General features: G+C 69.4%; 58 protein-coding genes, 1 pseudogene and 2 CRISPR repeat arrays (1 of these 61 cut by a window edge). Of the genes and pseudogenes, 23 read left to right on the top strand and 36 right to left on the bottom strand.

The annotated features are described in order from the left end of the window. Positions 1-231: 231 nt before the first annotated feature. On the bottom strand, positions 232-1,407 hold the full coding sequence (locus AMK29_RS30890) for a hypothetical protein (protein WP_143202953.1): 1,176 nt from the start codon (positions 1,405-1,407) through the stop codon (positions 232-234). Between the two features lie 1,336 nt (positions 1,408-2,743). On the opposite strand from AMK29_RS30890, the gene AMK29_RS30895 reads away from it, so the two are divergent. Further along, complete coding sequence (locus AMK29_RS30895; protein ID WP_073819261.1) at positions 2,744-3,370, top strand: helix-turn-helix domain-containing protein; 627 nt, start codon at positions 2,744-2,746, stop codon at positions 3,368-3,370. Positions 3,371-3,525: 155 nt separating this feature from the next. Here AMK29_RS30895 and AMK29_RS30900 read toward each other — a convergent pair whose 3' ends face one another. After that, positions 3,526-4,815, bottom strand: a complete 1,290-nt coding sequence (locus AMK29_RS30900) for a pentapeptide repeat-containing protein (RefSeq protein ID WP_073819263.1) — start codon at positions 4,813-4,815, stop codon at positions 3,526-3,528. Positions 4,816-5,012: 197 nt separating this feature from the next. Here AMK29_RS30900 and AMK29_RS30905 point away from each other — a divergent pair, with 197 nt between their 5' ends. The 4 genes from AMK29_RS30905 (at position 5,013) to AMK29_RS30925 (ending at position 9,947) form a co-directional block, all read left to right on the top strand. After that, on the top strand, positions 5,013-5,258 hold the full coding sequence (locus AMK29_RS30905; protein ID WP_073819265.1) for a hypothetical protein: 246 nt from the start codon (positions 5,013-5,015) through the stop codon (positions 5,256-5,258). 69 nt (positions 5,259-5,327) lie between these two features. Further along, entirely contained in the window at positions 5,328-6,365 is a 1,038-nt protein-coding gene (locus AMK29_RS30910; RefSeq protein ID WP_073819267.1) for a hypothetical protein, read from the top strand. A gap of 1,371 nt (positions 6,366-7,736) precedes the next feature. Continuing rightward, complete coding sequence (locus tag AMK29_RS30920) at positions 7,737-8,756, top strand: hypothetical protein (RefSeq protein WP_143202954.1); 1,020 nt, start codon at positions 7,737-7,739, stop codon at positions 8,754-8,756. 699 nt (positions 8,757-9,455) lie between these two features. Then, positions 9,456-9,947, top strand: a complete 492-nt coding sequence (locus AMK29_RS30925) for an NUDIX hydrolase (protein WP_073819272.1) — start codon at positions 9,456-9,458, stop codon at positions 9,945-9,947. Positions 9,948-10,212: 265 nt separating this feature from the next. Here AMK29_RS30925 and AMK29_RS36030 read toward each other — a convergent pair whose 3' ends face one another. The 5 genes from AMK29_RS36030 to AMK29_RS30945 form a co-directional block, all read right to left on the bottom strand. Continuing rightward, positions 10,213-10,626: a hypothetical protein gene (locus tag AMK29_RS36030; RefSeq protein ID WP_073819273.1), complete on the bottom strand. Its 414-nt coding sequence runs from the start codon at positions 10,624-10,626 to the stop codon at positions 10,213-10,215. A gap of 213 nt (positions 10,627-10,839) precedes the next feature. Next, entirely contained in the window at positions 10,840-11,232 is a 393-nt protein-coding gene (locus AMK29_RS36255) for a hypothetical protein (protein WP_143202955.1), read from the bottom strand. Positions 11,233-12,051: 819 nt separating this feature from the next. Continuing rightward, the gene (locus tag AMK29_RS30940) at positions 12,052-12,342 is read right to left on the bottom strand and encodes a hypothetical protein (RefSeq protein ID WP_073819277.1); all 291 of its coding nucleotides are present in this window, start codon (positions 12,340-12,342) and stop codon (positions 12,052-12,054) included. A 305-nt stretch (positions 12,343-12,647) separates the two neighbouring features. Beyond that, a complete protein-coding gene (locus AMK29_RS37470) occupies positions 12,648-13,028 on the bottom strand; it encodes a DUF6207 family protein (RefSeq protein WP_079197196.1) in 381 nt (126 codons plus the stop codon). A 172-nt stretch (positions 13,029-13,200) separates the two neighbouring features. Next, positions 13,201-14,166: a protein NO VEIN domain-containing protein gene (locus AMK29_RS30945; RefSeq protein WP_241845762.1), complete on the bottom strand. Its 966-nt coding sequence runs from the start codon at positions 14,164-14,166 to the stop codon at positions 13,201-13,203. Between the two features lie 388 nt (positions 14,167-14,554). Between AMK29_RS30945 and AMK29_RS30950 the strand changes: the two genes are divergently transcribed. Together AMK29_RS30950 and AMK29_RS30955 are read left to right on the top strand one after the other, a co-directional pair. Further along, complete coding sequence (locus AMK29_RS30950) at positions 14,555-16,411, top strand: DNA/RNA helicase domain-containing protein (protein WP_158071361.1); 1,857 nt, start codon at positions 14,555-14,557, stop codon at positions 16,409-16,411. Positions 16,412-16,703: 292 nt separating this feature from the next. Further along, positions 16,704-17,234, top strand: coding sequence for a hypothetical protein (locus AMK29_RS30955; RefSeq protein WP_073819576.1), 531 nt, complete (start codon positions 16,704-16,706; stop codon positions 17,232-17,234). A gap of 281 nt (positions 17,235-17,515) precedes the next feature. Here AMK29_RS30955 and AMK29_RS36035 read toward each other — a convergent pair whose 3' ends face one another. After that, on the bottom strand, positions 17,516-17,809 hold the full coding sequence (locus AMK29_RS36035; protein ID WP_143202956.1) for a hypothetical protein: 294 nt from the start codon (positions 17,807-17,809) through the stop codon (positions 17,516-17,518). A 123-nt stretch (positions 17,810-17,932) separates the two neighbouring features. On the opposite strand from AMK29_RS36035, the gene AMK29_RS36040 reads away from it, so the two are divergent. Continuing rightward, positions 17,933-18,142, top strand: coding sequence for a hypothetical protein (locus AMK29_RS36040; RefSeq protein ID WP_073819283.1), 210 nt, complete (start codon positions 17,933-17,935; stop codon positions 18,140-18,142). Continuing rightward, positions 18,142-18,393 (top strand): hypothetical protein, encoded by a 252-nt coding sequence (locus AMK29_RS30970; protein WP_073819285.1) that lies wholly within the window; start codon positions 18,142-18,144, stop codon positions 18,391-18,393. The genes AMK29_RS36040 and AMK29_RS30970 overlap by 1 nt, the downstream gene beginning before the upstream one ends. 64 nt (positions 18,394-18,457) lie before the next feature. Here AMK29_RS30970 and AMK29_RS30975 read toward each other — a convergent pair whose 3' ends face one another. After that, a complete protein-coding gene (locus tag AMK29_RS30975) occupies positions 18,458-18,877 on the bottom strand; it encodes a VOC family protein (RefSeq protein WP_073819286.1) in 420 nt (139 codons plus the stop codon). Further along, positions 18,874-19,125, bottom strand: coding sequence for a hypothetical protein (locus AMK29_RS30980; RefSeq protein ID WP_143202957.1), 252 nt, complete (start codon positions 19,123-19,125; stop codon positions 18,874-18,876). Before AMK29_RS30980 ends, AMK29_RS30975 begins: the two co-directional genes overlap by 4 nt. A gap of 28 nt (positions 19,126-19,153) precedes the next feature. Here AMK29_RS30980 and AMK29_RS30985 point away from each other — a divergent pair. Then, positions 19,154-19,300 (top strand): annotated as a pseudogene (locus AMK29_RS30985) (IS21-like element helper ATPase IstB); the annotation flags it as partial. Positions 19,301-19,504: 204 nt separating this feature from the next. Here the strand turns inward: AMK29_RS30985 and AMK29_RS30990 are convergent. Both AMK29_RS30990 and AMK29_RS37475 read right to left on the bottom strand, forming a co-directional pair. Beyond that, positions 19,505-20,116: a leucine-rich repeat domain-containing protein gene (locus tag AMK29_RS30990; protein ID WP_241845763.1), complete on the bottom strand. Its 612-nt coding sequence runs from the start codon at positions 20,114-20,116 to the stop codon at positions 19,505-19,507. A gap of 352 nt (positions 20,117-20,468) precedes the next feature. Next, a complete protein-coding gene (locus AMK29_RS37475) occupies positions 20,469-21,272 on the bottom strand; it encodes a hypothetical protein (protein ID WP_241845764.1) in 804 nt (267 codons plus the stop codon). 163 nt (positions 21,273-21,435) lie between these two features. On the opposite strand from AMK29_RS37475, the gene AMK29_RS31000 reads away from it, so the two are divergent. Further along, on the top strand, positions 21,436-22,116 hold the full coding sequence (locus AMK29_RS31000) for a hypothetical protein (protein WP_143202958.1): 681 nt from the start codon (positions 21,436-21,438) through the stop codon (positions 22,114-22,116). 208 nt (positions 22,117-22,324) lie between these two features. Here the strand turns inward: AMK29_RS31000 and AMK29_RS36260 are convergent, their stop codons facing one another. From AMK29_RS36260 to AMK29_RS36570, 3 genes are all read right to left on the bottom strand, one after another. Beyond that, positions 22,325-24,646: a type IV secretory system conjugative DNA transfer family protein gene (locus AMK29_RS36260; RefSeq protein WP_073819291.1), complete on the bottom strand. Its 2,322-nt coding sequence runs from the start codon at positions 24,644-24,646 to the stop codon at positions 22,325-22,327. 99 nt (positions 24,647-24,745) lie between these two features. Beyond that, positions 24,746-25,123, bottom strand: a complete 378-nt coding sequence (locus AMK29_RS31010; protein WP_073819292.1) for a hypothetical protein — start codon at positions 25,121-25,123, stop codon at positions 24,746-24,748. A 5-nt stretch (positions 25,124-25,128) separates the two neighbouring features. Then, positions 25,129-26,643, bottom strand: a complete 1,515-nt coding sequence (locus AMK29_RS36570; protein ID WP_158071362.1) for a hypothetical protein — start codon at positions 26,641-26,643, stop codon at positions 25,129-25,131. On the opposite strand from AMK29_RS36570, the gene AMK29_RS36575 reads away from it, so the two are divergent. Then, a complete protein-coding gene (locus AMK29_RS36575; RefSeq protein ID WP_158071363.1) occupies positions 26,630-27,145 on the top strand; it encodes a hypothetical protein in 516 nt (171 codons plus the stop codon). The genes AMK29_RS36570 and AMK29_RS36575 overlap by 14 nt on opposite strands. 99 nt (positions 27,146-27,244) lie before the next feature. Here AMK29_RS36575 and AMK29_RS31025 read toward each other — a convergent pair whose 3' ends face one another. The 9 genes from AMK29_RS31025 to AMK29_RS36055 all read right to left on the bottom strand — a co-directional run bounded on the left by AMK29_RS31025 (position 27,245) and on the right by AMK29_RS36055 (position 31,616). Beyond that, positions 27,245-27,928 carry a hypothetical protein gene (locus tag AMK29_RS31025; protein ID WP_143202960.1) on the bottom strand — a complete coding sequence of 228 codons (684 nt, stop codon included), beginning with the start codon at positions 27,926-27,928 and terminating at the stop codon, positions 27,245-27,247. 5 nt (positions 27,929-27,933) lie between these two features. Further along, entirely contained in the window at positions 27,934-28,473 is a 540-nt protein-coding gene (locus AMK29_RS31030) for a DUF6197 family protein (RefSeq protein ID WP_107422722.1), read from the bottom strand. Continuing rightward, a complete protein-coding gene (locus tag AMK29_RS31035; protein ID WP_073819299.1) occupies positions 28,470-29,690 on the bottom strand; it encodes a hypothetical protein in 1,221 nt (406 codons plus the stop codon). Before AMK29_RS31035 ends, AMK29_RS31030 begins: the two co-directional genes overlap by 4 nt. 44 nt (positions 29,691-29,734) lie before the next feature. Further along, positions 29,735-29,908, bottom strand: coding sequence for a hypothetical protein (locus tag AMK29_RS36580; RefSeq protein WP_158071364.1), 174 nt, complete (start codon positions 29,906-29,908; stop codon positions 29,735-29,737). After that, positions 29,905-30,105 (bottom strand): hypothetical protein, encoded by a 201-nt coding sequence (locus tag AMK29_RS31040; RefSeq protein WP_073819300.1) that lies wholly within the window; start codon positions 30,103-30,105, stop codon positions 29,905-29,907. Before AMK29_RS31040 ends, AMK29_RS36580 begins: the two co-directional genes overlap by 4 nt. Before the next feature lie 224 nt (positions 30,106-30,329). Further along, entirely contained in the window at positions 30,330-30,629 is a 300-nt protein-coding gene (locus AMK29_RS31045; protein WP_073819302.1) for a hypothetical protein, read from the bottom strand. Between the two features lie 71 nt (positions 30,630-30,700). Then, positions 30,701-31,120 carry a hypothetical protein gene (locus AMK29_RS31050; RefSeq protein ID WP_073819303.1) on the bottom strand — a complete coding sequence of 140 codons (420 nt, stop codon included), beginning with the start codon at positions 31,118-31,120 and terminating at the stop codon, positions 30,701-30,703. After that, a complete protein-coding gene (locus AMK29_RS36050; protein ID WP_073819305.1) occupies positions 31,117-31,326 on the bottom strand; it encodes a hypothetical protein in 210 nt (69 codons plus the stop codon). Before AMK29_RS36050 ends, AMK29_RS31050 begins: the two co-directional genes overlap by 4 nt. After that, positions 31,326-31,616, bottom strand: coding sequence for a hypothetical protein (locus AMK29_RS36055; protein WP_073819307.1), 291 nt, complete (start codon positions 31,614-31,616; stop codon positions 31,326-31,328). The genes AMK29_RS36050 and AMK29_RS36055 overlap by 1 nt, the downstream gene beginning before the upstream one ends. 224 nt (positions 31,617-31,840) lie before the next feature. Between AMK29_RS36055 and AMK29_RS31065 the strand changes: the two genes are divergently transcribed. From AMK29_RS31065 to AMK29_RS31100, 8 genes are all read left to right on the top strand, one after another. Continuing rightward, entirely contained in the window at positions 31,841-32,146 is a 306-nt protein-coding gene (locus tag AMK29_RS31065) for a putative quinol monooxygenase (protein ID WP_443334085.1), read from the top strand. Further along, the gene (locus AMK29_RS31070; protein ID WP_079197199.1) at positions 32,143-33,405 is read left to right on the top strand and encodes a helix-turn-helix domain-containing protein; all 1,263 of its coding nucleotides are present in this window, start codon (positions 32,143-32,145) and stop codon (positions 33,403-33,405) included. The genes AMK29_RS31065 and AMK29_RS31070 overlap by 4 nt, the downstream gene beginning before the upstream one ends. A 245-nt stretch (positions 33,406-33,650) precedes the next feature. Continuing rightward, on the top strand, positions 33,651-33,875 hold the full coding sequence (locus AMK29_RS31075; protein ID WP_073819310.1) for a hypothetical protein: 225 nt from the start codon (positions 33,651-33,653) through the stop codon (positions 33,873-33,875). A gap of 259 nt (positions 33,876-34,134) precedes the next feature. Next, entirely contained in the window at positions 34,135-35,730 is a 1,596-nt protein-coding gene (locus tag AMK29_RS31080) for a hypothetical protein (RefSeq protein ID WP_143202961.1), read from the top strand. Between the two features lie 120 nt (positions 35,731-35,850). Next, positions 35,851-36,489, top strand: a complete 639-nt coding sequence (locus tag AMK29_RS31085; RefSeq protein WP_241845765.1) for a hypothetical protein — start codon at positions 35,851-35,853, stop codon at positions 36,487-36,489. A 138-nt stretch (positions 36,490-36,627) separates the two neighbouring features. Continuing rightward, a complete protein-coding gene (locus AMK29_RS31090; RefSeq protein ID WP_073819314.1) occupies positions 36,628-36,894 on the top strand; it encodes a hypothetical protein in 267 nt (88 codons plus the stop codon). A gap of 31 nt (positions 36,895-36,925) precedes the next feature. Beyond that, positions 36,926-37,387, top strand: coding sequence for a hypothetical protein (locus tag AMK29_RS31095; RefSeq protein ID WP_073819316.1), 462 nt, complete (start codon positions 36,926-36,928; stop codon positions 37,385-37,387). A 108-nt stretch (positions 37,388-37,495) separates the two neighbouring features. After that, a complete protein-coding gene (locus tag AMK29_RS31100) occupies positions 37,496-37,693 on the top strand; it encodes a hypothetical protein (RefSeq protein WP_143202962.1) in 198 nt (65 codons plus the stop codon). Positions 37,694-37,711: 18 nt separating this feature from the next. Here the strand turns inward: AMK29_RS31100 and AMK29_RS31105 are convergent, their stop codons facing one another. Continuing rightward, positions 37,712-38,179 carry a hypothetical protein gene (locus tag AMK29_RS31105; RefSeq protein ID WP_073819320.1) on the bottom strand — a complete coding sequence of 156 codons (468 nt, stop codon included), beginning with the start codon at positions 38,177-38,179 and terminating at the stop codon, positions 37,712-37,714. 581 nt (positions 38,180-38,760) lie between these two features. On the opposite strand from AMK29_RS31105, the gene AMK29_RS37480 reads away from it, so the two are divergent. Further along, entirely contained in the window at positions 38,761-39,342 is a 582-nt protein-coding gene (locus tag AMK29_RS37480; protein ID WP_241845766.1) for a hypothetical protein, read from the top strand. Between the two features lie 217 nt (positions 39,343-39,559). Here AMK29_RS37480 and AMK29_RS31120 read toward each other — a convergent pair whose 3' ends face one another. The 4 genes from AMK29_RS31120 to istA form a co-directional block, all read right to left on the bottom strand. Next, positions 39,560-40,240, bottom strand: coding sequence for an HNH endonuclease family protein (locus AMK29_RS31120; protein WP_073819323.1), 681 nt, complete (start codon positions 40,238-40,240; stop codon positions 39,560-39,562). Between the two features lie 933 nt (positions 40,241-41,173). Then, a complete protein-coding gene (locus tag AMK29_RS31125; RefSeq protein ID WP_241845767.1) occupies positions 41,174-41,476 on the bottom strand; it encodes a hypothetical protein in 303 nt (100 codons plus the stop codon). 387 nt (positions 41,477-41,863) lie between these two features. Then, positions 41,864-42,697 carry an IS21-like element helper ATPase IstB gene (gene istB / locus AMK29_RS31130; protein WP_073819327.1) on the bottom strand — a complete coding sequence of 278 codons (834 nt, stop codon included), beginning with the start codon at positions 42,695-42,697 and terminating at the stop codon, positions 41,864-41,866. After that, entirely contained in the window at positions 42,694-44,346 is a 1,653-nt protein-coding gene (istA, locus tag AMK29_RS31135; RefSeq protein ID WP_073819329.1) for an IS21 family transposase, read from the bottom strand. Before istA ends, istB begins: the two co-directional genes overlap by 4 nt. 607 nt (positions 44,347-44,953) lie before the next feature. Next, a CRISPR array of direct repeats spans positions 44,954-46,626; the repeat unit is 29 nt; unit sequence GGGACCATCCCCGCGGGTGCGGGGAGCAG. 213 nt (positions 46,627-46,839) lie between these two features. On the opposite strand from istA, the gene AMK29_RS31145 reads away from it, so the two are divergent. Then, positions 46,840-47,103 (top strand): hypothetical protein, encoded by a 264-nt coding sequence (locus tag AMK29_RS31145; RefSeq protein WP_073819333.1) that lies wholly within the window; start codon positions 46,840-46,842, stop codon positions 47,101-47,103. Positions 47,104-47,105: 2 nt separating this feature from the next. Continuing rightward, positions 47,106-47,477, top strand: coding sequence for a fic family toxin-antitoxin system, toxin component (locus AMK29_RS31150; protein ID WP_073819335.1), 372 nt, complete (start codon positions 47,106-47,108; stop codon positions 47,475-47,477). Between the two features lie 171 nt (positions 47,478-47,648). Next, positions 47,649-49,324: direct repeats of the CRISPR family, unit length 29 nt; unit sequence GGGACCATCCCCGCGGGTGCGGGGAGCAG. 92 nt (positions 49,325-49,416) lie between these two features. On the opposite strand, the gene cas2e is transcribed toward AMK29_RS31150, so the two are convergent. The 7 genes in view from cas2e to casA are tightly spaced (at most 4 nt apart) and all read right to left on the bottom strand, a layout consistent with a single transcriptional unit that may run on beyond the window. After that, entirely contained in the window at positions 49,417-49,773 is a 357-nt protein-coding gene (cas2e, locus tag AMK29_RS31155; protein ID WP_073819338.1) for a type I-E CRISPR-associated endoribonuclease Cas2e, read from the bottom strand. Continuing rightward, positions 49,770-50,741 (bottom strand): type I-E CRISPR-associated endonuclease Cas1e, encoded by a 972-nt coding sequence (gene cas1e / locus AMK29_RS31160; RefSeq protein ID WP_073819340.1) that lies wholly within the window; start codon positions 50,739-50,741, stop codon positions 49,770-49,772. Before cas1e ends, cas2e begins: the two co-directional genes overlap by 4 nt. 4 nt (positions 50,742-50,745) lie before the next feature. Next, on the bottom strand, positions 50,746-51,519 hold the full coding sequence (gene cas6e, locus AMK29_RS31165) for a type I-E CRISPR-associated protein Cas6/Cse3/CasE (RefSeq protein ID WP_073819342.1): 774 nt from the start codon (positions 51,517-51,519) through the stop codon (positions 50,746-50,748). Then, positions 51,519-52,259 (bottom strand): type I-E CRISPR-associated protein Cas5/CasD, encoded by a 741-nt coding sequence (gene cas5e / locus AMK29_RS31170; protein ID WP_073819344.1) that lies wholly within the window; start codon positions 52,257-52,259, stop codon positions 51,519-51,521. Before cas5e ends, cas6e begins: the two co-directional genes overlap by 1 nt. After that, positions 52,256-53,449 carry a type I-E CRISPR-associated protein Cas7/Cse4/CasC gene (gene cas7e / locus AMK29_RS31175; RefSeq protein WP_073819346.1) on the bottom strand — a complete coding sequence of 398 codons (1,194 nt, stop codon included), beginning with the start codon at positions 53,447-53,449 and terminating at the stop codon, positions 52,256-52,258. The genes cas5e and cas7e overlap by 4 nt, the downstream gene beginning before the upstream one ends. Then, positions 53,446-54,153, bottom strand: a complete 708-nt coding sequence (casB, locus tag AMK29_RS31180) for a type I-E CRISPR-associated protein Cse2/CasB (RefSeq protein ID WP_073819348.1) — start codon at positions 54,151-54,153, stop codon at positions 53,446-53,448. Before casB ends, cas7e begins: the two co-directional genes overlap by 4 nt. Further along, a protein-coding gene (gene casA, locus AMK29_RS31185) for a type I-E CRISPR-associated protein Cse1/CasA (RefSeq protein ID WP_073819350.1) crosses the window boundary here: on the bottom strand, positions 54,150-55,774 show its 3' portion. Its footprint extends 67 nt past the window's final position; 1,625 of the gene's 1,692 nt are visible here — the last part of the coding sequence; its start codon lies beyond the right edge, outside the window; the stop codon is at positions 54,150-54,152. The genes casB and casA overlap by 4 nt, the downstream gene beginning before the upstream one ends.

Below are 55,774 nucleotides of genomic sequence, written 5' to 3' on the forward strand. Positions count from 1 at the left end.
GCTTTCGCTGCGCTTCAGCCCCGGGGTGTGGCGCTGTGCGCCACGAGCGGCCCGGTGCCCGGGCCCTGATGGACCGTCCGCTGCGCTCCCGGCCCTGCCCGCTTCGCGGGCGGCTGGCTACAGGGTGGGCCGGGCTTCGGGGTTTCGGCTGCATCAGTTGATGCAGCATGTAGCTTTGGTGGAATGGGAGGACACCCCCGGGTCGGGGGTGTCCTCTTTCCTTTTGGGTGGTTACAGCCGAGGGAAGAACACCCGGGTGGCGAGCGGGTGGCGGTGAATTTGGGTCACGTAATCGGATTGGAAGGTGTTGCGGGCCGCGATTTCGTCAGTGCGGAGCATTCCGGCTCCCTTCTTTGTGGTCACGATGATCCCGTCGAGGATGCTGATTCCGGCCCCTCCGAGGTCGGAGAACAGGTTGATGCGCAGGTGCAGGTAGACCTGTCCGTCCTGCTCGGCGATGGTGACCGCGTACGCGAGATCGGCGAGCGGGTAGAAGTGGGTGCCCCGGTGGTGCGCCAGGATTTCGGGGCGCAGGGCCCGGAGGTAGTGGGTGAGGGTGGCGCGAGTTTCGGGCCGGAGGGGGAGGCTGATGTCGTCCTCGGTGAACTGGCGGCGGATGAGGGGCCTTTCCCACAGGCCGGTGGTGCCGGTGGTGCAGGTGCGGATGATCTCGTCGTACGTGCGCCGGAGCTTGCGGTGGATGTAGGAGAGGTCATCGTGCAGCCCGGGGGCCGTCAGGCTCTGCCATCCGCCGGGCAGGAGGAACTGGGCGGTCACGGTCGCCGTGGGGGTGGAGAGCGCCGGGACGGGGGTGAGGACGCGGAGCGCTTCGGGGTCGATGCAGTCGGCGCTGAGGAGCGAGCCGAGGACGGAGGCCTCTTCCACGATCTGGCGGGCCTTGGTGGTGGAGAGCTGGCGGGCGCTGATCGCGTTGGCCGTGACCGTGACGCGCTCGGCCGGGGTGCGGCCGACGAGGTGGGCGTGGAACCGCTTTTCGCTCTGGATGGTCTGGCGGTCGAGCGTGTGGGGGTCGTAGCTCCACGAGATGACCGGGGTGAGGTCGGAGGCGTGGCAGTGGGTGGCGAAGCTGTGGGCCATGACGCCGAATCCCTTGCCGAACTGCACGGTGTGGTCGTGGAGTCCGGGGCGGGCGGTGGGCCCGGCGGAGATGATCATCATGTCGTAGAGGGCGTGGGGGGCGGACTTGTCGGTGACGGCGTATGCCTCGTCCGGGGAGATCGTGATGTGTCCGAGGACCGTGGTGCGGTCGTAAAGGTCGGAGACGGTGCGCAGACGGCGGCCGAGACGGGGGCTGTATCCGGGGTGTGCCTTCGCGGGCAGGGACTCGAAGACGCGGAGATCCTTTCGGCGGTCTTCGAGGTGCTGGGGCAACAAGGATCGGGCCACGGTGGGCCTTCCTTTCGCTTGACGAATACGGGATGCCGGTCGGGTGTGCCGCCCTTCCGACACCACTAAGAATACAGCTTCAAATCTCACTCGTCCATTGAAAACCCCAGCTCAAAGCGGCTCTTTCCCATCGCCCGCAACGCCCCGGCGCGCAGCGCCAGAACCCACCCCGCCCGCGCAACGGGCGGGCCCGTGAAGCGCAGCGGAACGGAAACCCCGCTCCCGGCGCGCAGCGCCGGGCCCCCATGGGCCGCACAGCGGCCCACCCGCGCAGCGGGAACCCGCGCAGCGGGGACACCCGCTGCGCGGGGAAAGAAAACCGGGCGCACCGCGCCCGGACCCACTCCCGGCGCGCAGCGCCCAGGGACCCCGCTGCGCGGGGCAGGAGAGAGACCGCGCCCCACAGTCGCGCGGCATTCCGAAGTTCCCACCCTCTCCACGCCATGCCTACGGAGACGCCTGCCGGTCCGCGATCAGACGCGCGGTGCGCCCTACGGCCCCGTGTCGGCCGGGGTGATGGGCAGGGCCGAGCCCTTGGTCGTCGGGGCCCGTGAAGAGCCGTCAGGCTCCTTTGTATCCCTGCTGCGCCCAGGAGCGCCCGTACCCGGAACGGCGGGGAGGGTGGGCGTGGGGGTGGGGCGCGGTGGGGTGCTGGCCGGGATGTGGCGAGGTCCGGCTGGGCCTGGTCCGGCCAGGACCGCGCCGCGCCCCACCCCCACGCCCACCCGTCGATTGCGGCCGCGCTCGGGACTGCGGCGCGCCCTCGTCGGGCCCGGGCGCGCTTCCTGCGCGCCCAGGTGCGCCCAGGTGCGCCCGCCGGCCTTTCCGGCGCTGCTGCGCCCTTCCCTCTCGTCGCCGGCGTCCGGAGGTCCGCTGCGCCCTGCTACGGCGCAGCGACGGGTCACCTTGGCCTGAGCTGTCAGGGCCACCGGGATTTCGCTCCCATGCGGACAAGGACCCGGGTAGGCCACGCTCTGGCCGTCGTCGGAGCTCCGACGCACTCGTGGGAGCGGGAGCAAGAGCGCCCCCGCGCAGTACGACGGGCCCGCGCTCGGTGACCGGAGCGCAAGGCTGCTCGGCGAATGGCAAGTGGGGGTGTGGCCGACGAGACGGATCAATGGTCCGCCGGACAGGGGACTGCCGATCCGAGGATTGATGCTGTAACGTTTGAAGTGTCGGATGCTGGCCCCGGGAAGAGTGGAGGCCGGCGGAGAGCCGCTCAAAGAGCGGCCCGGCACACCGCCGGCCTCGTACCCGTATTCGCAAGACCTCTGACGAGAGACCTGCACCCCAACTCTACCGCTCCGCCCCGCGCAGCAGCCCTCGAGGAGACAACGTGATCCCCCGCAACCGCCCCGTCATCAACGAAGCCGACATCGCCGCCCGCGCCGGCGTCCCCCTGCCCACCTGGAACCGGCGCGACGCCCCCGCCTTCCGCGAACGCGTCCCCAGCCTCCTGCCCGACAGCCGCCACCGCCTCTACGACCTCGAGCAGGCCGAGGCCTACCTCGCGGGCCGGCCCATCCCCCCGCTGCCCGAAGGCGAGCACCCCGAGGACCTGCTGACCGCCAAGGAGACCGCCGCCGTTCTCGGCATCACCCCCTCCACCGTCCAGGCCTACGCCACCCAGGGCCACCTCTCCCCCGGCACCACCCGCTACAGCACCCGCCTCTGGCCCCGCCACGAAGTCCTCGACCGCCGCGACAACGCCCCCGGCCGCGGCAAAGGCGGCGGCCGCCGCGCCGGCGAACCCCAAGGCCCCCGCAAACAGCACGCCTACGAGGACGACCCCCGTCTCGCCACCGCCGCCCAAGCCCTGGCTGCCGCAGCCGCCGGCACCCCCAAAAGCCGCATCGCCACCGAACTCGCAGACCTCCACGGCCACACCCCCCGCACCTGGGAACGCCTCCTCACAACAGCCGCAGCACTCCACAGCCCCACGGACGACGACGATCCGAGCTGACGGGCACCTCAACCAACCGGCCGACGACCGCGGAATCGTGAAGCGCCCGCCCCGGCGATGAGGGCCGGCCTTTCTGCGCCTTCCGCCAGAGCTGTCTTTCCGCAGGTCGCCGATTGGATGATCGATTGGGCGAGAGTGGGGCGCAGACGACTGTTTTAGCCTTCCTGCGGTTGTGGATCCGGGGACAGCCAAATCCCGGGCAGTTCGACTGTGGCAGGAACGGGAGTACCGACGGCGGCGAGAAGCTCGTGCGGGGGTACCCCCGTCGCGCCGTTGAAGGATACTGTGCCGCCGGAGAACGTCGCGTCGTTGAAGCCCACCATGTCGCTGGAGAACGTCGCGTCGTTGAAGCGCACCCTGCCGCCGGAGAACGTCGCGCCCTGGAAGGACACTGTGCTGCCGGAGAACGTCGCGTGGTCGAAGCCCACCATGCCGCCGGAGAACGTCGCGATGCTGAAGAACACCCTGCCGCCGGAGAACGTCGCATCGTAGAAGGACACCGCACCGCCGGAGAACGTCACCCTGCCGAAGGACACCAGGCCGCCGGAGAACATCACGCTGCCGAAGCCCACCATGCCGCCGGAGAACGTCGCGTCCTGGAAGGACACCGTGCCATCGGAGAACGTCGCATCGTCGAAGTCCATCGCGCCGCCGGAGAATGTCGCGCCGTAAAAGGACACCCTGCCGCCGGAGAACATCGCGCCCTGGAAGGACACCATGCCGCTGGAGAACGTCGCGCCGCGGAAGGACACCGCGCCGTCGGAGAACGTCGCGCCGCTGAAGTCGATAGGGCCGTCGATGATGACGTCGGTGAGGTCGAGGTCGCAGCCCTGCCAGGAGCGGTGGGTTCCCTGGGGGCGGCGGTAGTGGTCGCCGATGAGGCGCAGGATCGTGTGCCGTACCTTGCGCAGGGCCAGGTAGCGGTGGTGTTCCTGCTGGTGGGCGGGGTCGTTGCCGGGGTCGGGGGTGAAGGGGAGTTGGAGGTAGGCGCACAGGACGTCGATGCAGGTTTGGCGGAGGTTGTTGTCGGGGGCGTCGTCGGCGAGTCCGGCCAGGGCGTGGACGCCGCCGAGCTGGACGGCCGGGGAGTCGGAGCCGAGTTGCTCGACGGCCTGGGAGAAGCGCTCGGTGTGGAGCCGGGTGGCTTCGCGGTGTGCGCCGGCTTCGTCGACGCGCTGGCGGCGGTAGGCGACGACCAGGGCGACGAGCGCACCGGCCCCGGCGACTACGCCGAAGGAGAGCTTGACCAAGTCGAAGAGTGTCTTTGCGTCGAGTTTTTTGGTGGTGTCGATCTCCTGGAAGTCCAGCAGGTACACCAGGCCGTAGAAGATGCCGCCGGCCACCAGGACCGCGGCGGCGAAGGTGATGGTCAGGGCCCGGCCGACCTTCCACAGCCGCAGCTCCCGGTCGTCTGAGGCCGGTCGCGGCCGTCGGTTCGCTATCACGGTGAGGAAGACAGAGACTCACGGGCCTGTGGTTGCAAGCCGGAGCGCGTGCGGACATTGGGCGCCTGGCCGGGGTCAGGGCTCGGCCAGGGGCGTGCAGGCCGAGATGAACGACCGCCAGGGCGTCGGCCTCCTCCTCGGCCATCCACCCGGACAGGCGGTCTTCGGTGTGGGCGGAGGCCTGCGGGAGCGCGCGGGTGCGCTCGACGGTGGAGCCGTCGGCGAACCGTACGGACACGGTCACCTACGGGACTCACTGCCGCCACGAGCACACCTGCATCCGCTGCCCCGTCCTTCAGGTCAACCCGAAAATGGTGGCGCGGCTGAACGAACTGGAGAAGGATCTGCTCTTGCGGCGCCAGCGCGCTGAGGCGGAATCGTGGCTCGGAGAGATCGACGACATCGACCAGACCCTCGTCTTCCTCCGAAGCAAGCGGGAGTGAAGCCCTCCGCAACACGAGGCGGCCCCCTGTCGACCTCGGCCTTCCGCAACTACGCCGTTAGGAGCCACCTTGTCCGACTCGCTCAGCCCGGAGACGATCAAGCGCCTGGCCTTCGTCCGCTTCCTCCACGAGCAGGGCATACTCCAGAGCCAGCAGCCCGAGCCGCTGTCCGCGACGGCAATCCTGTCGTTCCAGGACGCGGTTGAACACTTCCTGCTGATCGCTGCCGACCATCTCAAGGTCAACCTGCCCAGCAGCATGCAGTTCCTTCAGTACTGGGAGCGGTTGAAGCCTGCCCTCCCGGACGGCCAGGACTTGCCCAGCAAGCAGGCCCTCGACCGCGTCAACAAGATTCGTGTCGCGCTTAAGCACTACGGGACGATCCCCTCCAGCCAGGCCATCCTTCAGGCCAAGGCAGATGTCTCGACCTTCTTCACCGACGCCACCAAGCTGATCTTCTCGGTCGACTTCACCAGCCTGGACATGATCGACCTTGTCACGCGCCAGCAAACGGTTGACGTCCTTCGATACTCACAGTCCTGCATGGACAAGGGAGACCTGGGGCAGGCCATGGCAGGGTTGTCGATCGCGTTCGATGACCTCATCGACCACTACACGAGCGCCCGGCAGGTCACCTATTTCCGGCGCCCACCCTTCCGTTTCGGGCAACACCTGCGTGGTTACCGGGACCAGAGCCTCAGGATCAAACAGGACTCGGGCTCTCGGCAGGCGGGGCTCAGGGGGTTGCAGGTCTTCGTCAGCGATATATCGAAACAGCTGGAAGATCTGACTGCCGCCACGATGTCGATGCGGAGGGCGATGCAGATGACAGCGCTTGGCGTCGACTACCGGCGCTATTCTCAGTTCGCGATGATCACGCCTGTCGTGATCAGGACGCGTCAGGGGGCCAGCTTCAGGCCCGCTGGATTCCTGACGGTTACCGAGAAGGACTACGACTTCGGACGCGCCTTTGTCATTGAGTCAGCCCTTCAGATGGCCAAGGCCGACGAGCTAATGCAGCAGCATCAGGCCCACAACGATGCGGTTCGTTCCAGGAATCGGGGCGAGGTCGTCAGGCAACAGTGGGAAGGGCCTCTGCCCGAGTAAAACGAACGGACGAGCGACCGGCAGCAGGGCGATGTCCTCAGCGCAGTACAGCGGGACTTCGGTCATCCCGCCGTGGTGCTTGGAGTCGATCTCCACCGTGCCGGTGGGGCGATCCAGCCGAGGCGGGCGACCTGATCGAAGTCGGTGCGGCGCACGCCGAGGCGCCTGGCGGCCTGGTCCGGGCCGAGGGGGACGTGGCGGTCAGGAGCGCGGGCAGGTCCCGATGCCGCGCCAGGGTGGCGACCTGATCGGGGCGAACGTCGGGAAAAGCCGGGTCACCGCCGAGGTAGGCGAGCAGGCCGGCGCGCACGAGGTGGCCCACCGCCGACGCGGTCACACGCGGACGGCCAAACGGCAACGGCTGCCCCAGCGCCTCCATCAGCCGCTCCGCCGCCCACGACGCCCCCGCCGGACCCCGCAGCGCCGCCCGGATCCCCTCCGCGTCGGCAGCCTGGACCACCGCACGCGGCCACTCCCCCGTCCCGGCGTCCGCCGCCGGGACCAGACCCGAGTCAACCGCCCACCGCCAGGCCGCCACCGACACCTTCGGCCAGCCCGCCGTCCCGTACTCGTCGTACGACTCACGCATCACGCATCTCCCGTTCTCGCACCATGGCGCGGCCCGCCGGAGGGGGAGTCCGGCGGGCCCTGCATATCCAGAGCGCCCCCAAGCGCTCCACACCCCTGGCACCGTGGTTCACATCCCCACTTCCCGAGCATCGGGCCGGCCCCGAGGTCCGGGGAGCGGGAAGGTATCCCGGCGAGCGGGGCTCGTCCCGCGTGCCACCGCGCTTGCTACCCAACTGCGACGGCACGGCCGTTCAGGCGGAGTCGGGTGCCGTAACCCAGGACATCTCGGGCCTGCCAACCCTGACGCCGGGCAAACCCCGGCGGAGGGCTCTACTGCCGCCCTCCGCCGGGCCGGCTACGCCATGAGCTGGTGGAGGGCGACTACGGTCGCGCCGCAGGCACTCAGTCCCAGAAGCGGACCCGCCAGAATCGTGACGAGAGCTCCCGCCACAACGCCGGCGAGCAGGATGATCGCCCAACGCTGGGGCAAGGGTTCGGGGTGCTGGGTGTTTGCCACTTACTGTCCTCTCTGAAGGTCTCTTCGAGCGAGCGACCCGGTTGGTAGCCGGGGCTGTTCACATCTGTGTGAACAGCGGCCGCCGAGCGGGCTCATGAGTAATGGTGGGTGCTCCTGAAGCGCCTTCCACGTGGCATGATCAAGGTTTTGATCCGGGTGAAGGGCTAGCGAGCTATCCCTTCACCCGGATCAAAACACCGGGATCAAGAAGCCGAATATTCTTTGGAGCGCATGTGGCCGACGCACAGGAGACGAACGCCCGAAGGCTGCGCAGGTTGGCGCAGATGCGCAAGAACGAGTCGGTCACGCAGGCCTGCAACACGTTGCATGAGATGTGGGAGGCAGGCGGGAAACCGGACCCGATCGTCCTCCGTAGCCCCCTGCTGGCTGCGGCAGAGGAACGCTCACGGCTCACCAAGCTGATCCTTCCCCGGGGTATCGCGCTGCGCTTCTACCTGCTGGCGGTCTTCGAGGCGCAATGCCGACTGGGTGCGGGTGCCCCGTGGAAGAACGTCCGACCGCTGAAGGGGGTCGGATCGTGGTCCGACCTCATCGCCATCGACGGTGCCTACGACACAGCGACGAACACCTACATGCCTGCCGCCTTTCGAAGCAGGAAGCTGGAGGATCTGCGGCTCGGACAGGTCAAGGGTGCTCTGAGGACCCTAGAAGGGCTTGGCGAGGAGGACGCCCTTGTCACCGTGCCGCGAGGAGCGCGCGGGCAGCGGTTGTACGAAAGCTTCTCGCTGATGAAGGAAAGCGGACGAGGTGGGAATCAGACCCCGGACCTCTACACGGTTCCTACGCGTCAATGGCAGGCCGCCAAGACGATCACGATCCCCGCCGCCTTCTTCCTCCAGGGCTGGATCCAGGTGCTCAACCCCTCCGAGATCGCCACCTGGCTCATCCTGAGGATGCTGAGCAAGTGGGCACCCAGAAAGCACCGCACATCGGGCGTCTTCCTCACCGCGCAGCCCCGCACGCAGACCTTCGGCCTGCGTGACGACGCCTGGGAGGACGGCTGCCAACGCCTGCTCGACTTCGGTCTCATCCGCCGCGCGGAGCCCCCAGGCATCCAGGGCGTGGACGAATCAGCGACGAGCCTGCTGTTCTCCCAGCCGGCCCGCCCTCGCCGTCGCTACGAACCGCACTACTGGCAGGTGACCGATGAAGGACTCGACAAGGACGCCGCAGCGAAACTCGACAGAGAACTCAACCTTCGCCAGCGCGTGCTCGACGATACGGCCAGGAACCGTGTCCCTGGAACCACAGCACCCCGCCGACAGTCACCCGGCGCGCAGTGACCTCCTCGACATGCCTCTGCTCACACCTTGAACCACCTGGAACAGATCTCCTGCCCACCGGATCCATCAGAGTCCCGACGGATGGATCCGAGCAATGTTCTTTCCCACGCCCGCCCGGCCGAGGGTCAGCCGGTTCCTCCTCTACGACCTCGCCCAGACCGAGGCCTACCCCGCGGAGCCGGCCGATCCCCGCACTGCCCGACGGCGAACACCCCGACGACCTCCTCACCGACAAGGAAGCCGCCGTCATCCTCGGCATCACTCCCTCCACCGTCCAGGCCTACGCCACCCAGGGCCACCTCTCCCGCGGCACCACCCTCTACGGCGCGCGCCTGTGGACCCGCCGCGAAGTCCTCGACCGCCGCGACAACGCCCCCGGACAAGGCAAAGGCGGCGGCCGGCGCGCCGGCGAACCCCAAGACCCCGCAAACAGCATGCGTACGAAGGCGACCCCCGCCTTGCCGTCGCCGCCCAGGCCCTCGCCACCGCGCCCGCCGGTACCCCCAAGGGCCGCATCGCCGCCGAACTCGCAGAACTCCACGGCCACACCCCCCGCACCTGGGAACGCCTCCTCACCACCGCGGCCACCCACCACACAGACAACGACGATCCAAGCTGAGTGAAGTGTTTGGAAACTTGGTGATCAACAGACTCGGGGGCGGGCGGCATGCCTAAGCGCAGGGTCGATATCGTGACTTGATGGCAACACCAGATTTCATCCTCGCGCTGCGCAAGAAAATTGGAAACGATCCGCTGTGGCTCTCAAGCGTCACCGCGGTCGTCGTCAGGGATGACCAGGTCCTCTTGGCGAAGCGCGCAGATAACCGCAAGTGGACGCCAGTGACTGGGATCATCGATCCGGGGGAGCAACCGGCGGATGCCGCAGCCCGGGAGGTTCTTGAGGAGACCGGCATCGTGGCAGTTCCGCAGCGGCTGGCGATGGTTCACGTCACGGACCCTGTCGTCTATGACAACGGGGACCAGACGCAGTATCTCGACCTGGTGTTCCGCTTTGGTTGGCAGTCCGGCGTTCCGCATCCCGCCGACGGCGAGAACACAGCTGCCGATTGGTTCCCTCTGGACGACCTGCCTCCGATGTCAGACGACATGCGCAAGCGAATCGCAGCTGCCCTGTCCAACGAGCAGGCAGCCCAGTACGTCTTCTCTCCGCCGTCACCCGACGGCGCCTGAGAACCCGGCTCCAACGCGCCTGCGCCCATGGCAGCCGGCCACCCTCGCGATGGGCAGCCGACGGCAGCAGCTTGGTCACCTCATGACAGCCGTGATCACCATCGCCGCACAGCATGGAGCAAGCCTGGACCCGCTCGCCCCTGCTGACGCCCATCCAGTGCCACTACTGCACCCATTCACAGCCGGATCCCCCGTACCACCCGCCCTAGGCGGCAGGGGGCCGGTCTTTTCTGCGCTCGCCACGCCCCGGGCCGATACGGCGCGGTCAGCGCCCGTACGCCTTGCGGCACCACTCCCCCGCGCCCATGGGTGCCTGGATCTGCTGCGCCTGACGGCAGAGCTGCCGCATCTGCGGCGTCTGACCGGTCGTCGGCTGCCGACGCGGCGCCGTGCTCTTCTTCGGGCTCTTGCGGGGCTTGGCCGCCTTCCAGGGAGCCGTCCTGGTGGTGCTCCTCTTCGGGGTGCTCTTCGCCGGGCGCCTGATCGTCGGCGGCGCGGTCCGGCGGGCGGGCCCCGGGGCGGCGGGCCGTGCGGGCGCGGGCGCGGGGGTGGCCTTTGCAGGGGGCGCGCCCGGCAGGGTGGTCGGCGGCCGGGGGTCGGTGACGTCGAGCGCTTCCCGGGGCACGCCCGGGGTCGGGTCGGCCGGGGCGGGCGGGGCCGGCGGGCGGGTGGAGGTCATCCGGGACCGGCCCGGTTCTTCACCGTGGAAAGTCCCTCACAACCTCACAGATACACGTCCACCTGGGGAAACGAACTGTGAGCCTCACAGATAGAACTCACCACGCCCCTCGGTGGTGAGTGGGGCCGTTCCCACTCACCACGACGGGCCCGCGCACCCGCTCCACTTCCAGACAGCCCGAACGGGGTGAGGGAGGAGGTCGTCGTCCGCGGGTCAGGAGGGGGCGGGTGTGGGTTCGGCCGCCTGGGCGGCGGCAACAGCGGCGTCCCGGGCAGCGGTCCATTGGGCCTCGGCGGCGGCCCGTTCCTTCTCTGCCTCGATCTTGCAGCGCGCGCAGAGCCCTTCGGTCTGCACGGCCCGCCCGCATGTCCGGCCGCCGTAGCCGGGGCAGTCGCCCATCTCGACAGCGGCAGGCGGCTTGGAGCAGACGATGCACCGTAGTCCGGGTGCCACCACGCCGCGGCCGCAGCCGCTGGCGCAGGTGGGCCGCTCGCCGCCGAGGCAGTGCGCGCACCGGTCCAGGCCGGGCAGGGCGTCGTGGGGACACAGGCCTTCGTCTCCGGCGCAGGGCCGGTAGCGGCCGCGGCCGGCGTTTTCCGCGTCCATCTGCGCGCGCCGCTGCGCCCAGGACGCCGGGATCGGCGTCTCGTCCTGGTCCCCGGGCCCACGGGGCGCCAGGGCGTAGGTGCCCGGCCGGCTGTACGGGGATCGGGGTGATCCCGGAAGCGGGGCCGATCGCGATCAGGTGCCGCAACCGCCCGCTGATCACTCTGGCCACCGAAGTACGAAGAGGCTGGGGCAGCTGCCGGGACAGGAGCACGTGCCGGACCTCCTGCGGGGTAAAACCCGTCTCCAGCATCCCGGTGACCGTGCGGCCCTGGTCCCGCAGCGAGACGGCGTTCGTGACCGTCCACTCCGGGGCCTCGGCCGCGATCGCCCGCAGCACCTCCACGCCCGGCGTCAGCTCCACCGGCCGCACAACGGAGGTCGGCTCCTCCCCGGCCGTCACGGGCCCGTGCTCCTGGTCCTCGACGTCGCCGCCGCCTCCGTCCGTGTTCCTCACGCACGCGTTCTCTACCTGCACGGACGGACGGAGGGAGGGGTCGGCGGGTTCTTGATCAGGGCTCTCGACAGGGCTATAGACCTTGGGCGTCATGGGTGACGCCACCTCCGCGTCATCCATGACGCCACCCCCCTCCGGCGCGCTGCCGGGGCCAGCCTGAGCTGGGCTGGACTGGACCGCGGTGGCGAACGCCAGCCCGGCCCTCAAATGAAGCAGGCCTCTTCCTCCGGCTATCGCGGAGAAAGAGGTGTCGTCGTGGCGATCAGGCTTGCCCACCGGGCCTGACCAGGCACGATACCCAGGATCACGAAAGGGAGGGTCCCACTCCCGGTCACACCTCCGGTGCAACTCCTAGTACACCTCTACGTGCAACCCTCCAGCCCCCCTCCGGTGCAACTGTCCCGGAGGCCCGTCCACACGGGCTTGCCCGTGGCCCTCGCCCCGGGCGCGCCATCGTGCGTACCCGGGGCGAGGGCGGTGGAGCGGGTTACCGGCGGCGGAGGCAGGGTCAGGGCCATCAACGCGATGCCGGACGCGGCGGTGGGGGAAGAGGCGCCGATGGTCTCGCGCAAGGCGGGGCGGTCGTGCAGGACGTAGCCGAGGAACAGCAGGCCGAGCACGATCACCCCTTCGTGGCGGCGCGGGAAAGCCACAGCGGGCTCCGCGGCCCGCTCCCGGGCTGAGTGCTGCACGAGGGCGGACGATCCGCACTCTAGCCGCGCAACTACCCGACTCTCGCGCGGACTTCTGCCCTGGTGATTCTCGCGACCGGGCAAGCCTTAGGCGGCCCTGGGCAAGCCTCGGACACGGCCAGTGCCACGGGCAAGCCGAGCAGCCCGTACGAGGACCTCGGGCGTACGAGGAAGGCGGGCCGGGGGCAACCGCTCCGCGATCCGGCGCCGCCCGGCACACGCCCCCACATGGTGAACGGCCCGCACCGTCACCCGGTGCGGGCCGTTCATCCACCCAAGAGCCCGCCGGAAGGGGGGTCGGCAGGCCCTGCATATCCAGAGCGGTCCCATGCGCTCACCACCCGCATGCCCCCGATCCCAAGCCCCACACCCAGCCGTCCGACCAGGCAGCCCGGGCCGGGCCAGCCTGGGGGCTGGCGCCAGTCGGCCGGAGAGGCAGCTGATGGGTCAGCGGCGCACGTCGGCGTAGAGAGCCGTACGTTCACACCCGGCTCTCCGGGGACCCGCCCCACCCGCCGTGTCCCGGAGGTCGCCCAGCACCCGGCCGGTTCCTCGACAGCTGCCTGGAGGGTCGCTTCGTCGGTGGCGGTGAGGTCCAGGACGATCAAGCCGGGCTCGCTGACGTGGATGGGGCCTATCGGTTCCATGCCCGCCAGAACACTCCTCACAGGTGGCGGAGCCGGGATCAGCCCCCGGACCACCTGGACGGGTCGACGCCGCGCGGCTTCGGCCCGGCGGACGGGCAAGGCGCCGACGGCGACACACACAAGGACGCCGCGGGCGGCAGGGACGAACTGTTCATGAGGCTGAACAGCAGGCTCAGCCGGTCGTGTCGGGAAGTCGGTACTCGTACTTGCGCGGTCGGAGGTCTTCCTCGGCCGGTTCCCAGTCGGTGTAGTGGGAGACGGTGCCTTCGCTGGGGGTGTAGGGGTCGGTGCGGGTGTCGACCTTGATGTCGCTGACGACGTAGAGGTCGACGGTGTTGTTCTCGTCCCGGGCGTGCAGGACCTCGTTGATCGTCAGTTCGACGCTCGTTGCGGCACCGGTCGTGCCCTTGACCTCGACATGGCGTTCCTGGGTGCCGCGGGTGCAGCGAAGGTCGTACGGCTTGCCCAGCTTTTCGACCGTCCAGCCCTCGGCTTCGTAGTGGGAGGTGGCGAACGCTTCGGCGTACTCCTCGATGGCCTTGCGCTTCTTGGGGTCGGAGATGTAGCCGGCGCCGCGGCGGCGGCGCTGGGGCTTCTTCCTGCCCTCGACCTGTTCGGCGGTGAAGCCCGGGGACTTGTCCAGGGGGACGTCCTCGGGCTCGTCGGGATCGAAGGGGAGACCGGCGAGCTCCAGGAGACGCTGGGCAGGCATCTGGACGAGCTTGCCCATGCCGCGGTCGGTGCCCGAGCGGCGGATCGCGTCGCTGCCCGCCTCGGTGAGCGGTCCGTCGGGGCCCAGGGGGACGTTGTCGAGCTTGGCCAGAGGTTCGATGCCGAAGCGCTGGGGGTACTTCAGGCGCCGTTCGACCTCCTCGTCGGGCCAGTGCCAGGACTTCCCCTCGTAGAAGCCGCCGCGGACCTGGAAGAGGTAGAGGGTGGCGGTGTCCTTGAGCCACTGCTCGAGCTGGACCCGGGGCGAGGCGCCGGTGGCCAGGACCGCGAAGCGGGGGCGGGCGCCGTCGTACTCGGGCTTCTTCTCCGGGAAGCCCCAGGAGAGCGTCTCGATGCCGTGCTCGAGGTTGCGCTGGGACTCGGTGCTCTGGCCCACGTGGACCATGACGAACGTCGAACTCTTCATGCAGGCCATCATAGTGATGCGCTTATCGAGTGCTGGCTAAGTTTTTCTTTTTGATAGCCTGCAGGACAGATGTTGGTCGAGGACGACAACTCGCAGGCTGAGCCTGGACTCTGACTAGCCGGCGGCTGACGCCGCCGGTGCGTGTGAGGCCGTGGTCCGGACCCCCAGGACGGTCGGAGCATGGACTTCGCCGCAGTCCGGGGCGGCTGGGAGGTGTCGTGGAATCCGGGGGAAGCACATGTTCGAACAGACAACTGCAGCGTCCGCACACAGCGATGCCACTCTCCCCTCGCCGCGTCCCGCGCCGGGGACGACCGTGGAGAGGGTGGCGTGCGCGGCGTCGGGCAGGGTGGATGAGCTCGCCGCCCGCGTCGAGGATCCGGCGTTCTTGAAGCAGTGCGCGGTCCGGTACACGGCTGCCGGGTTCGGGGTGCCGGGCGAGGCGGAGGTACGCAGCTGGCGCAACAGCTGGCCGCCTCTGCTGCGGGCGCTGGTGCGGGCGGGGTTATCGGACCTGTGGGTGTATCTGGAGTACGGCACGCCGGGTGGTGGCCGGCGCCTGGACGCGCTGCTGGTCGGTACCAAGGCGGACGGGGCGCTGGGGCTGGTGGTCGTGGAGCTGAAGCAGTGGCAGTCCTGCCGGGTTCTCGACGCCGGGCGGGTCCTGCGCACAGACGGGGTGGTGACGGCCCATCCGGTGTTTCAGGTCGCGGCCTACCGGAGCTTCTTCCAGCACTGGCGGCCCGCCCGGGCGCCGAGGCTGGATGTGCGGGCGGTGGTGGTGCTGCATAACGCCAGCGCCGAAGAGGCGGCTGTCCTGCGCCTCGGTGCTCCCGCCGTCGCCGATATCCCCGTCCTGAGCGGTGCGGACCTGTCCGCACCAGCGGAGGACCTGGCCGCACTGTTGCGGGCCGGGGACCTGGCCGCGCCGGACGCCGCCCGAAGAGCGGTATTCGAGGGCATCCGGTGGGAGCCCTCCAGCAGGCTGCTCGACCACGTCGGTTCCGTCCTGGAAGGCAACAGCGCCTTCGCCCTGGTGGGCGACCAGCAGGACGCGTTCCTGCAGATCCGCGCGACCGCGGCGCTCCACCTGCCTGGCCGCGGCGGGAGTACGGCGCCCGGCGACGGGACGGGTGCGGTCATCACCGTGCGCGGTGGGCCGGGCAGCGGCAAGACAGCGCTCGCCGTGCGGCTGCTAGGCCACCTCATGCGCCACCACCCCACGACCCGCCCCCGCTTCATCACCCCGTCCGGGACCCTGCGCGCCCACCTCCTGGACGCCGTGAGCGGTCACAGCGCCGCCCGTGAACTGTTCCCCGGCATCGGTTACCTGCGGGCCGCCGCCCGGCAGGCCGGCGCGCTCGTCATCGACGAGGCGCAGCGGATCAAGCGCGGCGGCCACGGGCTGCCGCCGGACCTGGCCGCCGTGATCGCACACGTCCCGCTCGCCGTCGTCTTCCTCGACGAACGCCAGATCATCCGCCCCGACGAAGGCACCACCGTCGAAGAGATCCAAGCCGCCGCCGGGCACCTGGGCCGCGCCCACCACCACCTGGAGCTCACCGGCTCGTTCCGCTGCGCCGGATCAGCCGCCTACACCGCCTGGGTCGACGCCCTGCTCTACGGCACGCCCCGCCCCTGGAAGGGCCACACCGGCTACGACCTGGGGCTCGCTGATGACCCTTTCCAGCTGCAGCAGTGGGTCGAACAGGCCACCGCCGCCGGGCACACCGCCCGCACCACCGCCGGATTCTGCTGGCCCTGGACCCGCAGCCGCCCCCGCGGCGCCACCACCCTCCCCCTCGACATCACCATCGACGTCCCCAGCACCAGCCCCGCCGCCCCGGACCGGACCTGGCACGCGGCCTGGAACGCCGCATCCGCCCTCACCCACCCCGACGACGGCCGCCCCCTCGCCCCCCACAACCAGCTCTGGGCCACCCACACCGGCGGACACCAGCAGATCGGCTGCATCTACACCGCACAAGGCCTCGAATACCGCGACGCAGGCGTCATCATCGGCCGCGACCTCACCTGGAACAACGACCACTGGGAAGCCCACCCCCACCACAGCCGCGACGAAACCCTCCGCCACCTGCCCCCCGACCAATACCTGCGCTACGCCCTCAACACCTACCGCGTCCTACTCACCCGCGGCACCCACACCACCCGCATCCACTCCACCCACCCCACCACCCAACACATGCTCCACACCCTCATCCACCCCACCACCCCAGCCGACTGACCAGCACCGCCACCAAGGACGCGAACCACACAAACCCGCCCACACACGGAACGCCCCCGCCTCCCGCTGCGACGCCGGGAGCGTTATCGGACCTGACGGCTACCGTGCGTCCACGGACGCAGCCCGGGCCACGGCGCGGATCAGGGAGCGGACTGGGCTGCGGCCCGCGCTGTCGGGGCCGGTCCGGGCTGTCGCATGGAGAGACACCTCATGCAGTTAAGGCGTCAAGCGGAGGCCGGTCCGCAGCGGAAATCGGGTACTCGCTGCGGACAGGGCCTGCGAGGCTGTGGGGGTGACTGAGACGACCCCGTATGACGCCGACCGTGCCCGATTCACCCGCCAGGCGCTGGCCCGCCTCGTTCTGTGTGATCACGCAGCGGATGTTGCGGATGGCGCAGCTGGTCTGGTCGCCACCGGCAACGACCCTGATTCCGGTCCCGGGGGCCGGGTAAGCCAGGCATTCCAGCTCATCGAACTCGCGGAGCACGCGCTGGCCTCGGCCGTGATCTACGAGCGCGAGCGAGGCAGCTCTTGGGCAGAGATCGCTCAGTACCTGGGCATCAGTCCGGCAGAGGCGGAAGAGCGGTTTGCCGTGAACCTGGACGGCTGGAACACGGCCTTCAACGTCCCCTATCGGCTCGACGACACCGGTCGAAAGCGCATACCGCAGCTGCCCACGGCAGCGTACGACCCGGCCTGGGCATGCGACCGGCTCGATACCTGGGCCAGGAACCGGCTCATTCTTGTCAACGACGAGCACCCCGTCAGCTCGGGTCTCGTCAAGGCTGCGCCGGAGAAGGACTTCCCGTCGGTGACCCCGTAGCGGTGTCTGCTGGAAGGGCGCTCGCCTCGTCGAACAGACAGCGCGCCTGAAGGCAGTGGTGGAGTTGGCCGAGCAGGAGAAGGTGCCGTAGAGCCTGCATGTGCCAATCCCCGCCTATCCGCCAGCGTCGGTAGCCCGCGCAGCTTGAGCCGCTAAGGGAGGCGAAGCCCCACGGGTGGTGGCCTACGTGGTGGAGCCGGTTGTTCTTGACCAATCGGCATCCGACGTATCGGCGTTTGCCGGAGGCCCCGGTGATCAGGGGGCAGATCCGGCGTACGCCTTCAACCCTCCAGCCGTGGCGAACCAAGTCCGGTCGTGTCGCCGATCTCGCCCAGAATGCGGGCACCGGCCTCGGGACCGACCAGGGGAAGCCCAGCATGATTGATTGTCGCGTCGCGGTGTGACCGGAAGGCCTCTTTGGTGGCCTGCCCCAGGACAACGACCGCCTCGCAGGCCGCGTCGAGCTGCAGCAAGAGGGCCAGTGCCCGCCTGCCCATGGCGTCCTCGACAAGCGGCAGCTGCCGTGGGGCTTCCTGGCGGAAGAGCTGCTGCACTCGTTCGGCGGGCGCCGGCACCTTTCGTTCCCGTCGGCCGCACACCGTCCCGAACCCCGGGCGGCCCACGCATATCGCCTTCCGGGTTCTGGTCGCATACTCCTGCGCTAGCCTCGATGCAGCGTCTACGACTTGGAGGCCGCGATGCGGATCGTTTTCGACCCGGCCGAGCAGGAAGCACTGCGGGCCGACGCGCGGGAGATGGCTGACGGCGACCCGCAGATCGCCTACGTCCTGGAGCGTCTGGCCGGCGAGGGCGTCGACCTGGACCGCGTCACCTCCTGGGAGGACCTGCGCGAGAACCTGGGGCAGCCTCCGATCGACGACTCTGCTCCCACCACGCACGTCGCCTGATGGGGCGCCACGCACCCAAGCGCGCCCGCATCGTCTTCTACGACGTAGCGCAGGACCAGATCGAGAAAATGACGGAGGCCGAACGCCTCCGGCTCGACCCCGTACTGGTGACCATCTCCAGAAACCCCGAGATCGGCGTGCTGTCGAAGCACGGTGCGATCCGAGAGCACCGCGAGGGCGGCGTCCGGATCCTGTACGTGCCAACCGCCTTGGGAACGGTCGTCCTGGTCGCCTACGTCGAGACGGACTGACTCCTTCGACGCCCCGAGCGGCGGCCACAGAAGGAGAAGTTGTCAAGAGTTGTGGATGTCGATCTCACCCGTTCTGGGGTGAGCTGATCGCGACAAGTTCGACCTCAAAACCGTCGGCGTTCTCCAGATAGGCCGCGTAGTGCTGCTTGCCGCCGGCGTGCGGGTGAAGCTCGGTGAACATCAGGCTCCAGCCGTGCTGGGCCGCGTCGACGGCGAGCTTGTCGACGGTAGTGGCGTCCTCGACGTGGAAGGCCAAGTGGTTCAGCCCGGGTCGACGGCGGTCATATCGGTCGGCGGTAAGCGCCGGGGACTGTTCGAGGACGAGGTAGGTCGGCCCGAGCAGCCAGCTGCGGCCGGTGTCCCAGCTCTGTGAGACGGCGTAACCCAGCGTCTGAAGCAGCCAGCCAAGTGAAGCGAGGGCGCGATCGAGATCGGGAACCCAGATCTCGACGTGGTGCAGTGCCCCGTGTGTCGGCCGGTTCACGTGGCCATCGCCTCTTCGCGCTCGGCCAGGACGCCGTTCTCGACCCTGGCGTGGGAGCGGAGCAGGGCGACGAGGCGGGCTCCGGTGATCGCGCGCCAGCGGTCCTGGGCGTGGATCTCGACGAGCTGCCGTACGGATCCGGACGTCTGCGTGCCAAGCTCGGCGCGCAGTGCGGCGATCTCCGCCTCGTCGCTCTCGACGTGGATGCGGCACTCACCGCTGCAGTCGTTGAGGTACACGCGTTCCATCAGGGATTCCCTCCTTGGGTGGCTGGCCTGGGCCAAGACATCCACCGACCCTCGCCTCTGCGCGGCCGTCGTCGACCGGCTCACCTTCAACGGCACCATCATCGAAACCGGCACCGATTTTTATTGCCTCGCCTCCACCCGAGCCCGAGCCGAGGAGTCGGTCAAAGCCAGCTGACCTCTACTTGTCCGCTTTCAGAGTCCGCCGCCCCGGCGGCGGACTGACACCCGCGTGAACGAGGGACTATCTCATCGTTCAGCGTGTGTCGGCGATCACGTATTTCCCCATGGAGGGCGCCAGTCTCCCCGGGCAGACGTTCGATCCCACAGGTACTTGATTGTGCTCGCTCGCATCTACGGCGGGCGGCGAGGATGATCTCGATCAGTCCCAGGCGAACGCCGGCTGGTCAACTCGGCCACCTCTGTGCGGTGCGGGAATGTAGCCCTTCGCGCCGTTAGGCAGCTGGGCAACGCATGCCAGCGAGCAGGCGCTGACCAGCAGAGGAAGCACGTCGGTGGCTACGCGCAGCGAGATCCACACCTGATGAAGTCCGGCCCGCGCGATCGGACGATCGCAGACGCTGCAGCTGTGAATGGCGGTGGCGCCCCAACGCCGGGGATCCAGGTTCTCCAGGTCGAGGTCCGCAACGGAGTCCCGGGTTGACTGAAGCCTCGGGAAGGGTGCTCGCAGCTTCTCGTTGCCAAACAACGCGCGCGTGCTCACTGTGCTACGGGTCAGCATCTGGCATCGGGTGATCTCGTAAGGGAGCCAGTGCAGTCGGTACGAGGTGTACGGAGTGAATTCTTCCAGGCTAGCCATGGCGCCGATCTCGGGCGGGATCCGGACCAGGTTGCTGCCGTAGAGCACGAGGTGCTTGACCGCCGTCAGCGTGGCGATGCTCGGTGGCAGGGTGATGACCTGCCGACGCTCTTCCGGGCTGAGCTCGACTAGGGGACGGAACTCTTCGCGTCCGTCGGCGGCGGCCTCGTCCACCAGGTCCAGCAGGTGCTGCCAACCCGGGGCGGAGGTGTCTTGCCGTTCGGTGTGAAATCCGACGCGGGCACGCGGGTGCGGCCTGGACTGGTCGAAGCACCGGCACACCTCCTGGCGAAGCCCCCGTCCCGCCGGGACAGGGTCTGATGTGTCACCCCAGCGGTTCACGCAGTGCCTCGCCTCGTCCCTGTCCGTCATGGCACCAAGATACGGAGGTTGCCGTGGCCCCTCCAGCGATCAGGGATGCGAGAGAGACAGGGTCGAACACCTACCTGGGGAAGGTGACGCTGCTCATGGGGAATCACGTGGAGTTCAACATGACGGTTTCGGTGCCCGGTGAGCCAATCCGTGGTCAGCCGACTCCAGGTACCGCGCCAGGCGGAGCAGGCTCCTCCGCGGTGACACGCCGGATGTGGCCTACCCACGAGTCCGGCGTCGGGGAGGACCACTCAACGTCGATCTCAACGCCGTGGAATATGCGGGTGAGGTCCGCAAGCTGTGTGAAGATCGCCGTCTGTGCCTCCTCAGGGGCCGCATCGGCGGGCATCGGGATCTTGCCGCATCCGCCACCCGAGTCGTCGGCGATGAACGTGTAGGGCCACACGTCTTGCCCGGTCAGCAGGATGATCTCGTACGCGCCGTCCGGGTCCTGCTCGTCGTCGTCCTCGTCGGGGTCCGGGTCGCCGGCGGTTGCGATGAGCTGGTTCAGCTGGGCAAGGTTCACGGAGTCCAGTCGGACCGCGCCTCCGCCCGGGCCGGACAGCTCGACAGCGGCCGGGGCGTCGAGGCCGTTCAGCTTTGCGCGGCGGTCGATGAGCCGCAGGAGAGTGTCGACGGCGCGAACGTCGACACCCTCACCGATCTGCACGCCGTCCTTGTCGTAGATGGGACGCATCTCCGTGGCCTGCGGCCAGACGGCCGCCTGGAGGACGTCCAGGCGCTCGTTCTCCTGCTGCCGGTAGATGCTCGCCTCGGCGGCTTCCTCGTCGCGGTTCGCCTGAAGCGAGCGAACGAGGTCCTTGCGGGCGGCGCCGGGCGAGGAGTAGCCGAGAGCGAGGACCCGGGCGTCGTCGAACGGTATGCCCTGGCGGCGGAGGCGGATCAGGCCTGCGCGTCGGCCGGCGGTATCTGCCTGGTGGGCTTTGGATGCTGGCATGGCGGTGGGGCTCCCGCGATTGAAGTTGTCGGTCGGGCCCCGCGCCTTACCTGTGATGATCCCCGATCTGCGGGTTTGTGATCCCCCGGCCGGGTTGGGATGGCATCCTGCCGCGATGAGACATGTGCGAGGGGTGGGAGCTGCGGCAGCTAGCGCGGCCGTGGTGGCAATGCTGATATCCGGGTGTTCCGGAGGGGGTGACGGGGTGTCGGGCGCCCCGACCGTGGTGAACGAGACGCCGACCGTCGAGCCGACAGCCGAGGAGACGGAGACGGAGCTGCCGTTCTCGACCGAGGACCCGTACGCCACGGAGGAGCCGGTCTACGCGTTCGGCCCTGAGGGCGAGATCGACAAGCTCGCGGACGAGAAGGGCTGGGAGTACGACGGGACGTACTCGACGGCGTCGGCCTTCGTGAAGGACATCTGCGAGTCGCTGCCGATCAGCTCGATTCAGGCGGACTCGCGCCCGGAGTGGCTGGTGGAGTCGGGGAATCTCGAAGGCGATAAGAAGGCGATCTTGCAGGCGGGGATCCCCAAGCTGTGCCCGAAGTGGGCGACGGCGTTGAAGCAGGCGGTGTCGGGCGACTACGACCAGTGGTACTCGAGCGGGACGTACGTCGTGTCGTCGAAGCCGGCGGCCGAGGGGCAGGACGAGACGATCCCGCCGGGTACGTACCGGGCGGAGGGGAAGATGGAGAACTGCTATTGGGAGCGCACCAGTGAGGCGGGGGAGATCATCGACAACAACTTCGCTACCTCGGCGCGGAAAATTACGGTGACGATCCGGTCCTCTGACGGGCAGTTCACGTCTGAGGGCTGTGAGGTGTGGAAGCCGGTGAAGTAGGCCTCGCTGGACATGGAGCGGCCCCGCCAGACGGGGGAGACTGGCGGGGCCGTGGAGCGAGTGGTCTTCTTTCACAGCGCGGGGACACCAGGAAAGAAAGGCGACTTCTGCTACCGGGATTCATGGTGGCAGCCACGGCGGCGTTTGTCTGAGGTGCTATCCCCCGGCGCCCGCATGCCCGTGAAGGCAAGTCGGAAGTTCAGTCCCTTCAGTCGCTGTTCTTGTCCCCGCCCTCGTCCGTGCTGGGCTCGGCCGGGGCGGGGCCGAGGCCGTAGTAGCCGCGGACCTCCTTCCCGTCCTTGACCTGGCGGTGGGTCTTGCCGGCCTTGACGAGGGTGCTGAGTGTGTTGCTGAGGGTGGGGCCCTCGAGGCCAGCGAGCGCGCCGATCTGGTCCTTGTGCGCGTAGACCGTCTCGAGGCCGGCCGGGTCGCCGAGGTCTTCGAGAGCGCGGAGGATCTTCTCCTCGGCGGTCTCGGGCTTCTTCGGGAGGCCCCATGCGGACGGCGGAAGGCTGGAGCTGAAGTCGCTTCCGTCGTTGCCCGCTTCGCTGGCCTTGCCGTCGTCGATGACAGGGGTGGCGGCGATCTCGTGCCGCCGGTCCCAGTCCGGCCAGTCCGCCGGGTATGCGACGGCGGTCGTGTCGACGTACGGGGCGGCGGACTCCAGCACGAAGGTGCGCATCATCTCGGCTGCGCCGCCGGGGCCGAGGGTGTAGCCGAGGCCGAAGGTCGACTTGGGGTCCTTCATCGCGACCTTCTCGTCGTAGATGAGGGGTCGTTCGACGTCCCAGCAGGCGGGGATGGAGCCGGGGTCGATGCCGTCGAAGCCGGTGGAGGCGAGGTGGGCCTGGTCGCTGTCGGTGCGGAGCATGACGAGCGAGCCGCCCTGGATGACGTTGGTGCGGATGGCGGTGGATCCGCCGAGCTTGTCGGCGTTCACGGCCTGGTTGACGATCGTGAGGATGATGCCAAGGGAGCGGGCTTTCGCGGCCAGCGCATCCACGATGATCTTCGCTTCCTTCTTCGTCTCGACCAGCTCGGACAGCGGTACGTGGGCCTCGTCGAGGATGAGGCGGACCCAGGGCCGGTCGGGGGTGGCGATGAAGTTCTTCATCTTCAGGCGGGCGGACTCGGCGATCCGGTGCTGCATGAGGGCGTAGCCGACCCGGAGCGTGCCCATGACGCCTTCCTCACCGAGGCCGGAGTAGCAGGCCATGAGCTCGACGTCGGGGTTGGAGGATCCCTTTGGGTCGCCGTAGAGAATGGCGTGGCCGTTGACGTGGTCGGCGAGGGCGACGATCTGGACGAGGCCGCCCTTGCCGGAGCCGGTGACGCCGGCGATGAACAGGTGCCGGGCGCCGAGGACGGGGTCGGTGAACTGCAGGCGGGCGGGGAATCCGGAGACGTGTCGTCCGATCTGGACGTAGCCGCCGTCGGAGATCTTCAGGACGTGGGTGCCGGGGAAGGGGGTGCCTTCCTGGAGGGGGTTGTGCTTCATGAGGCGGATGACGCCGCGTCGGGGGTCGCCGGGGGTGGGGGTGTAGGAGCAGAGGAGGGTGTTGGTGCGCAGGGCGCCGACGATGTCGTCGTGGGCGGGGGTGATGAGGCGGGGGGTGTGTTCGTCGGCGACAACGACGGCGACTTCGCCGCCGGTGGCGGGGTCTTCCTGGACTTCTTCGAGGTGGGAGCCCTTCATGACGGTGGTGGCGACGTATTTGGCCCAGGCGCCGGCGAGGGTGGTGGGGTCGAGTTCGGCGGGGGCCTGGTAGTTCACGGTGATGTGGCGTTCGCCGGCGTGGGCGCCGGGGCGGATGAGGATCCAGTCGGGGTTGACGCGGTAGACGCTGGAGACGGTCTCGGGGGTGACGTTGACGGTGGTGCCGACGGGGGCGGTGATGGTGCCGGTCCATCGGTGGGCGGCGACGGTGCGGAGGGTGAGGATCTGCATCTTGTGGGCGCCGGTGGCGGGGTGGGAGATGTGGCGGCCCCAGTTCTGGACGATCGCTTCGGCCTCGGGGGACATGCCCAGTCGGCTGGTCGACGGGTGCGTAGCGGCGCCTGCAGTTGTGGGATTGCCTGCGGCGGGGGCGTGGGGGCGGCGGCGTAGGACGGTGCGGAGCTTGAACGGGACGAGGCCGACGGCGGCCCACCAGCCGAGGGAGACGATCCCGGGGATGGACGGCAGGCCGAGGACGCCGGCCATGAGGGCGTCGGTACCTTCCAGGCCGCCGAGGGTGCCCGCGGCGAGAGCCATGCCGGTGGTCAGGGTGGAGACGAACATCGGGGAGCGGTGGGCGGCGACGATGTCGTTGCCGGGGATCTGCTCGCGGATCTTGTGGGGGAGACGGCCCATGAAGTTCGTGGCGAGGAACCCGGCTCCGGCGCCGTAGGCGAGGGTGGCGGTGAATGCGGCGCCGCCGTCGAGGAACGGGGCGGCGATGCCGGTGGCGATGGGGGCGAGGGTGGTGGCGAGGGCGACGGTCCGCTCGGTCGCGGCGGACCGGAGGGTGGCCGGGGCGGGGGTGGTCACGACGGGTCTCCAGCGGGTCGGGGCGGGGGCTGTGAGGGGAAGAGGGGGTTGGGCCGGCCGGTCGGCGTGACCGGCCCTACGGGGGTGCGGTGCCGGGGGTTACTCCTGCCGGAACCAGTCGCGGTGCACTTCGGAGACGTCGACCGTGGCGCGGGAGACTGCCTCGTCGATTCCGGCGTGCGTCGTGCGGGCCTGCTCGCCGACGGCGTGTGCGGACTTCGCGGTGGTGTCGGCAGACGCGGCGTAGGCGAGGGTCGCCTCGCTGAGGCCGTGCAGGATCCTCGCCAGTTCCTTCGTCTCACCGACGGTCTCGGAGTCGACGTTCATCGCGCCGATCATCTCGGCGACGCGGGCGGTGTCCTGTGCGATGACGTCCATGAACTGGGCCCGTACCTGGATCTCGTCGGAGTCGCGGGCGATGTTCTTCTCCAGGCTGGCGATGGCGTGGGTGAGCCGGGTGTAGGTCAGGTCGGTCATGGGGGTCACCTCTTGTAGAAGCTGAGCTCGGCGGGCGCGGTCTCGTCGGAGTCGACGACCGCCTGGTAGATGGCGCCGTAGCGGGTGATGACGTTCGCGAGGACCGCGCTGGTGGCGTCGGCGCCGCGCAGGGCCCGCGTGCGGATCTCTTCGGCGAGGGTGACCTGCGCCTGGGCGGCGTCCTGGAGGCGGACCATGCGCTCGACGAGCTTGTCGCCGCCCTTGATCGCCTTCGCCTGTTCCAGGAGCGCGGTGATCTTCTTGGCCTGCTCCTCGGCGTGCCGGGCCAGGCCGCGGGTCTGCTCGGCGACGATCTGGACCTGGCCGTGCTTGTCCGTGAGGCGCCGCTCGAAGCCCTTCAGGGTGCGGACTTCGCCGCGGGCCATGGAGGGCTTGTTGGCGTCGGGGCCGAGGTGGACGTGGTCGGCGTCGATGCCGGTGACGGTCAGGGGCCAGGCCGGGGCCGGGGCCGTGTCGGCCGGCGGCCCGGCGGGCGACACGGTGGGCGGGGTGGACGGCTTCGGCGGTACCGGGGGCTTGGGCGGGGCGGTCGTCACGGGTGAGTCCTTTCGGTCCTCCTTGCGGAGGTCGCGGGCGCGGTCGAGGCGGGTCTTCTCGTCGTCGGCGGCGTCCATGACGGCGTGCCAGCCGTCGGCGATGCCGTGCTTGTACGCGCGTGCTTGTGCGGCGGTACGGGCGGCGCGGGTGCCGTCGCGGTAGCCGGTCTCGCGGGCCTCGCGGGTGAACATGGGGCCGGGCTCCGCGCTGCCGGCGGGGCGGGACGCGGTCGAGTCGCTGTCGGGCTTCGACGGGGCGGCGTGCTTCTCACCGGCGGGCTTCTTCGAGCTGTCGGTGCTGTCCTTGGCCGCGGTCTTCTTGTCCGCTGCAGGGCCGGGCGCGGTCTTCCCGTTCTCCTTCTCCTTCTCCTTCTCTTTCGCCCGGACCTTTGGGGTGTTGCTGGCCTTCGACTTCGTCGTGTCCTTCGGGCCGCCGGTCTCGCCCGTGCGGGGCGCGGGGATCGTCTTGGGGGCGGGCGTCTTGTCGGCGCTGGGGCCGCTCGCGCCCGAGGTGGCGGCGGGCTTGGCCGGGGCGGTGCCAGGCTTACCCGCGTCTCCGCGTGGGCCTGTGGCGCCCGTGGACGGCTTCTCCGGGGCCTTGCCTGCCCCGGAACGGGCAGCGTCGCCAGCGGCCTCCTTGCGTGGGTTGCCCGGCGTCTCCGCTCCCTTGGGAGCCTTCGGGGCCGGGGTAGTTGGCGCGGCCGCGGGCTTCGGGCCGGGGGAGGGCGTCTTCGACGCGGGCGCGGGGTTGGTCGCGGTCGTCTTCGTTCCGGCCGACTTGCTCCCGGACGTTGGGGCGGGAGCCGGGGAAGGCTTGGGCGCGGGGGCGGGCTTCGGAGCCGGCGGAGTCTTCTGGGACGTCGTCTTGGGCGGCGTGGGAGCCTTCGGCGCGGCCGGAGCTGGCGCGGGTGCGGGTGCGGTGTTCCGGGGTGCTGCTCCCGTCCGGCCGGTGGAAGACTTCACGCTTCCCTTCCCGCCGCCGCTGCTGCTCGCGGGCGCGGGGGACGGCTTGGGTGCAGGGTTCGTCGCCTGCTTCATCTGCCGGGCTGCAGCAGCGTCCACAGCGGCCTGTGCCTTTTTCAGCTCCAGGCGCTTGATGTTCGCTCCGCCGTTCTTCTTCCACCGCTCGGCACCGGCAAGAAGCCACGCCCGAATAACGCTCGGGGGCTTCTTGCCAGAATTCGTTCCGGCTGACTTGGAGGAATTCGACGAGTCATCGGAAGCGGTGTCGGGGGTGTCGTGGAAAGCGTCGCTGGACATTCCGACGGACGTCTCGGCCGCCGGGGCAGCAGCCGTGCTGGTGGCGGCCATAGTCGCGACCGGGCGGGCGGGCTCGACCGGCGTCAGCAACGAGCTCAGCAGACCGCCCGCAGCCGGGGCGCTGCCCGCGGGCTTGTCGTGGGGGCCGGGTACTGCGGGGGCCGTGTCGACCGCCATCACAATCCTCGCTCTCTCTAGTGACTGACCACTGACTTCGGGCGGTGGAGAACCCCGTGACGGCCCTCTCAGGGGTCAGAAACGGCTGCTCACGGGGCTTTCCGGGTGGGAAGTAGGAAGTCAGTGGTTACGCGTCGGCGGGGCGGGTGCCGCGCTTCGCGGCCCCGAAGGCGAGGACGGCGACCGCGCCGATCCCCAGGACGAGGAAGCCGTTCAGGCCGTCCCCGTTCGTTCCGCCGCTGGTGTTCGTGACCGGGGTGGTGGACGCGGCGGCGTCGAAGCGGGTGGTGTCCTTCTGGGCGCTGTAGCGGGTGAGGCAGTTGTCGATGACCTCACGGTAGGAGGGGGATCCCATGCCCTTCCCGACGAGTTTCTTGTCCTGGTCGATGCAGGAATCCACGGACACCTGACGGGTCTTTTCCTCGGTCTTCATCGAATTCCGGTTGATCTCGTTCGCCCGGTTGATTTCCTTCAGCTCCTCGATACGGAGAAGCTGCGCCTGCACCTCCATTTCCTTGGCGCGGGCCTGGTTCTCGGCGACGGTGGCGGTGTGGGACTGGTAGCCGATGAGGGCGCCTCCGGCGAGGACGGTCGCGCCGACGCTGAGGGCGACCTTCCCGCGCTTGGTCAGACCGGGCTTGGCCTGCGCGTACGCGGCGATGGGGGGCATGGCGGGGGCCGGGGGGCCGTAGGGGTTCGGGTCGTACATGCCGGCGGTCGTCGCGGCCGGGCCCGGGCCGTAGTGGTGGCCCGGGGCGTTGAACTGGTCGTTCATCATCCGCTCGAATTCGTCCGGGCTGGGGGTGGACACGGGGGTCACTCTCCGATCTGTCGTGCGTGGCGGGCGGCCCTGGTGATCAGGGTCGTGACGTGGGAAAACTCTTGGCCGGGGAGGTCGTTCCAGGTGAAGAACTGCATGGTGATCCCGGCCTGGGCGAGCGCGGTCTGCATGTGGTCGACGGCTCGGTCCCGTACGGCGGGGGTGACGTGCCCGGTCCTCTCGAGGAGTCCCTGTGCGCCGCGGATGCACATGCGGCCGAGGGGGTCGGTGTCGAGGGACTGGCACCAGCCGTACTTCTCGAGGACCGCGAGGACCTGGTCGAGGTGGCCGGACGGCGGCTGGGGGATCGGGTTCTCCCACCAGCCGAGGCCCGCGAGCGCGCCCCGCACGGTGGCGGGGACGAGGCGGTGGGCCCAGGTCGGCGCGGTCGGGGGCGGAGGAGGTACCCGCGGGTCGCGGGGCGGCCTTCGGGGGACGGGGGTCGTGGGCCGGGGGCCGGCGGGGGCCCGGCGGCTCACGTGCGGGGCCGGGGGCGAGTCGGGGCGGCTCACGGTCTCGAGCTGGTTCGGGCTCACAGGTACATCCCCGTTCCGTCGGTGATCCGGTCGCGGGCGTCCTTGAGACGGCGACCGGCGGTGGCCGGGCTCACGCCGAGGAGCTGAGCCGCGCTGGACTTGGTGAGCGGCTCACCGGCCCTGAGCCGCTGAGCCAGGACGGTGATCTGCTGCTCGCGCTCGTCGAGCGTCGACTCGGGCTCACCGCTCGGCTCACCCGTCTCGGCGGTGGTGGTGTCGGCGGTGAGCTGGGGGGCCTTGGTGAGGGGCGGCTCAGCCGGGATCAAGACGGGCTCACGTGAGACCTGCTGGTCAGCGGGGTGCAGTCCCGGGCGGGTGTCGACGAGGACCGGGCTGGCCGTGTCGGTGGCGGTGGCCGGGTGAGCCGTGCGGCTCATGCCCATCGGGGCCGTCTCACCGAGGGCGTGAGCCGACTCAGCGGGGCCGTGAGACGGCTCTTCCACGGGCTGAGCCGGTGAGACGGTTTCCAGGGCGAGCGGCTCACGGTGAGCCGGGAGCATCGGCTCAGCGGGCCCGGCGAGCATCCCCTGGAGAGCCGCGTCGGCTCCCTGCGTGAGACGGTCCCGCTGGACGCCGATGAGCCCTGAGCCGAGCTCGGCGTCTCCGCTGCCGACCTTCCGCATGAGCGTCCACGCCTTGAGCTCCGACCGCTTACGGACCTTCGGGTCGGGATGACGCTGAGCCTGCGCCTGGTGGAACGCGATCCGCCGCATGAGCTCGGCGTTGCGCCGCTGGGCTTCGGTGTCGGTGTTGCTGGTGTAGGTGACGATGCGGCGGGCGACGAAGCTCGCGCCTTCGGCGGCCGCGGTCATGGCGAGGGGGGTGAGGGCGTAGATGACGGCTTCACGGAGTCGGGGGGCGATGACGAGGCCCATGACGGAGGCGGCGACGGGGACGATCCAGAGGGCGGCGCGGGCGATGAGGGGGGCGGCCTGGCCGAGCATGGTGACGGCGATCATGACGATCGCGGCGATGAGGGTGGCGCCTTCGCCAGCGGCGAGCATGCCGAGGGCGGTCTCACTGCTGCCGAGCTGGGTCTTGGCGTTGTGGAAGGTGCCGATGCCGCCGCCGATGCCGACGGCGATCATCGGGATGGTGGCGCCGGCGAGTGCCCAGATCTGCCAGTTGTTCAGCTTCCGCTGCCCGGCGGCGGGCAGGGCCGCGTGGTCCCTCTCGGTGTCGTACGGCGGCTGCTCGCCGGCCGGGTGGGTGCTCACGGGGGTTCGGTGTCCTTCCGGTTCGGGGGAGGAACTGCGGGGGGCTACTTCGGGTCGGGCGTGCGAGCGATGAGGGCGGCGGCGTCGGCGAGCGCGGACAGCTGCGCGTCGGTGGCCGGGTTCCCGCCGGTCTGGTCGGCCCGCTGCTTCTCGGCGGTGAGGATGGCGAGGCCTTCGGCGGCGGCGGCCAGGGCCTGGTCGCGTGTGGGGGCGGTCATGCGGCGTTGGCCGGGAGGGCGGGCGGGGGGTTCTCGCCGGAGCGGGTGCCGCCGCCGGTGAGGAGGTGCACGGTGGCCGGCGTGGGCGTGGGGAGGGTGGCGAGGCAGTCGTCGAGGTACTCGTCGATCTCGGCGCCGCACCAGCCGGCCGGGTCGCCGTGCGCGGTACGGAACTCCATCGGGGTCGGGATGGCCATGGGGTACTCCTTCGAGGGCTGGTGCGGGAGGGGCGGGTTAGCTGAGGTCGCAGATCATGCAGTTGGTGCTGGTGTCGGCGTTGTTGGTGCCGCACTGGGTGCACGTCCAGATCGCGGTGATGCCGAGGGCGTGGAGGATGCGGTGGATCATCTGGTGCTCCGTGGCGGTGTGAGGGGGTCCGGCCCGTTGTCGGCTCCCGGGCCGGACCCCGCGGGGAGGGTGGTCAGCAGAGGTGGTACTCGGCGACCATGTCGGCCGTGTCCTTCAGGGACTCGGCCGCCTGCTCCAGCCACGCCTGCTGCTTGTCGGCGGGGAGGGCGTGGAGGTCGTCCAGGTACAGGGCGGCGGTGTCGAGCTCGTCGCCGCCGTTGATGCCGCTGCGTTCGAGGTAGACGGCGGCGGTGCGGAGCTGAGCGGCGAAGTCGGGCAGGTTGGTGGCCGGCGGTTCGCCGATGACGGACGCCACGGCGGTGGCGTACTTGGCGACGATCCGTTCGGCGGTGATCGGGGTGGTCTGCGGCACGGCTGGACTCCTCGGGCTGCGGTTGTGGAGGGGCCCGGCGTACGGCCGGGCCCCGAGGGGCGGAGCTGGGGTCAGATGCCGTCGATGAGGGCGGCGGCTTCGGTGGTCTTGTCGCCGGGGGCGAGTTCGGCCAGGTCGTAGGCGAACTGTTCGCCGAGCTGCTGGACGTCCTTCGCCGTCTGGGCGTCGAGGACTGCCAGGCCGGGGTTGGTGGCGGGGTTCGTGAGGCGCTGTACCACCAGGCCGATCGTGGAGACGACGTTCGCGTCGGCGCCGGCCAAGGTGACGAGCGCGGACTGGGTCTTGTCGGCGGTCAGCTTGTCGAGGGCCAGGAACCGCAGGGCATCGACCATGAGGTCGATCGCGGGGTGGATGCCGACCATGTCGTCGAGGACACTGGCAAGCTCGTCGTCGAGCGGCGGAACCGGCGCGGTGCGGGACGGGATCGGCGCCATCGCGCCCGGGACGTGGCGGGAGGGGTAGTCGTTCACGCCTGCTCCCCGTCGCAGTCCAGGCCCGTCGCGTCGTCGTCGGGGATCTCGTTGAGGACCATGAAGCAGTAGGCCTTCTCGGCGGCCACGGGGACGTCGGAGGCGAGGACGTCGTCGAGGTAGTCGAGGGGGTGGATCGCGGCGAACATGTCCTCGATCGCGGCGATCAGCAGGGGGTCCAGCTCGTCGTACTCGATGCCCGCCATCACGCCACCGCCTTCACAGCGGTGCGGACGGAGGCCGGGGCGGGGACGTAGTTCTGGCAGTTGCCGGGGCACAGCCACTGGTCGCAGAACAGGCACGGCGCGTCGCTCGCGGCGCCCGGCGCGGCCGGGACGAGGCGGAGAACCGGCTGCCGGGTGTAGCCGGGGGCCATCTCGGCGAGCGTCCGGCGGACCGGGCGGACCACACGGTCCGTACGGACCCGGCGCAGCGCCTCGGAGAACACGTCGGGAAGGGGGACGGGGGAGGGGGAGAGGGGATTACCCTGGCTCATGTGGATCTGCCTCCTGGTAACGCAGGTAGGGCGGGTTTGCGTCAGGGCTCGGCGGTAGGACGCCGGGCCCTTTTTGCTGCCGCCGTTGTGGCGGCATGAACGAACCTACTCGCACTGTAAGTGCTAGTCAACACTCACAGTGCGACTAGCACGAACGCTTCAAGTGTGAGACTGTGCCCATGACGAATTCAGGAGGAGCAGTGACACGCGGATACGCACTCACCGTGCGGTTCACCACCCGTGACGCCGACGCAGCCCAGCAGTTCGACGACCTCGTGGCCCGCACTCTCGAGGGCATCCGCACCGAACCGGGCACGCTCGTGTACGTCAGCCACACGCCCGTCGATGAGCCGCTGGTTCGGGTCTTCTACGAGCTGTATGCAGACGAAGCGGCGTTCCAGGCTCACGAGGAGCAGCCGCACACGCGCCAGATGCTGAAGGAGCGCGAGCAATATCTGACCAACGTGGAAGTGACGTTCATGCACGAGACGGCAGGCAAGAGGCCGTCCTCGGGACCGGAGGCAACGTGAAGCGCACAGGGAAGGAGGTCGAGCCGAAGGACCGCGCCTTCGGCCGGCACATTCAGCAGCTCCGGCAATCCCGGAAGCTCACGCAGACGGAGCTGGCCGGACGGCTGCAGAAGACGTCGAGCTGGATGTCGCAGGTCGAACGGGGCGTCCAGCGGGTTGAGCGTCTCGACGTGCTGCAGGACCTGGCCGACGCCCTGGGCGTCTCCGTCCAGCAGCTGAAGCCGGGAGCACCCGGACAGGCCGCATCACCCCCACTGCAAACGCACGTGTACAAGTCCAACGACCTCGACGAGGCGCGGCGCCTGATCTCCGGACACCCCGCAATCGGCACGATCCTCGGCGCGCTCCGGCCAGCACCCCGCAAGGGGCTGGATGAGCTGTCTGCGGATGTCGACGAGATGTGGGAGCTGACGCATGCAGGCGAATTCGCCGATGTCAGCGCCCGTTTGACCGAGCTCCTTCCGGACCTCGAGCAGACCGTAAGGATCGTGGAACCGAGCGAGCGGGAAGCGGCGTACCTCCTTCTTGCCCGGACGTATCAGGCGCTCGCGGCTGCCTTCGTCCGGCAGGACGCCGCGGATGCCGCCTGGGTCGCTGCCGACAGGGCGATCTGGGCCGCCGAGCTGTCCGGGAACAACCTGCACGTGTGCGCCGGGGTCTTCCGGATCGTGCACGCCTTCGTCCGTCTGCGGATGCTCGGGCAGGCGGAGCACGCAGCGACAACGGCAATCCAGGCGCTCGAGACCATCGACTCCCGGGACGGCCTCCCCGTCGAAGGGCTGTCCGTCCTCGGATCTCTCCACCTGGCACTCGCCCTGGTCCACGCCCGCGGCCACGACCGCGCCGGCGCCCGGGCCGCGATCGATGCCGCCCGCCAGGTGGCACGTCGCATAGGCGAGGACCGAAACGACTTCGACCTGGAGTTCGGCGTAACGAACGTCGAGATCCAGGCCGTGTCGACAGCGGTAGAACTGGGAGACGCGGGCGAGGCGCTCGACATCGGTCTCGCCATCGATGCCGAAGGCCTCTCCCCCGAACGCCAGGGGAGGCTGTTGATGGATCTGGGGCGAGCCCACGCGCAGCGGCGTCACACCGGCGAAGCGCTTGCCTGCCTGCTGCGCGCCGAAGCCCTGGATCCGGAGACAATCCGGACGCACGTCGCCTCCCGGAAAGCCATCCGAGAGCTCGTACTGGTCGAAGGCCCCGGCGCCCCGCCGGAACTGATGGACCTGGCAGAACGCGCCGAAGCTCTGGAGTAGTCGTTGATAGGAGTGACGTGATGGGCCTGTAACCACAGCCAGACGTCAATGACGGCCGACCGGTCATCACCCCGGCCGACCGCCCTTATAGCCGCTGACCTGCGAAGACAAGCGGCTAGGAGAATCCCCGCTAGGAGATCCGCCATGAGTCTACTTCGCGCTGCGCGAAGCGGAACGAACCACCGGGGGGCGCGATAAGCCCCCGGAACCCCGAGCACACGAATGACGACCGCCAGCCGCCCGCCGTGACGTTCACATCCGGCGCCGAGCTGCTCATGAAGCTCGGGATCGTCGACAGCATCACCCGCGAAGGCGTCCGCCGCATCGCTTCCTCGGAGCGATACGCCGATCAGTGGCCGTTCGGCCCCGACAAGCCGCATCCGTACGGCCGCGCCAACAACGCCCTGATCATGGCCACCGAACCGTTCCTGGAGTTCTTCCGCACGGTCTACAACCAGCCCGATGGCTGACATGCCGAAGGCCGGCGAGTTCGCAGCTCAGCCGGCCTTCGAAGCACCACAGCGGGTGGTCGCCCGCTGCATCGAACGTTCCCGCCACGCATAGAGCGAGGTCGTCCATGAACAAGAGAGTACCGGTCTCTCAGGTACCGGCAAGTAGCACCCCCGTCATCGTCGCCCGTACGGCAGGCCACGAACCGCACCTCCGGCAGGCCACGGGGGGTGCACTGTGACCCAGTCACGCCGCCCCTCCAACCGACACCGCCCGGGCGTGAGCCGACCCGGCTCCAGCGGCCTCCGCTTCGGCATGTTCGCCGTCTGCGTCACGCGCGACCCGGACGCTGGCCTCAACGCGGGCAAGGCCAAGCCCCTGTACGACCTGCTGGTGAGCTTCTCGGACGTCAGCTCACGCGACACCCGCCAGGGCTACCCCTACCGCGAGACCCTGGCCACGGCACTCGACTGCTCCAAGCAGACCGTGGACCGCGCGAGCGACTACCTGGAGAAAGAGATCGGCCTGGTGAAAATCCAGCGTCGCAAGGTGGAAGGCAAGCCGGACGAGAACGACGCCAACCTCTACGAGATCTTCGACGCCTGGCTGATCCACGGCGTCACGCCGCCTGCGGGGACCCCGCCGCAGCTCGTTGCCCGGTACGGCCACACGATTCCTGGCCTGGACGTCGAGGCATGGGTGAGCGAGCACGCGCCGGACTTCGACCTGATGGGCTGGCAGTCCGCGTACGACGAGAAGCTGCGCGCCCAGCACGCCAAGCGCGAGGAGCAGCGGCGTAAGGAGCGGGCCCGGCGGAAGAAGCCCAGGAAGGGGGGTGGCGTCATGGATGAGGCCACCCCGGAAGGCACCGAAGAGGAGGGGGGTAGCGTCACCGGTGACGCTACCGGTGGCGTCACTCATGACGTGACCGGTGGCGTCATGAGTGACGCCCTATCTAGAACCGGTAGTCCAGACCCTTCCTTTCCAGAGTCCGATGCCCCTTCGGGGCGTCGCCCCGTGGACGGGCGTAGCCCTTCAACCTCAGGTAGTAGGGCGGCTGGGGGCGAAGGCGGCTCCGCCGCGTCCGGCAAGACGCAGCCCTCTTCCACCACCTCGAAGACCCCGGCCGCCAGCCGAAAGGCGAAGCACACGAAGGCGCAGCTGAACATCGTGCGCCAGGTCCGCGCGTTCTACCCGCCGGAGTTTGGCAACGACCTGCCGGAGCTCCCGAGCCTCTCGGATGCGATTTTGTCCGCGATGGCGACAGACGGCCGGACGCCAGAGCAGATCGGCGAGCGGATCCTGTACCGGTGGCTGCACCACGGATACGCCGAGAAATTCCACACTGGGACTCTCGAGAACCCGGTAGGTGCCGCGATCGGCATGGTGCGCCCGCTGCGTCGAGGCGACTGTTACGCGTGCGCGGACATCCGGTGCGAGAACGGCCGGGACGCCGAGACGCAGGAGGAGTGCCGCCTGTGCGCGGTCCGTGCGGCCGACTGGAAGGCGGCGCAGGCCCGCAAGCGAAAGGAGCGCACCCCGGCACCGTCCGGGCCGCTGCCAGCGCAGCGTGCCGCTGCTTCGGGCCTGTCGTACCGGGAGTGCGCCGAGCCGGCGTGCCGGATGCCGATCGTGGCCCTGGAGGGGGACCCCTACTGCTCTGAGTGCCGCGCGGACGCAGCCGCCGCCCAGGAGGCCGCCGCGGCCGTCCTTGCGTCCTGGGAGGAGCAGGCCGCACAGGAGCGCCCGGCCGATGATCCCGCGCCCCCCGTCGACAACGACGCAGCGGAGACCGCCCGCCTCCGCGCCCAACTTGCACGGCAGTACGGCACGCCTGACCAGATCGAGGCATACGCCAGCCACGCCCCGTTCTAACCAGCCATTCCTCGATGGCGCGCGGCCAATGTCAGCGCCGCGCGCCATCCTGGTCCGACCACACGCGCACCTGGAGAGTCCATGCCCGTCCGCCGATTCGGCCGTCCCAGTCCCGTCGTCATGGTTGACCGCGGCGTTCTAACCGACGAGAGCCTGACCCCGACTGCACGCCTCATCTACGCCCTGCTCCTGGCGTGCCTGGACACGGAGACCGGGTCGCACGAGGTTGCCAGGCTCGCCGGCCTGGCCTCAGTCGACGACATGCAGCCGTTCCTTGACGAACTTGAGTCTGTGGGGGCCGCAGACGTCATGGACCATGTCGGCGCCGGACAGGTCATCACCGTCCACGAGTCCCCGCTGCTTCCCGAACAGCGCACCCACGCCTGCATCCCGTGCCAGGACTGCGGCGCGTGCTCCTGCGAGTACATCAAGGGTATGTGCCGCCCCTGCTCGCACATCCGTGACGTCCGTGAGCAAGCGCGGACCGACATTGCGCGTTGGCAACAGGAGGTAGACCAGGGCAAGACCTACGCCGTCGGGTCGGGCGGTGCCCGTCTTCACCGATGGGACTGCTCGTCGCTGAACACAGTCGAGCGGAGCGTCGGCTCTCTGGAGGATGCCATCAAGGCCGCGAAGGCAGGAGCAGACCCGGGCTACATCTACTGGCCCCGGCTGCCGAAGCTGTACTCGGCTGAAGAGTTGCGCCGGAAGGGATCGAAGAAGCGAAACTGCGGGCTGTGCGGTCCCGACCCGCTGTAAGAACCTCGAGGCGCTCTTCCGGTATAGCCCCTCGCCGTTCTGACGCTCGCGGTGGGATCCGGCCGGATCCCACCCACTGCCCCCACCCTCCAGCCAAGATGGCTACGGCAACCACGATCCGTCTTTAGGGAGCAGCAGATGCCCATCGACGTAACCACCGATCTTGCTGTCGGCGAGCAGACCATCACAGGCGTCAGATGGTCCTGGGGAACGTTCGCTGCCTACCCGAGGGAAAGGGAGGAAGCCGACGGGTGGGGCACTCAGATCGAAACCGCTGCTGTAATCGAGATGTTCGACCTGATTGCTGACGGTCGCGCTGATGCGCGCGACGTGAGACGCCTTCTCGCGCAGATGTCCGCGACTATCTGCGAGGAGCATGAGCGGCCTATTGATGAGGACTACTGACGCCGCGGCCAACACGTCCCCAGGGGGAAGCATGACCGACACCATCGCCAGCAGCACTCCGCTCATCACCGGCCCGGTTCAGCAGTACATCGAAGCCCTGCTCCGCCGCAGCCTCGACGACCGGCTCAGCCACCTCGAGCGCATCGAACAACTTGAGAAGGACGGCCACCGCATCATCGACGCCGGCCAGACGTACGGCGAGGCCTGGGAGATCACGGACTGGCGCACCGGGGAGCTCATCGAGCGCGGCATCGGCGGTGACAAGGGCTACGACATGGCCGTGCGGCGTCTCGACCCCGCCGGGAAGTGGATCCTCCACGAGAACGTCGACAACGACGACGACCAGGAAGCCGTCGAGCCGGTCGGGGTGCCGGCCAGCTTCGCCGACTTGCTGCAGGACTGGCTCAGCTTGACCAGCACTCCGGACGAGGACGTGGCCGCGGTTGTGGGCTGGAGCGTTGAGGAAGTCGCCCGGCACCGCGAGGAGGACTGACCTGATCGGCACCGGGTAGCAGCGTTGGGGGTGGTGGTCTCGGGCCTGACGGTCGAGACCACCACCCTCGCTGGCGTCACTGCTCGGGCCCTGGTGCGTTACGGTTGCATGACCGACACGACCCCTCCGCCGGCTCCCGTCAGCTACGCGCATCGGATCCGCGAGCGCTACGAGCGGAACCTCGGTCCCGAGGTCATCGCGCACATCCAGGCCGTGGTCGCTGCCGCTCCGCCGCCTTCGCCCGAGCTGGTCGATGAACTCCGTCGGGTCCTCGCCCGGCCTGCCGGCGAGGTCCCTCGGGGCTGAGAGACAGGCCTACCATCCTCAACGATCGTCAAGATCGCGCAGCGCCAGGATTGCGGCGTCAATGTAGGCCCTGCGGGCATCGACCAGTTCCTCGGCGGATGCCGCTGCGACCCCTTCAAGCCCTCTAGCCCGCACGATGAATGTCATGGCGACTTGAGCAACGTCATCGGGCCCTTCAAGTACCACCAGGTCGTGGGCGCGCAGCGCGCGAGTCAGAGCATCGTGGTCGTCTCTGTGGCGCTGAAGGTCGGTCACTGCGGTGAGCATGTCCGCGTACACCTGCCGTCGCCGTTCGTCGGCGCGAGTCCGGCGTTGCTCGTCGAGGGTGGCCTGGACGGTCGATATCAGCGCGGCCGCCTGCGCCTGCCCAGCGGCCTCTGCCGCCGCGGCCTGCCGGTGGCCGGCCTTCCACGCGAAGAACCCCGTCACGATGCTGCCCAAGATGGCCGACCCGGCGGCAATCAGGGCGATCCCCCACTCACTCATGCGGGGTACCCCAGCTGGCCTATTCGGCCCCGTAGGGAGTCAGAAGCCGTCGGGAGAGACGGCTGGGGGGAGAGCCACAGTGCGTTCGGCCTGGGCTGGTTTGAGACGCGTCTGTGTTGCTGCCTGGCGGGGCTTTGGGGTGTTCTGCGGGATCATGGTCATCCCGCTGATTATCGGCTTGGCGGTTCTCGGAGCTGTCCGGGGCGACCCTAGCGACACTGAGAAGTCGCGCCCCACCCCGGTGGCATCTGCAACATCAACACTTATCGAGTGGACGTTCCAGGGATCCGTCTGCGCAGACGGATCCGTCTCGTTGTCGATCGGGAAGAGGGGGGCGTGTAGTCACCATGGCGGTGTGGCCGGAAGTTGGGTGGCATCCGATGGTACGGAGGTGATCTGCAGGAACCGCCCTCCACGTACGCAGGAGCGTATCGACCGGATGATGGCGCAGTTCGGTCGGATCGTCTGCTGACCTTGAGTCGTGCGACGGTCGGCATGGCTCTCTGCGTGGCAACCTACGCAATCAGCCTCGACAGACCGGGCCACGCTGTCAGGATGGTCGGGAGCGCAAGGAGGCTGTCGTGACCGATCCGCTGCCCATGGACGACAAGGGCCCGAAGGTGCCGCCGAGCTATCCGCCGCGCACGCCGCCTCCGCAGAAGAAGCCCGTCGAGGCTCCTCGGCCGCAGCCGTCGACGAAGCCCGTCACCCACTCGCTGCCGCTCCCCGGCCCCGGGCAGGCCCGTCTCCAGGCGCGTCAGCCCCGCATGAGCATCCGGGCCCGGCGTGCCGCGAACTGGGCGCTCACCGGCTACCCGTGGGTCGCCGGCCAGGCCGTCGGCAAGGTGACCGAGACCGTACGTGCCTGGGGGTACACCCACCCCGCGGACGACGCGCTCGAGAAGACCGTGCGCATCCTCGTCGGTGCGGCCGCCGCCGACGATGGCCGGCGGATCAGCGTTCACCTTGCCGACCAGGACGACATGCTCCTCATCGCCGTCCTCAGCCACACTGGGTCCGAACCCGACGAGACGATCCTCGCCGACCTCGCCGCCGTACCCGGCACCGCCAGCTGCGGCACGGACACCTCCGACGACGGCCGCCGAGTGTGGGCCGTCCTGTCCACCGAACGCCCGCGCCCCCGCACCACGCCCGCCGCCTGACACCGCCTCACGGGACGGCAGTCGTCAACCAGCCCGTCACCTGCGGTACGGCTCTGTAGTCCGTGCGGGCGGCGGCGAACCGATACGCCCCCCGTTCGCCGCCCGCAGGCCGCTACGGTCAGCCGTGGGTAGTCGGGCCGACTGGTCGTTGGTGCGCTTCCTACGTGCCGCCCGCACCCGGTGACCCCGGTCGCGGGCGGCACGATGCTTTCCAGCGCTACGGGGCCGGGGTGTAGTGGACGACGGTCGTCTCGCAGGCGTCGGCGTACACCTTCAGCGCATCAGCCTCGCCCTGGTCGGCGGCCAGGCCCCAGCGGAGCTTCGTGGCGACCCATTCGGAGACGTACCGGCAGTGCGCGTCGGGCAGTGGCGGCATCCACTCCCGCGGGTCCTGGTCGGCCTTCGACCGGTTCGTGCGCGCGGTGACCGCGACGAGAGAGGTCGCGGCGTCCTGGTCGTTGGCGTACGCCTCGCGCCGCTCGGGCGTCCATGCGCTCGCGCCGGAATCCCAGGATTCGGCAAGCGGGACCATGTGGTCGATGTCGAGCTTGGCCGGGTCGTTGACCTCCTGGCCGTCGTAGTACGAGAGCCACGTACCGGCGGACAGCTTGCAGCCGGCCGCGACGGTCGGCGCCGCGGTGGCCTCGGCAAGGAGGACTTCGTTGCGGGTGTTGCAGCCGTCGGTCAGGTCCAGGCCCCGGTTCCAGTGCTTGAAGCTGTCCCGCTGGTACCCGGCGCGGGACTCGTCAGCGAGCGGGATCTGCTCGACGGCATCGGCCAGGTTCAAGACCGCGGCGGCTGCAGGTACGGCAGGGGCGGCGGTGGCCGCCGAAGGGAGAGCAAGCGGGGTCAGGGCGAGGGAGAGCGCGGCAGCGCCGCGCAGCATGTTCTTGATCACGAGCGTTGACTACCGGCAACACCTGGCGGTGACCAGCGGTTTCGCCCTCGGCTCAGCCGCGCGGGTGAAGAGGTTCACCGGAGAAACGCTCCGCCCTCCGGTGCCTCGTTGGGGCATAGGGCTATTGGGCGGATACACAGCCCTGAGGGTGAGCCGATGAGTCAGGCCACTCACCGAAGCCACGATGCTGATGCCATGAGCGCTCCGGAATCAGGCAGTCAGCCCCAGGAGTCTGGCCGACGTTGGTGGCAGCACCTTTGGGTGTGGTTCGTAGGCCTCATCGCGGCGATCATCAGTGGCATCACGGTTGCAGTGGTCACAGGGGCACTCGAGGAAGACCCTGCCAAACCGCTGCGACCCACGAGCAAGGTGTACGTCCAGCCCTTCTCCAAGGACGGCGAACTCCTGGAACCCTACAAAGAAGCTGCCTCCTTCGAAGCAGGCGACTGCCCCCATAGGTCCTTGCTGTCCAGCGACCCTGAGGCCCTTCGGTGTCACGTCGGAAACGTCGTCCACGACCCCTGCTGGCACGACGCAGAGACCGCCGCTTGCCTCGATACCCCCTGGGAGCGCAACGTGCGGGTCATCAAGCGCGTCATGTCTGCGACGGTCTCCAGTGGCCCCACCGGAACGGTTTCGTCTGGCCCCACTTTTAAGCCGTGTGGGTGACAGGTCAGGGCAGTGCCGGAGAGGAACGGTTTGGAGTGGCCCCACCCCTCGATCGGGTGACCTTTCGCGGGCGTTCTGGGACGGGGGCGGTCAGGTGCGGACGGCGGTCCGCGTCGGCCGGTAGCGTGGGTCCACGGAGCCCGCCCGGCTGCTTCCCCTGACAGGTTTGCGGACGGGCGGGCGCCTTGTTGGGTCACTGTCGAAGTACTGGCTCACGTGCGAACGACATGCAGGTTCATCGGCAGAGGCCTTGGGAAACGCGTCTCAGCTGTCGCGTGTGAAGGTGTCGAGTTCACAGCTGTCGGGGTCGCCAACGTAGCCGTAGAGGTATGGATTCTCGCGACTGCCGCTGACGTAAAGGCCGTCTCCGTAGTACCCACCGTTGACGTCGCTGTTCCAGTAGCCGCTGATCTTGTGGAAGGTGAAGGAGACAGGCCAGCCGGAGTCGTTGACGGCAGCCAGCTTCCACGTTCCGCTTCCGGTTCTGCCCTTCGTGTCTCCGGTGGCTCCGTCAAGATCTGTGGGCCACCCGACGGTGCTGAACGTCCCGTCGTTGTCGAGGGCCAAGCGTCCGGCAGAGCTTTGATAGGTGCCGGCCAGATCCTTCGTGCTGAGTCCCTCTGGCCGCTGACCCGCCCCCGGGCATGGGGAGTAGCGTCCGCAGCCGGTCGCACTCACCGATGCCGTCAGGATCAGCGTGCATGCCAGACCGAACAGTCTTCGGTTCATATCCGCCCCCGCCCAAGAGACTCAACTCGTTGCAGTCTCTCAGTGAGCCGCTCGGGCCCCGCGCGGGGTCTCGCTTGTCGACCCTTCAATAGGCGGTGAGAGCGAGAGCTTCAGCCGTCGCTCTCACCGCGAGACCGCTCTCGTCAGGCGGTGGCAGTGTCGCCGTCGTCCCCGACGACCTGGCTTCTTTGAGCCGGTAGGCCTGGCGGTGGTCCGTTCTCGTGATCAGGCCGCAGCCGCTTTGCGCTTGGCTGTGGTGCTGGCGAGGCGGAAGGACTGGGTGCCGGTCTCGATGATGTGGGCCTCGAAGGTGAGCCTGTCGACGATGGCCTGGCAGAGCCGCTTGTCGGTGAAGGTCTGGTCCCACTCGGTGAACGGCCTGTTCGATGCGATCGCGATCGCGTGCCGTTCCTCGCGTTCGGTGAAGATCTGGAACAGCAGCTCGGCGCCGTGCCGGTCGAGCTTCACGTAGCCGAGCTCGTCCAGGCAGAGCAGGTCCACCCGGCCGTACTTCTTGATCGTGCGACCCAGCTGCTTGTCACTGGCGGCCTCGGCCAGCTCGTTCACCAGGTTCGCCGCGGTCGTGTAGCGGACGCGCCCGCCGGCCTCCGCGATCGCGGTGCCGAGCCCGATCAGCAGGTGGGACTTGCCGGTGCCGGAATCGCCGATCAGGCAGAGCGGGTTGCCGGCCTGGACCCAGGCGGGCTGGGCGAGGGTGTTGATAACCTCGGGCGGGACGTTGGGGTTCTTCGAGAAGTCGAAGTCCTCGATGCGCTTGTTGCGGGGGAAGCCCGCCTCTTTGACCCGGCGGAACTTGCGCCGCTCGTCGCGGTCCTCGCACTCGCTCTCCAGCAGCTCGGCCAGGAAGTCCGCGTAGGACGCGTGCTCGCGCAGGGCCTGGGCGGCGAACTCCTCCCAGCGGCCGCGGATCGTGGACAGGCCCAGGTTCCGGCAGGCCGCGTCGATCGTGGCCGACGGGTCGGCCCCGCGCTGAGCGGGCAGGCCGAAGGAGCCCCACCGCCCCGTGGTCGCCGGGGCGGAGGAGGTGCTCTGCGTCATGCTGAGCCTTTCGGTTGGATAGAGAGCAACTGGCCGTAGGCGGCCAGCGAGGGTTCCGGCCGGGTGTCCGGCGGCAGTTCAGGACGACGTGCGGGCAGGGAGATCACCCGTGCGGAGACGATGTCCTGGTCTTCGGGCCCGTCCTCGGCGGCAGCGGCGGTCGTCGGCGGGGCGATCACGACGGGCGGTGGTCCGCCGGCGGCGGCGACGGCCTTGCGGGCCTCGATCGCGACGAGGTCCGGGGAGACCGACCCGGCCTGGAGGACCGCGTTCATCCCCGCGATCACCGCTTCGCCGGGCAGCCGACGGTGCAATAGAAGGACGTCGATCAGGGCCCGGGTGCCTTCCGCCCGGCCTCTGGCTTCGCGGGCGGCCGCCCAGAACGCGTCGTGGACCGGGGTGAACAGCCCGCTTTCGCGGGCCGCGGCAAGGCCGGTGGAGTTCTCCAGGGCCCCGGGCTTGGTCCGCAGGATCTCCAGGTAGTGGTCGAGCAGGTCCCGGAAGCCGTAGCGGCCGGCCAGCCTCGGGTGGCGGACGACGAGCTCGTGCCGTTCGAAGACCCAGACCTCGTCCGCCCGCAGCGAGACGCGAACGTTCTGACCGATAAACCGGGCCGGCACCGAGTACTTGTTCTGGCGGACCGTGATCCGAGAGGTCTTGTCGACCTTCGGCGTGAGCGTCAGCCCGACGTCGAACTCCTCGAACGGCAACGGCGCCAGCAGCGGGGCCTCGTAGTCGAAGTCGAAGCCGACCGACGTGGGCCGGTTGTCGATGTGGCGGGCGTCCTCGGCCGCCTCGATCTGCTCGATCCGCGCGTTCAGATCGGCCAGCGTGTCGACGTCGGGGACCGGGACCAGGTGCGAGCGGCGAAACCGGCCGCCCTCGTGCTCGACCCCACCCTTCTCGTGGGCGCCCTCGATGCCGGGGCGGCAGTAGAACGCGTCGAATCCATAGTGCGACCGGAAGGCCACCCACCTCTGCGACTCCACCCGCGAGCGGCCGAAGCAGACCTGGGAGACCGCCGGCTTGAGGTTGTCGTAACGGATGTGCCTGGTCGGGACGCCTCCGAGGATCCGGAAGGCGTCCACGTGCCCCTGCATGAACGCTTCCTGTCCCGACGTGGAGAACACCCGGTGAACCGCCTTGCCCGAATACGACAGCCGCAGCGTGAACAGCTGGCACTGCATCGGCTTGCCGTCCACCCGCACCCAGACCTCGGCGAAGTCGACCTCGGCCTCCTCACCGGGCCGGTGGAACTGCGGAACCATGCCCTCGTGCATCATCCGGGCCCGGTCCGCCTCCTCCTTGATCTGAGGCCGACGGACCCGCAGGTAGTCGTTGAGGGTGGTGTAGGCGACGGCGGTGAAGCCGTACTCGTCGCGCAGTCGGTCCAGGATCCGTTTGTTGGTGTGCCGCTGCTTCGGCGGCGCGGTCAGATCCGACCGCAGCATCTCGTCGATCCAGCCCTTGGCCGGATCCAGCGCCGACCGGCGCATCACAGGCTCCTTGCGCTGGGGCGGCAACGCGCTGTCCAGGGCCTGGCGGACCACCCGGCGGTGGACCGCGTAACGGCGGGCCAGCTCGCGGACGGAGGCGTTCTCCAGCCTCCGGTCGCGGCGGATCCGCTCGAACAACTCAACACGCTGCAAAGCCCGGCCTCCTGACACGGCCGTAATCAAGTACTCACACAGCGTGATGCCGGGCTTGAACCCGGGTCAATACCGCACTACTCCAAACGAGTGCATCCCCGTCGTACCGACTGCCAGGTGGGGCCACTTCAAACCGTTCCGCGGTGGGGCCACACGAAGCCGTTCCCCCGGGGCCAAAAGAGGCCGTCCTAGACACGCGTCAACATCACGACAGGACCTCCAAGCCCCCAGAACGCTCGAGATGTGCCGTGGGCGCTGGAGATTCGCGACCCTGGCGACGGATCAACGCTGCGGTGCGCCGGCTTGCCTGGCGCGCAGTTCACCGTGGCAGGCCAGCGAATCAACTGGCGATGCACGGACAAGGATGGCCAGTTCGTCGGCAATGGCATTGGCAGCCCAACGCGCTCCGACGACAAGCCCTGGAGAGTCCTGTACGGTCCCGACGGCTCCTCGCAAGTAGGCGAGGCCGACATTCTGACCCTCTGGTACTAAGCGGCCTCGCACCCCGAGAGGTCGTCCGGCGCGCGCCCGATGGTGCTGAGGCGGACGATGGGAGTAGAGCCCGCCTGGGAAGCCGTCGCACGTTGCACCGGGCGGGCATCCTGCCGGGACCATCCCCACGGGGGCGGGGAGCAGTAACTGCGGCCGCCCGGCAGCGCGGGGTGGTGGGACCATCCCCGCAGGTGCGGGGAGCAGTCCTGGACGACCGGCTTTTTGCCTGCGGCGGCGGGATCCCCGGGGGTGCGGGGAGCAGGAGACCCGGCGGACCGCGGCGGCACTGTCCGTGGGACCATCCCCGCGGGTGCGGGGAGCCGGGGGCGGGATGAGCTTCGGGGCCGGGATGCCCGGGACCATCCCTGCGGGTGCGGGGAGCAGAAGGACGGCGTCGCGTTCCTGATGCCGGACGCGGGACCATCCCCGCGGGTGCGGGGAGCAGACCATCACCGGCCAGCCGGTGAAGAACATGGTGGGACCATCCCCGCAGGTGCGGGGAGCAGCTGCCCGCTGCCTACGTCCACCCCAGCACAGTGGGACCATCCCCGCGGGTGCGGGGAGCAGGAGGTCGGCGGCATGCTGACCGCGTCGTTCGAGGGACCATCCCCGCGCGTGCGGGGAGCAGGAGGTCGGCGGCATGCTGACTGCGTCGTTCGAGGGACCATCCCCGCGCGTGCGGGGAGGAGAGGTGCCGCTGACGGCTGCGGCTGCGTAGGCGGGGACCATCCCCGCGCGTGCGGGGAGCAGGTGGTTCTCCCGTTGCGGGTGCGGGCACGCGCGGGACCATCCCCGCGCGTGCGGGGAGCAGCCCAGGCCCCCACTCGCGCGGGGGCCTGGGGCGGGACCATCCCCGCGCGTGCGGGGAGCAGTAGCTGCGCGGGTCCTCCGGGGGGTTGCACGGGGGGACCATCCCCGCGCGTGCGGGGAGCAGCCCAGGCCCCCACTCGCGCGGGGGCCTGGGGCGGGACCATCCCCGCGCGTGCGGGGAGCAGGCGATGATCTCCGACGCCTTGTCCTCGTCACCGGGACCATCCCCGCGCGTGCGGGGAGCAGTGTGCGTCGTGGATCGCCATGCGTACGGAGTCGGGACCATCCCCGCGCGTGCGGGGAGCAGCTCATACGGATGAGGACCGACGTGCGGTCCGGGGGACCATCCCCGCGCGTGCGGGGAGCAGTCGGAGCCGCGGGCGTTGTTGCCGATGCGCTCGGGACCATCCCCGCGCGTGCGGGGAGCAGTAGGCCCGCGCGATCTTCGCCCGGTTCTCCGCGGGACCATCCCCGCGCGTGCGGGGAGCAGTACCTCGCCCGGTACGACCAGCGAAAGAGGACGGGCCATCCCCGCGCGTGCGGGGAGCAGTCGTGGAGAGTTCGGACATGATCTCGGCGATCGGGACCATCCCCGCGCGTGCGGGGAGCAGACCGACCCGTCGGCCCGGAAGAGCAGCTGACCGGGACCATCCCCGCGCGTGCGGGGAGCAGTCGAGAGCATCCCGAACGGTGGAGGCGACGGAGGGACCATCCCCGCGCGTGCGGGGAGCAGACGGGGTTGGTCCCGTCGTAGAGCCCGGTGAAGGGACCATCCCCGCGCGTGCGGGGAGCAGGGCGCCTCAGTCGGCGAAGGCCTCACCGAAGAGGGACCATCCCCGCGCGTGCGGGGAGCAGGGATGCGACCGCCACGTGCAGGCCATGCAGGTGGGACCATCCCCGCGCGTGCGGGGAGCAGCTCGCGCCGTGCATCATGGAGGTGCCAAGAAAGGGACCATCCCCGCGCGTGCGGGGAGCAGACTCCATGACCAGCAGTTTTCCTCCGGACCTAACCCGTTTCTCGCCACTTTCGAATATTCCGGCAAACCGCGCAATTTCTCGCCCCTGCATGGATGGTGACGATCGCGCGGCCACCACGTCGCTACGGCATCATCCCCGTCGGTGCGGAGGTGGGTGCAGTTGTAGGCCGTTGCCTTCTCGTGTACCTGCTACCACCCTGCTACCTTACTCTGTATGAGCACGAACAGGAAGCAGACCCAGCTCCGCCTGACACCCGACACACTCGCCGCCGGCAAGGACGCCGCAGCAGCCCGCGGACTGGACTTCAACCGGTACATCGAGCGCCTCATCGCCGAGGACACCACCGGCGCCCGAGCCGCCGGCATGACCGCCGCCCAAGCCCTGATCGACACCCACGGCGACTACCTCGACAATCTCGAAGCCCACCTCGACTCAAAGCCCCCCGCCACCCAGCAGGACCGCGGCGCCGCCGCGTGAGCATGTCCCTCCACATCGACCTCTCCTGGATCCTCGAAGTCACCGAACGCGCCGGCCGCGCTGACCCCGCCCCCGACGACCTCGGCGTACCCCTCGCCGCCGTCGCCCGCCACCAAGCCGAACTCCTCAACCAGCCCATCTACGACGGCCCCTACACCCGCGCCGCCGCCCTCGCCCACACCCTCGGACGCTGCCGCTGGCTCGAACGCTCCAACCTCACCGTCGCCTGCGCCGTCACCGTCATGTACCTCAACGCCAGCGGCATCCCCGCAAACCCCACCCGCGACCAACTCACCACCCTCGCCCACGAGCTCTACACCCCCCACACCACCACCGCCCGCATCGCAAAACTCCTCCGCACCTGGCAGCCCTAACCACTCCCACGCCGGGAGCAGCGCTGTACGTTCATTCGCCTTGACCCTCGCGGGACCATCCCCGCGCGTGCGGGGAGCAGAACGGCAGGAGCGGACCGAGCTGCGCGAGGAGGGGACCATCCCCGCGGATGCGGAGCAGGCCAGGCCCACCGGGAAGAGGCTGTACGAGCCGGGACCATCCCCGCGGGTGCGGGGAGCAGTCTTCCGCGCCGTTTTCAGGTCGGCCCGCGCCGGGACCATCCCCGCGGGTGCGGGGAGCAGCGGGCCGGGACTGCCCCGCACCGTTTGCGGTGGGGACCATCGCCGCGGGTGCGGGGAGCAGGCCGGACCGTTCACCGGCCCCCTCCCGGACCTGGGACCATCCCCGCGGGTGCGGGGAGCAGCCGAGCTTCTTGCTCTCCTCGTAGGCGGCCTGGGGACCATCCCCGCGGGTGCGGGGAGCAGTTCTTGTTCATGCCCTCACCTCAGACGATGCGGGGACCATCCCCGCGGGTGCGGGGAGCAGGTCGGAGGCCACACCCAACCTCGCTCCGCTCGGGGACCATCCCCGCGGGTGCGGGGAGCAGACGCGGAGCTTGTAGGTGCTGGCCGCGTTGGCGGGACCATCCCCGCGGGTGCGGGGAGCAGGTCGGCTGGCCGGCGGCCCACATGCCCGCGTGGGGACCATCCCCGCGGGTGCGGGGAGCAGCCGCGTCCGCCGGCCAAGGTGGTGTTCGCGGAGGGACCATCCCCGCGGGTGCGGGGAGCAGGACGGGTTGCCCCAGCGGCTGCGGGCGGAGGCGGGACCATCCCCGCGGGTGCGGGGAGCAGTTCGGGGCGATCAGGTTGTGAACGCCGGGCGAGGGACCATCCCCGCGGGTGCGGGGAGCAGCACTGCCACCAGGACCAGCCTTCGGCAGGGCCGGGACCATCCCCGCGGGTGCGGGGAGCAGCAGATGTACTTAACCGAGTTACCCCGGTTGAAGGGACCATCCCCGCGGGTGCGGGGAGCAGCGGGTTGCTGGCAGGCAGAGGGACGCCCCGCCGGGACCATCCCCGCGGGTGCGGGGAGCAGCACGTCACGGTGGATGTCATCGGGACGCCGTGGGGACCATCCCCGCGGGTGCGGGGAGCAGTTGAAGACGTCCCGGTCGCCGCTGCCGGCGTGGGGACCATCCCCGCGGGTGCGGGGAGCAGGTCTTGCGTCGGAACACGCAGCAAGCGAGCGGGGGACCATCCCCGCGGGTGCGGGGAGCAGTCGCTTGTCATCCGCCAGCTCGGCCTTCCCGAGGGACCATCCCCGCGGGTGCGGGGAGCAGATCTTGGCGCGGTGGGCGGCGAGCTGCTCGGGGGGACCATCCCCGCGGGTGCGGGGAGCAGGCTCGCACGTTGCATCCCGCCTCTCCTCGTCAGGGACCATCCCCGCGGGTGCGGGGAGCAGCTGTGCCGGTACGCCAGTTGCGGCCGTCTCCCGGGACCATCCCCGCGGGTGCGGGGAGCAGAGGGCCGCCGGCGGCCCGGAGGCTTCGGGACAGGGACCATCCCCGCGGGTGCGGGGAGCAGGACATCGAGACGATCCAGCTCTCGGCCGGCGCGGGACCATCCCCGCGGGTGCGGGGAGCAGTGTTTGAGGATGATCTTCGCAGCGGCGGCGTTGGGACCATCCCCGCGGGTGCGGGGAGCAGAACGGAGACGTGCGCGGCCTGCGTGCCTACCTGGGACCATCCCCGCGGGTGCGGGGAGCAGGAGAGCTGGAGCGGCCGCCGGGTGACGAACTTGGGACCATCCCCGCGGGTGCGGGGAGCAGCCCACCGACTGGGCCGTCTTCCCGTACGACGAGGGACCATCCCCGCGGGTGCGGGGAGCAGACTCCGTGACCTGCGTTTTTAGAGCGGTCCACTCTTCTTCCGCGCCACTTTCGCTGCATCCGACATATCGAACGAAAGGTGCGTTTCCTTGCTCACGATCTTCCGAAACGGCGCCGTTTCGATGCCTTGCTCCAGCCTGGTTTCGGTGGCGTGTCGCTTGTCCTCTCGGCGCTTCCTGCCTTCGGGCGGCGGATCAGCGTGAGGCCCTCATGTTCGACGGGGTGCCAGACGTGATCGAAGGTACGGAAGGCGAAGCCCTGCTCATTATTGGTGGTGTGGGCGAGGAGGGCTCGGCCCTGGTCGGCGTACTGCTGGACTTCGTGCCAGAGGATGTCGCGGATTCGGGCGGAGGGATTTCCGATGAAGACGCCTGCGGAGATTTCGAGAAGCCAGCGGGTCAGGAAGCCTCTCAGTCCGGGTGGGCAGTTGGTCAGGACGATCACGGTCACCAGGTCATCGCCCCGTCCTCACCACCGTCTGATCCGTAGTTGAGTCCGGCCGCGACTCGTTGGTCTCTGTCGCTTTGGAGTGTGACGACGTCTCCATCGGCAGCAACAGTTGGGCCGGAGTCGGCGGGCGGGAGCAGCAGGCGTTTGATGTCGTCGACGCAGCGATCGAGCAGGAATGTCTCGCGGATGCGGTCGCGAAGGGCCCGGCGTGTGCGGGAGGCGACATCCTCCTCGTCCTGGCCCGCGATGTCGAAGGCCAGGGGGATGCCGATTTCGGTCTTGTAGAGGTCGGCGATGTCCAGGACGAAGGAGAGCTCGTGGCCTGAGTGGATGAAGCCGAGTGCCGGACTGCAGCCGAGGGAGGCGACGACCGCGTGCGCGATGCCGTACATGCATTGCGCTGCGGCAGTGATGGCCTGGTTGACGGGGTCACCGGCAGAGAAGTCGCCTGGCACGTACCTGCGGCCGCGCCACGGTACTGCGGTGCGGGCGGCCTGGGCTCGGTAGCAGGCTTTGACCCGGGTCCCTTCCCTGCCCAGGAGTTCGCGGCGGGTCAGTCCCTCGGGATCTTCGTCGGGGAACCGGAGGCGGTACATGGCCCGTGCGACGGCGAGGCGTGAACGTGGGTTCGCCCATTGGGTCGCCTGTGCTTCCGCAAGGGCAGAGGACCGGGTCAGGGCGCGGCCGCCGGCGTAGTAGCGCACGCCTTGCTCGCCTACCCAGGCGACAGCGGCTCCGGTTTCTCCCAGGACGCTCATGGCCTGGTGGGTGATGCGGGTTCCGGGGCCGAGCAGCAGGGTGCCGATGGTTGCCGAGGGGATGTGGGTGGTGCCGTCGGCGTCTTCGGCGGTGATGGCGTTGGCGTCCCGGTGCACGGTGCAGCGCTCCAGATAGATGAAGGAGAGCCGTTCGCCGGTGCGGGTGAGGTCGCGAGGGGTGAGTGCTGCGCGTCGGGAGACTGTCGTCACGAGGTCACTCCGCCGGCAGGGGCGCGAGTGTCATGAGGCCGCAGCCGTATGCCTTGGCCTTGCCCAGTCCGCTGGTGAGGGTGCGGCGCATGGCGGCGGGGTCGGTGATCTCGAGGCGGCCGTCGAAGGTGACGGTGACAAGGCTGACCGGGCTTTGGCGTGGGGCCCCGGCGTTGCGGGATTTATCGAAGGCGAGGGCCCGGTGGTCACGGACGGTCAGTTCGTAGCGATCTCCATGATGGGGGTGTTTGTGGTGCGTGGTGCCTGCGGGCAGCAGCCGCCTGTCGTCCGGCTTCTCGAGGATGCGGAATCCGGAGCGCTCCTGGCGGTCAGGGTCGAGAAGCCAGCCCATCTGATGGATCGGGGTCAGGTGTGCGGTGCGTTTGCGCGGTTCGTCACTGGTGCGTCGGATGTGGTGGACGGGGTTGGCCGTCAACCGGAAGTTCCAGCGTTCTCCCTTGGCCAGGCGGTCCAGGAGCGGTGCGTAGGGGCGGGTCTGCCAGCCCGGGGAGTCCGAGGTGGCGACTGCCGGCCATCCGGCCTGTTCCACGAGGTGGGTGAGGTCGGGCAGGTCCGGGCTGACGACGAAGAGCATGACCTCGGCGCGTGCGTTCTGGTCGAGGCGCCACAGCACCCGCTGTCCATTGGATTCCGGGCCGTCCGTAGGCAGCAGGGCGGGGAAGGAGGACATGACGGCCGCATGCAGCGCCTGGGGTGAGGCGAGCAGACGGCGGGAGCCGGGGCGCGCGGTGTTGATGCGGAAGCGGGTCAGGTACATCAGGCGCTCGTTTCTTCTTCCAGAGCGGCGAAGGGGTCGTGCGGGGTGGCCGTGGGCCGGGTCTTGCGGGTGGCTGCGGCATCGTTGGGAACCGTCACTTCTCTGCGCACGACGGTGCGCAGGGCGTGGCGGCGGTGTTCGGTGGCGAAGCTGACCGGCTGGTCGCGCAGGACGTCGCCGCTGGTGTCGTCCGGGCTTGCCTCGTGGAGTACGGCCAGTTTCACGGCGGCTTCGTCGCGGTGTTGTCGGCGGTACCAGGCGGAGGCTTGCCACGGTTCGTCGCGCAGGGCCTGCAGGAGGTCCGGGCCGTGGTGGAGGTGGAGGTCGACCGGGTGGGCCGGTGGGCATGAGCGGCGCCCGAGGAACGGTGCGTATACCGGTGTGCGCAGGGCGGCGTGGAGGTCGGTGAGGAGTTCGTGGTCGCCTTCGAGTGCGGCGACGAATACGGCGTCGGCGAGGTAGTAGCGCTCGGAGAGCGGCATGGATTTGCCGGTGACTGCGTGGTGGGCTGTCTGGAAGTCCCGTAGACGGGCGCCGGGCTGGTCGATCCGTACGCCGAACCGCAGCGCCGCGAGGCGTCGGAGACTTTCGTCGTCGCCTCGTTGAATGCCTTTGGCTGCGGCGAGCAGGCCGATGATGCCGCTTTTGGTCGGGGCGGATTCGGTGGTGCGGCGGGCGAAGCGGGCAGAGGCCCCCCACGACTGCAGGGGGCCGGCGAGCTTGAGGGTGAGGACGCTCATTCGGGCTTCTCCAGCCGTTCTGCGACGGCCTGGCCCACGGCGGCGACGAGGTCGCCGATCTTTTCGGTCTCGGTGCCGATGCCGGCGAGCTTGTGTGTGCTCGGGCCGACCCGCAGAACCCAGGTGAGGGTGGAGTCTTCGTCGCCGTATGCCCGCTCGATGTCCGGGATGTACTCCGCGAGCCGTTCGCATGCCTCTCGGACGTGCCCGCCCTGGTCGCCGCGTACCGGGTCTTCGAAGGCGGCGACGAAGCTGATGGGGCGGGTGGTGCGAAGTTTGACGACGACCGCGTCCGGGAGGGTGTGGTGCCCGAAGGTGTTGATCTTTCCCTTGGGTAGGGAGGAGACGAAACCGCGGACGAACGCTTCGACGGCGCGGCGGACCGGCGTGGTCAGCGGCTCGTCCTCACGCAGGCCCTGGCCGAGATTCTCGGCCAGCTGGTGTACGCCGAGCGCCGCGTAGCGGTAGAGCGTGGCGGAGTTGAAGTCGACGGTCCCGATCATGCCCGCACCGGGTTCCGCATCGGTGTTCTTGTCGTCGACGGCCGTGTAATAGTCCGACTCGTTCTCGACACGGTGCACGCTGATCGCATGGGCGACCTGGGCGGCGGCGTCGACGCTGATGTCGGCGACGTCGGCGACCATGCGGCCGAACAGCGCGATGTCGACGGAGTGGGAGGTGTCGGCGATCTGCTTGGCGCGCGCCTTGTTCTCCTTGTCCTTCAGGTAGGCCTTGATGTCGGCGGCGCCTTCGACGGCCAGGCGGGCCAGTCCGTCAAGCTGGCGGGCGCTGAGGAAAACCAGGTACTTCGCCTCGGGCAGGGGGTCGCTCTCCCCGTCCTTGGCCGCGGCCGCCTTGCGCTTGGGCACCTCGATCTTCAGGCCGGTGGCCTGGACGACCTCCGCGGCGAGCTGCTGTGCCAGCTCTCCTTCCAGTGCCGGGTCGATCGCGCCGATGCGGGTGGCGAGGACTTCCACGACCTTCTTCGTCCGCACACCGAGCTCGCTGGGATCGAGCAGGTGCTCGTCCTCGAAGTACTCGCGGGTCGCGCGCTTCCAGGCCTGGCTGGAGACGCGGGCACGTGGCACTCCCCCGTACACGGCGGACTTGGGGGCGCCGGTGTCGTCCCGGTTCAAATTGCTGGGCGGTACGGTCTGCAGGGCGTGCACGTCGAGGAAGATGCGGTTCACGAAGCGTCCTTGTCGATTGGAGCGGTGGGGTTGAGAGCTTCGGCGCCTGCGGCGGAATATCCGGCCGCGGGTGTGCGCCGGAGCTCGTTGTCCTCCCGCCAGGCGTGGAAAGAACGGCCCCACTCGGTGCGCACGGTGTCCGCGCCGCCGGGCCATTGCCATTGGTAGAGCTGCCCGGCGAGCAGCCCGTAGTCGAGAGCGGCTTCCGTGCGGCGCAGGAAGGTGACGATGTCCCGCAGTCGCTGGGCCAGGACCGTCAGGTTCGGTGCGCTGCCCGCGCGTACCAGCCGCTTGCGCAGAGGCTCGTCGATCTCGTCCGGTTTCATCAGCCGGTGTACTGCGGCTCCTAGGCCCCGGGGGCGTTCGCGGCGGTGTGTCTGGTGCATGGCGCTGCCGCGGCCTTGCTGGTGCACGGCCCACAGGGTGAGGGCGACATGGACGGCGTCGTCGGCCCGTACCAGTTCGCGTTCGCTCAGCGGCTTGCCGTCACGGCGTACCTCGTGCAGCGGGGCGGTGTCGATGAGGTTCCACAGGTCGGGCAGCTGGCCGGCGTCGCGGCCGGCGCCCCGGCGCAGCCGGGCCAGTGCGGCGACCGCGTTCGCCTCGTCGGCGAGGTAGCTCGCCTGCCAGCTGCTGATGCGCCGGTGGGCGAGCTGGGCGACCAGCTCGCGAACCGGGGCGGGGGCCGTGGTGATGGTCGTCATGCCTGCACCTTCTGGGAGGGGCCCGTCGGCGCGGGAGCTGCCGCGTTCGGGGACTGGTCGGAGTAGGGGTGGCCCAGTGCTTCTCCGAGCCGGGATGTGAATCGCGTGCGCGCGAGCGACGAGTTGAGCCATACGCTCCCCTGCTTGGCCGGCACTGTGCGGCCCTGCCATGCCGCCTCGCCCGCGTCGGCGATCAGCCGTTCACCGAGACCGGCGGCGATCCGGTATACCTGGCGCTGCCACACCGTGCGCTGCTCGTAGGGGTCATCTGCTGAGCCCAGGCCGGACAGCCACATGCGGTAGGGGCCCTCGAGAGCGCCGAAGGCGCGGTCACGCGCCGCGACCCTGGGAGTGTCGTTGTCCTTGCCCGCCGCGCGCTGCAGGTCGGAGGCCAGGTCACCGAGTGCTCTGACCGCCTGATCGGCGTCGGTGACGGCGTCGATCGCCTGCTGGGCGTATTCACGGTCCTGCCGGTGCAGCAGGACCACGGCCATAGCCAGATGGTCGTCGACCACCTCGTCTACAACGGACTGCTTGGTGCCGTACTGGGCGCCGATGATCCGGGCCCGGAGGAGGAAACCTCGTGGGAGCTCGCCCTCGGTCACCAGGCGGGCGATCCACTCCAGGATCCCCGGACGCAGCAGACCGGGCACATTCGACCCAGCTGTCACGGCTTGCGCCCGGTCCGCGATCAGTGAGGCCAGGCCCCGCCACGCGGACCGCTCCGGGTCGTGCTCGCGTGGCATGTAGACGAGAGCTTCACCGTGCTTTTTCTCCTGCGCCTCGCTGCGCCGCCAGGCGGTCATCGGTTCGTGCACGTGCCTGTTGCGCGGGTGCAGCGGATCGCCGTAGCCGAGAACCACTCCGTAGGCGCCCTCGGCGTCGACGTGCAGCCGCAGACGCCGGCTCTGCCAGGTGTACAGGTCCCGCACCCCGGTCGGGGTGCGCTCCACACCGCCGGGTCCGCTCGGGGCGCGGCGCCACGCGGGCAGGTCACCGGACTCGAAACGAAGGCCGCTGGTGTCGGCTGCCACGAGGTTGAGCAGCAGCGTCTCGCGCAGGTTGCGGCCCTCGACGAACACACCGCCGAGATTGCCGGCCCACCCCGCACCCAGGGGATAGACCTTGCCGTCTTTGGTCCGGGGGTCTCCCTCAACACCGCTCTTGATGCCAGAGGTGTCGTAGGCGTGCGCGTGGACGACCCACCGAGCGGCTTCGGCAAAACTCAGCCTTTTGACCATAGGCATCCGGGCGGTGAAGAACGGCTCGCCGTTTGGAACGTCCGCCACGATCCGGTTCAGCGAGAAAACCTCATCCTTCGCCGTACGCAGCCCGGCCGTCTGGAAGAACGGGGCCTTGGCGTGCAGGAGGTCGAACCGGTCCCGGTAGGTGTCGAGGTAGCCGTCCACGCGGCTGAGGCACTGCGGATCGTTCCACAGCAGCGACCACTCCTCGACGTCCGCCGGCCCCTCGAACGCGTCGTGGGCGATGGCCAGCAGCAGCCGCACCAGGGCGAACTCCTGGGTCGGCAGGTCCCCCGTGATCCGGCGCAGCTCCCCCGCCCGAGCGAAGACCTCACGCAGCGACAGCTCCTCCTGAACGCCGTCCAGCCGGAGCACCT

This window comes from Streptomyces sp. CB02261 (genome assembly GCF_001905665.1).
In the GTDB taxonomy this organism is placed as follows: domain Bacteria; phylum Actinomycetota; class Actinomycetes; order Streptomycetales; family Streptomycetaceae; genus Streptomyces.

Coding starts and splice junctions, on each gene's coding strand:
- AMK29_RS30920 (WP_143202954.1), top strand. CDS start 7,737: ATGCGCAAGAACGAGTCGGTCACGCAGGCCTGCAACACGTTGCATGAG.
- AMK29_RS30925 (WP_073819272.1), top strand. CDS start 9,456: ATGGCAACACCAGATTTCATCCTCGCGCTGCGCAAGAAAATTGGAAAC.
- AMK29_RS36030 (WP_073819273.1), bottom strand. CDS start 10,626: ATGACCTCCACCCGCCCGCCGGCCCCGCCCGCCCCGGCCGACCCGACC.
- AMK29_RS36255 (WP_143202955.1), bottom strand. CDS start 11,232: ATGGACGCGGAAAACGCCGGCCGCGGCCGCTACCGGCCCTGCGCCGGA.
- AMK29_RS37470 (WP_079197196.1), bottom strand. CDS start 13,028: ATGGAACCGATAGGCCCCATCCACGTCAGCGAGCCCGGCTTGATCGTC.
- AMK29_RS30945 (WP_241845762.1), bottom strand. CDS start 14,166: ATGAAGAGTTCGACGTTCGTCATGGTCCACGTGGGCCAGAGCACCGAG.
- AMK29_RS36040 (WP_073819283.1), top strand. CDS start 17,933: ATGCGGATCGTTTTCGACCCGGCCGAGCAGGAAGCACTGCGGGCCGAC.
- AMK29_RS30970 (WP_073819285.1), top strand. CDS start 18,142: ATGGGGCGCCACGCACCCAAGCGCGCCCGCATCGTCTTCTACGACGTA.
- AMK29_RS30980 (WP_143202957.1), bottom strand. CDS start 19,125: ATGGAACGCGTGTACCTCAACGACTGCAGCGGTGAGTGCCGCATCCAC.
- AMK29_RS37475 (WP_241845764.1), bottom strand. CDS start 21,272: ATGCCAGCATCCAAAGCCCACCAGGCAGATACCGCCGGCCGACGCGCA.
- AMK29_RS31010 (WP_073819292.1), bottom strand. CDS start 25,123: ATGACCGACCTGACCTACACCCGGCTCACCCACGCCATCGCCAGCCTG.
- AMK29_RS36580 (WP_158071364.1), bottom strand. CDS start 29,908: ATGACCGCCCCCACACGCGACCAGGCCCTGGCCGCCGCCGCCGAAGGC.
- AMK29_RS31040 (WP_073819300.1), bottom strand. CDS start 30,105: ATGGCCATCCCGACCCCGATGGAGTTCCGTACCGCGCACGGCGACCCG.
- AMK29_RS36050 (WP_073819305.1), bottom strand. CDS start 31,326: ATGGCGGGCATCGAGTACGACGAGCTGGACCCCCTGCTGATCGCCGCG.
- AMK29_RS36055 (WP_073819307.1), bottom strand. CDS start 31,616: ATGAGCCAGGGTAATCCCCTCTCCCCCTCCCCCGTCCCCCTTCCCGAC.
- AMK29_RS31085 (WP_241845765.1), top strand. CDS start 35,851: ATGGTTGACCGCGGCGTTCTAACCGACGAGAGCCTGACCCCGACTGCA.
- AMK29_RS31090 (WP_073819314.1), top strand. CDS start 36,628: ATGCCCATCGACGTAACCACCGATCTTGCTGTCGGCGAGCAGACCATC.
- AMK29_RS31095 (WP_073819316.1), top strand. CDS start 36,926: ATGACCGACACCATCGCCAGCAGCACTCCGCTCATCACCGGCCCGGTT.
- AMK29_RS31100 (WP_143202962.1), top strand. CDS start 37,496: ATGACCGACACGACCCCTCCGCCGGCTCCCGTCAGCTACGCGCATCGG.
- AMK29_RS31105 (WP_073819320.1), bottom strand. CDS start 38,179: ATGAGTGAGTGGGGGATCGCCCTGATTGCCGCCGGGTCGGCCATCTTG.
- istB (WP_073819327.1), bottom strand. CDS start 42,697: ATGACGCAGAGCACCTCCTCCGCCCCGGCGACCACGGGGCGGTGGGGC.
- AMK29_RS31145 (WP_073819333.1), top strand. CDS start 46,840: ATGAGCACGAACAGGAAGCAGACCCAGCTCCGCCTGACACCCGACACA.
- AMK29_RS31150 (WP_073819335.1), top strand. CDS start 47,106: ATGTCCCTCCACATCGACCTCTCCTGGATCCTCGAAGTCACCGAACGC.
- cas6e (WP_073819342.1), bottom strand. CDS start 51,519: ATGTACCTGACCCGCTTCCGCATCAACACCGCGCGCCCCGGCTCCCGC.
- cas5e (WP_073819344.1), bottom strand. CDS start 52,259: ATGAGCGTCCTCACCCTCAAGCTCGCCGGCCCCCTGCAGTCGTGGGGG.
- casB (WP_073819348.1), bottom strand. CDS start 54,153: ATGACGACCATCACCACGGCCCCCGCCCCGGTTCGCGAGCTGGTCGCC.